Below are 57,671 nucleotides of genomic sequence, written 5' to 3'. Positions count from 1 at the left end.
GTCCAGGATGGCAACAACCGGAATGCCCAGCTTCTTAGCCTCGGAGACAGCGATGTGCTCCTTGTTGGTGTCAACAATCCACAGTGCGGACGGAACCTTGGACATGTCGCGAATACCGCCCAGGGTGCGCTCCAGCTTGGTGCGCTCACGGGTCAGCATCAGGATTTCCTTCTTGCCGCGACCCTCGTAGCCGTTCTCAGCAGCGTCCATTGCCTGAAGCTCCTTCAGGCGAGCCAGGCGCTTGGAAACGGTGGCGAAGTTGGTCAGCATACCGCCGAGCCAGCGGTGGTTGACGTACGGCATGTCAACGCGCTCTGCCTCGTTCTGAACGGCTTCCTGAGCCTGCTTCTTGGTACCGACGAACAGGATGTTGCCACCGTGAGCGACAGTCTCCTTGACGAACTCGAAAGCCTCGTCGATGTAGGTCAGGGTCTGCTGCAGGTCGATGATGTAGATGCCATTGCGCTCGGTGAAGATGAAACGCTTCATCTTCGGGTTCCAACGACGGGTCTGGTGACCGAAGTGGACACCTGCATCGAGCAGTTCTCGCATGGATACAACAGCCATGTCATATTCAGGGAAGATCCTCACGTCCAGCCTGACTAGGGCTGCGGCTGCTTCCCTTCCTTTCTTATCCGATATAGGTGGTTACAGTTCACGCACAGGCTTTCCCTGTGCCCTAGCGCTCCCCCGCTGCCTCACACCCGACAGATATCCTGCCGAGCACCCGTGAACCAGCCGGAATGGGTCGCGCGCGTAGTCTTTGTGCTAATGACCGCCCATTAAGGCAGACACCGCGAGCGTAATCTTATCTGATACATCGCGCAGGTCGCAATATCTGACACACCCTGCTATCCACAGGGCAAAAAGTCATCCACAGCTAGAACCGTTTGCAATGCACTGCCGCTTGTCGACGAGTGCAGCGTCCGCCACACTATCGCGCATGACGACCAAGCAGAGTTTCAGGCGCTCGCTAATGCGCACATTAGCGCTATTCGTGCTCGCTGTCGCGCTAACAACACCCCCAAGCCCACCTACAGCTACCGGCGAACCAGTATCCACTATTGCGCATACCTTCCCTGTCCACGGCAAAGTTCTACGTGACTACGCCCGACCGGAAAAACGCTGGCAGCCTGGACACCGCGGAGTTGACCTGGACGCCTCCCCGGGCCAGCCAATCCGTGCCTCAGCGCCCGGTGTGGTGCATTTCGCCGGTTCGATTGCTGGAATGACTTCCGTGTCGATCATGCACGCCGATGGCATCCGCACAACCTATCAGCCCATAGATACCGCACTAGAAAAGGGAGACCGCGTGGCCGCAGGCCAGGTGATTGGCCATCTTGTGGTCAGCGCCAATCATCCCGAACCGGGCCTGCATTGGGGTGCGCTGCGCGGCAAGGACTATCTCAATCCGCTGGATTTGATACAGCGGAGGCCAATCGTACTCAAGCCCGTGCGCAGTTAAGCGCGCGGATGTGCCCGCTTATGCACTTCACGGAGGCGGTCCGCTGAGACGTGGGTATAAATCTGTGTGGTCGCCAGACTCGAATGGCCGAGCATCTCCTGCACCACACGCAAGTCAGCGCCACCTTCCACCATGGCCGTGGCCGCAGAGTGCCGAAGCGCATGCGGTGAAACATCAGCCCATTTATGAATAACTCGGCGCACCTGCCGCGGATTCAACCTACCTCCACGCACACCGAGAAAAAGCGCATGTTCAGCCTGTGCGGAAGCATGAAAGTTTCCACGCACCTGGACCCAGCCTTTGAGCGCCGCCCCCGCTGGCGCCCCAAAGGGCACGATGCGCTGCTTGTTACCCTTACCCACTACCGAGATGATGTGGCGGGAGAAGTCCACATCAGAGACGTCGGCCTTGCACAGCTCCTCTACACGCATCCCAGTGGCATACAGCAGTTCCACGATGGCCAAGTCGCGTGCCGCTACTGCGCTGTCCTCAGAAGAGACTTTCTCGATTGCTGCCTCAACCTTCTCCGGCGACAGCACTTCCGGGAGATGCTGATGCTTCTTCGGTGTTGACAGCCGCAGCGACGGATCAGCATCGAGAAGTTTCCGAGCTACAAGCCAACTACAGAACTGCCGAATAGACGTCGTTAAGCGAGCCAGTGATGACCGCGCAGCCCCCTCCGCATGCTTCGCGCCGAGGTGCGCACGGATGACCGGGGTGGAGAGTTCACTGATGTGGTTCAGGCCGGCGAGGAGAGGGATGAGATCGGCTCGATAGGCGCGGACGGTTGCACCGGAGAGTCTGCGGGAATAAGTCAGCTCATCGAGAAAATCCATGAGTACGGCCTCAATATTGGCGGATAACCCGAAATCCGGCTCAGCCGTGTCGTCTTTATCGGTTGCGCGCTTCACGGTTCTGACCTTAGTAGATGCACGCCGCAAGGCCTCACCAGACAGCGGAAAAAGGCAGTGACTCCGACTTTCGCCAGAGCCACTGCCCTATTGCCTCACCCATGTCACAAGCCCGTTTCCGTAACAGTTACTTAGGCTTGCCTTGCCTATATTACTGAGCGTACAGAGAATTGCAATACCTAATTCAAGATTTTTTCGAGATTCTTTGCAGAAAGTTTTACTAATGCCTCACTAACGCCTCTGTTCCTGGCGCAACCACCCACCCTCCACCCGATTGGTCAGCCCCTGTCCCTGCAGCTCTAACAACAAATGTGTCGTAAGCGCTATGGCTAATCCCGCCTGTGCCGCGACTTTTCCCACTGGTGTTGGCTCCGCAGAATTCAGGGAGTCGTAGACAGCGAGCTCGTTTCGAGAAAGCTTCTGCACCGCCGACTTTTCCCACAACAATTCGAGCTGAGCATCCTCATTCACTGTGCCAACTGACCGATACAGCGACCGCACATTGTCGGCACTACACACCAGTACAGCCTCGCCACTGCGGATTAGGTCATGACAGCCAGAGGTAGTTTGCAGCGTCACCGGTCCCGGCACTGCTCCCAAGGGCTTGTTTAACCTCACTGCCCAGTTCGCTGTGTTGCGCGCCCCTGAACGCCAGCCCGCCTCGACGATTGTGGTTGCTCGTGATAGGGCCGCTACCAGCCGATTCCTAGTCAAGAACCGATGTCGCGCAGGTCGCACTCCCGGTGGATACTCCGTAATCAGCGCACCCCGCTCTGCAATCCGGTCGAAGAGTTCTGCATGCGCCCGCGGATAGTCAACCCCTACACCACCCGCTCCGACCACAACCGTAGTGCCGCCAGCGTCGAGCGCAGCACGATGCGCCGCGGCATCAATCCCTAACGCACCACCACTGATGACGCTGACCCCCGCATTCGCGAACTGTCCCGCGAATTGGGCCGCCACTTGTGTCCCGTAGCTGCTGGCCATCCGCGTTCCGACAATCGCCACCGTTTCACTGAGCATCTCCCGCAAGTCACGGCCACGCACCCACAGCGCAAGTGGTGGCGCATCGGCGCGGTCACGGACTTCGAGCGTCGTAAAGCAGGACAGCAGCTCCCCCGGCCACTCTGGGTGTCCCGGATAAATAAGGCGCCATCCCATCGCTGCCGCCAGCTCCAAATCCTGGCCGCTTTGGTCAACCTGGGCCCGCGCCTGCGTCGTATTGAGCAGACCTTCCGGCAGCCCGGCGCGAGCCTTGATCCTCTCCGCTACCTCTACCGGCCCAAACTCCGTCACGAGCCACACAATCTGCGGATGCGTCGCCTCTACCACACGATTCAGATAAGCCCACGCGTGAATTTCGTCCATTTTCTCCCCCTTGATAATGGTTCGGTTGCATTAGCCGCTCGTTGTATTAGCCGCCCTCGCGGTCGTGCAGCTGGCAGGCACGTTGCATGTGCTCGAAGGTAAACGTGTCTACCCCCGAGAGATCTGCGAGCGTCCACGCCACTGCGATTACTTTGTCCACTCCCCGCTGGGTAATCTCTCCGTTCCTCAACTGAAAGTCCAATAACGCCATCGCCTCTTCGTCCAGGCCCGCGTGACGACGCAGAAGCGCGCGTGGCACACTCGCGTTGGTGACGGCTGCTTCGTCGGCAAGCCCCAGGGCCTGCCATCGGTGGCGGGCACGGTCACGTGCGGCCTGTACCCGATCGCGAATGGCAGCGGATGGCTCATTGTGTGCTTTGTTTTTAATGCCCAGCTTGGCCCCGGCGGGACTGAGCGTGACGTTGAGGTCCATGCGATCGCGTAGCGGGCCCGATAATGCGCGACCATGCTTGGCTCGCTCGCTACTAGAGCAGGTGCATTCGCTGGCATACGCCGCCCCGCACCGACAGGGATTAGTCGCCATGACTAGTTGTGTTCTTGCCGGAAAGGTCACTCGATGGTGCGTACGCAGGTGGACGACCACGCCGTTTTCCATCGGCATCCGCAACGCATCCAATACCGCCGGGCGCATGAGGGTGATTTCGTCCAAGAAGAGCACCCCATGGTGGGCAAGGCTAATCGCGCCGGGCTTGGGCACAGCACCGCCGCCGACTAGCGCTGCCACAGTCGCGCTGTGATGCGGTGCCACAAACGGTGGATGTTGGACAAGAGTATCCGTAGTATCGAGCGCTCCGCCCACCGAATGCAGCGCGGTGACCTCGAGCTGCTGCCACTTCTGCAATGGCGGCAGGATTGTGGGCAAGCGCTCAGCGAGCATGGACTTTCCAGTTCCCGGAGAACCCTGCATGAACAGATTGTGCCCACCTGCTGCCGCTACCTCGAGGGCAAAGCGGGCCTCAGGTTGGCCATCGACATCGGCTAGGTCTACTGAGAAGGCTTGTTCGCTGGGGACGTCGTTAAGCGCGGGCGTCAAACCTGATCCGGTGAGTACCCAGCCCCATAGCTGTGTGAGGTCGGCTGCGGTGCAGACTGCAATGCCGTCGACAAGCGCGGCCTCTGCGGCGTTAGCGGCGGGCACGACGACCCAACGGGCACCGGCCTCGCGGGCGGCAAGGACCTGCGGCAGCACTCCACGCACCGGGCGAATGGAACCGTCGAGCCCGAGTTCGCCAATGAGCACCGTGTGGCGGAGACGACCGCGAGCCTCCATGTCATCCCTGGTTGCGATTAGGATGGCACAGACGATGGCGAGGTCAAAGCTAGTGCCGTGTTTGCGGATATGCGCCGGCGACAGACTAACCACGACTTTTGTTTTCGGCCAGGGCAGCTGCGAGTTAGCAACCGCCGTGCGCACGCGATGCTTGGCTTCCCCGACGGCGGCATCGCCGAGCCCACCGATATACATTCCCGGCAAGCCACGCCCAACGTCGGCTTCGACCTGCACAATAGTTCCCTCAATGCCACTGAGGCTGACTGCGAGAGCTGTACCGACAGTCATCTAGCAGTCCCACATGGTTGCCGCGTCGCAGATTGCGGGAATGTACGTAACCGCTACGACTGGAGGACCGGACGAAGGACTGGACACTGTGACTTCTGCGCAGTCGATAACTACGGACTCCAACCAGTAGGTAGAGCTTTCTGACCGCCACTGCGCCGCTGCCTTGTACAAATGACGAAGCTTTGCTGCGGTGATGGCCTCTCTGCCGTCCCCAAACTGACTACTTCGCGAGCTGCGCCGTGTTTTTACTTCCACAAAATGCAGCCTGCCGTCGACGTCTTCAGCAATAAGATCGAGCTCATAGCGTCCGACGCGCTCATTCCGAGCAATAATTTCCCACCCCTGATTCTCCAACATCTCAGCGACGAAATCCTCCCCAAACGCGCCGAGCTGTCTCGTTGTCAGTTCTTCAAAGTTCTGTGTCATAGCCCCCGGTCCCCCTGGTTCCCCGTTGAATTGTGCCTAGGCTGTTTAGTGCCTAGACTTTTGCCGCCTTGGCGGTTCGGAAACACTCTTGCACAGCGGGCATGACAAAGGCCTTCCGATAGATGCTCGGAAGGCCCAAACTGTGGATAATTTTTCGACTGTGGATAACTGTTAGCAGCTAGCTATACCAAGAGATGAAAAGCTATAAAAGCTACGGCAGTCGTAGGTCAGGCTTATCCAGTTCCTCGATATTGACGTCCTTGAAAGTGATGACGCGCACGTAGCGGACAAATCGCGCCGGGCGGTGGACATCCCACACCCAGGCGTCCGACATCCGCAGCTCGAAGTAGACCTCGTTTTCGCTGTTGTGCGGGATTAGCTCCACAGCGTTGGCCAGGTAGAACCTGCGCTCCGTCTCAACAACATACGAAAACTGGCTAACGACATCGCGGAACTCCTTGTACAGGGATAGTTCAACGTCGGCCTCGTAGTTTTCTAGATCTTCTGCGCTCACGACCGCGACGGCTCCTTCGAGTGTTTACATGTTGCTCTTTTGTACATGTTGGCCTATTCGGGGTGCTCAAGATACTCCGCGTGCGCCAAGCGCACATTGCGGTATGACCACCGATGTTCGGGGGTTGCGCCATGGCGTGAAATCGCTTCCATATGCGATGCCGTGCCGTAGCCCTTATGCCCCGCCAGACCATAGTCCGGATACTTCTCCGATAGGTCAACCATAATGCGGTCGCGGGTGACTTTGGCTAAGACACTCGCAGCAGCAATGCATCGGCAGGCAGAATCGCCACCAATCACGGGCAAATAGGGTGCTGTGAAGCCGGACACCTTGAGTGCGTCGGTAAGCACATAGCCAGGGCGCTGCCCCAACCCGGCTACCGCGCGGCGCATTCCAGTGACATTCGCGTCCTGGATGCCGAATTGATCGACGTAAGACGCGGGGATCGTCGTCACGCAAAAAGAGGTGGCGAAGCGTTGGATGAGCGGAAAGAGCCGTTCGCGTGCGGCTGGCGTTAGTTTTTTAGAATCGGTGAGCTTATCCAGCTCTGCAATGGGGCGTTCGGGAAGGCAGCAGGCGGCGATAACTATCGGGCCTGCACAGGCGCCACGGCCAGCCTCGTCGACCCCAGCTACAGGCCCAAAGCCGCGCCTTGCCAGCGCGACCTCCATCGTGCGCGACTGCTTCAACCTCCGCAGTTTCGGCGCCGGCGGCGCGAGCAGACTGTGCTGACTAGTTGTGCTGGATTTAGTTGTGCTGGATGTCCGGATCATCGACGCCACCGATTCGGTTAAACGGCAGAATGATTGCCTGCACCTTGCCGACGACGTTATCCAGCGGCACAGTACCCTGCAGCTCGTCACCCATGTGATAGCGAGAGTCCGCGGAGTTGGTGCGGTTGTCACCCATGACCCACAGATGCCCCTCCGGCACTGTTACCGGCCCGAAGTAAGGACCACCACACTGCTCTGAGCCAAGATTATCCACCACCGGCTTGTCTGCCGGAGTTTTAATGAAATCCTGGTCTGTCATCTTGCCGTCGACCATGATGCCGGGATCTCCTGGCCGGCACTGCACAGTCTGCCCGCCCGTGGCAATCACACGCTTGACCAACGCATTTTCATCCGGGGCGACAAGGCCAATCCAGGACCCAACCGTCTGCAGCGAGTTCGCCACCGGGTTAGTAGAACGCTGTGACACGTAGTTACTATTCCAGGACTCCGGGCCATTAAAGACGACAACATCGCCGGGCTTGGGATCTGAGAACTGGTAGGAAACCTTATCCACCCAAATGCGGTCACCGGTGCACCCGACACATCCGTTGAGCGTCGGCTGCATCGACTCGGATGGGATCACGTAGACGCGGCCGATAAAGGACTGCACACCGGCACTGATGAGCAGGGCAATCACGATAATGATTGGAATCTCGATGTACCACGGAGTGTGCTTTTCAGGCTCCTCGTCAAGTTTCCGGAAGCCTTTCAAGCCTTCAGTACGGTCTTCTTTTTGGCCGTCAGTCTGTTCGCGCGAATCGTCGTCGGTCATGGGAAATGACTATACGCGATAGAAAAATCCCCACCGAGCTCAACACTCGATGGGGATTATTTTGCGCCAAAGGACTAGCGGCGCTCCTTGATGCGTGCAGCCTTACCGCGCAGGTTGCGCAGGTAGTACAGCTTCGCACGGCGAACGTCGCCCTTGAAGACAACGCGAATCTCGTCGATGTTCGGGGAGTGCACCGGGAAGGTACGCTCAACAGCGATACCGAAGGATACCTTGCGGACGGTGAAGGTCTCGCGGACGCCACCGCCCTGGCGACGGATAACGACGCCCTTGAAGACCTGAATACGCTCGGTCTTACCTTCAACAATCTTTACGTCGACCTCGACGGTGTCACCAGCGCGGAACTCCGGAATGTCGTCGCGCAGGTATGCTGCATCAACCTTGTCAAGAATGTTCATGGAAACTTATTCCTTTACTTTTTGCATAGACAGAGGACCCTGGCGGCGCTTTCCCACAGAGGGACGCTCGGCCGGTTCATGCCCGAAACAGGTAAAGCTGCCTATAAAGACAACCTGGAAATTATTACACACCCCCTGGTCAGAAACCAAACTCATCCATGCTCGGCGGGTCTTGCGGGTTGGGAGTATCGGCGTCTTCTCCCCCGCGCGCTTCCTCGACCAGCTTCCGCGATTGCTCAATCAGCTCCTGGCGATACTCGTTATACTCTGCCAGCGCCTGCGTCATCCGCAATCCCCGTTTGTCAAAGGTGTAGCGTCCGTGCCCGGCGAGCGGCCCATCTTCCAAGCTCACCGCCTTTTTGCCCGTGCTTGACGACGTCCACAGTTCCACTCCATCTCGATTACGTGCAACATTCCACAGACCAGCCGTTTTCATGTTGTGATGTCGACGGCAGAGGCAGTGGAGGTTCGGCGTTTCCGTTGCCCCGCCCTCCTCTGGGCGCTCTTTGTCATACGGCTCAATATGGTCAATGTCGCAGAGCTCCGCAGGCACATCACAGCCTGGGAAACGACACGTGCCGTCCCGACCTTTAACGAAGGCCCTCTGACTTTCGGTTGGGGCGTAGCCCTCCGCAGTTTCGTCGGCAAGCATACGAATATGCGTGACCTTATCAATCCACGCTCGCGTAGCTAGCTGCGAAATCCAGCCAACGCCGCCAAGCCAGGCGGTGCGAGGGCGCTCCTCTGTGGCGGGACAGTACAGGTTGAGTATGATTTTTGCCTCCGCGGTGCCGCGGATGAGGTGCGTCAAAGCTTCGACACGGGTGCAGCCAGCTGAGGTGGAGATGGATTCGAGGGTGGCTTTAAATTCGAGAGCGCGGGTCTTTTCCAGCTCCATAAAAACTTCCGCGAAGTTGTCGCCGTCTTCAAAACCGATGCTCTCTCCTACTATTTCGCGTTCTCCTGCGGGAAGCAGCGGATCAACATCCCCCGGAAGGTTTTTGGGGCGAAGCTGAGGTTCAATTTCTTCGATAACCCGTTGCAGGAACTTATGCAGGCTGCGAACTCCCCGGAGCGCCTCGCCATGCTTACGGGGAATGACAAAGCGGGCAATTTCTTCTTCAACAGCTGCACGCACCTCTGGATCATGGAGCGGCGCTGTCGCGCGAGCAATGGTGATCAAATGCGCAAAGGGCAAATGAGCTCGAGCTTTAATAAAGGCACCCAGCCGAGGCATGCGCGCTAACTGAATGCCGACCTCTACATACTCGAGCGCTTTACCGCGGGAAATACCCAACTCGGGCGCGATTTCAGCAATGTATGCATCCACATCGATCTCAAGCGACTTCGGCGTGCAACCGCAAGCTATACCCAGTTCCAAGCGGTTGCGTTGGATACCCGCCACCGCCAACTGGTTCGTAGATGACTCGTGGAAAAACTGCGGCGCTTCAGGCAGCAGAGCCGCTTGGTAAACATCGGACGGTTGTTTGGCCGGACTATCTTTTTCAGACATTGTTCCCCCAAAGCCCCAACCCCACTCGGTGTCGGCGACCAGTGAATATCACTAGCCCAACGCCAAGAAAAGAAGCTCAAGTACTTTTGTTCTTGATACCACCATTTTAGCACTCTCATTCGATTACACAACCCCTTTGGTGAAACTTTTTCGCTTGTTTTTTCGAGTGAGATATTGAATGTCACGAGGTGCATATTCTTGCGACAGGCCGCGCACGCTAAGACGGCGCGCTAGAACGTCACGCTGATACACACGCCAATAACAACCGCCGCTGACCGCCGCCGACCGTCGCCACAAAGCATCCCCCCACTGATAGATTGTCTCCATGCCACAGATTCCACGCTTTGACCCCTGGATTGTTCGAGGAACAATCATCGCCCCGTGTGCACTGGCCATTGCACAGCTTCTATGGGTGATTGCTATTTCCGAGCGGCTACCGGAACAAATAGCAACGCATTGGAGCGGTAACGACACTCCCAACGGTTTCATGCCGCCGATTCAAAGCACCTTGATTATGGCCATCATCGTCATCGCATGTGCACAGATCGGTTGGCTCGGCGCCAAGACCAGTACGCCGCTTGTCGTACGCAAGCCAATTGCAATAACCAATCTCGCCCTCTGCGGCTTCTTAATCGGCATTGAATTCGCGATTATCATCCCGCAACTCGACACGACGGATCCGACGACCGCCCGAATCGGCTGGATTTATGCAATCGCCGGTGTCGTCATCGGTCTAGCAGCTGCCCTATTCGTGACGCGCCGCCTCAAGGACTACTCCTCGCTTACCGACGCCACGGTCACCGAGCCGACATCGCCACAGTTGCCCCATCGAGAAGGAGACCCAACTCCCATCGATGTCAGTGTGACCATCTCTAAGGGGGTCAAGGTCGCCCTTGCAGTCTGGTGCGTGGTGTCTGTAGCGCTCGCAGTGTTCCTGCCAAGCCTCGGCATTATTTTCTTGCTGTGCACGCCGCTATTCCTCATTGCATATGAGACCGGCATGACACTAGATACCGCCCCAAAGACAGATTCCATCACTATTTTTAACGGTTGCGGACCATTGAAGATGAAGCACCGCATCGAGCTTCGAACCGTTAAGTACGCGGCACCGGGGAAATATAACTGGGTCGATGGTGGCGGTATTGGCCTTCGCCTCGGCAATGACGGTCGCATCAGCGTTGCGGCCCGGTCGGGCGAGGCCGTCAAGATTGAGACCTCAGGCTCCAACTACACCATCGTCGTACCGGATGGAATGGCTGCGACTGTCGCGGGAGAGATTAACAGCCGCATCGACGCTATGCGCTAACAGGCTATGCGCTAACAGATCAAGCGCTAAAAGCCCGCCCTGCGCAGCGCGTCGGCCATGGAACCGCCCTGCTTCTTGTTCTGGGAACCGCGCTTGCGCCCCTTGCCGTGACCATCACCACGACGACCACCACCACGACCTTCACGGCGACCGCCGCCACGCTTTGGCTTGGCATCCGAGGCGTCGTCGTCAAGCCTGAGCGATAGACCGATTCGATTGCGTTCGACGTCAACGTCGAGAACCTTTACCTTGACCACCTCGCCCGAGCGGACGACCTCATGTGGGTCGGAGACGAAACCGCGGGCCATGTTGGAGACGTGGACGAGACCGTCCTGGTGGACTCCGACGTCGACGAAGGCGCCGAAGGCCGCGACGTTAGTCACGGTGCCCTCGAGAATCATGCCGGGCTGAAGATCGGAGACCTTTTCCACGCCTTCCTTGAAGGTGGCGGTGACGAACTCGGGACGCGGATCGCGGCCAGGCTTGTCCAACTCAGTCAAGATGTCCTGGACGGTGGGCAGACCGATGCCGGCGGACTCGTCGACGAAGTCCGCAGCACGCAACTTGGACAGGACGCGGGAGTTGCCGATGATCTCCTGGACGCTGACGCCAGCCGACGCTGCGATGGCGTCGACGACGCGGTAGGACTCCGGGTGCACAGCTGAGGCATCCAGCGGGTTGGTGGCACCGTGGATGCGCAGGAAGCCAGCGCACTGCTCGAAGGCTTTGGGACCGAGACGCGGAACCTTCAACAGTTCCTTTCGGGAGGTGAAGGCGCCGTTTTCGTCTCGGTAGGCGACGATATTGTCCGCAACGGTCGAGGACACGCCAGCAACGCGACCGAGCAGCGGTGCGGAAGCGGTGTTGACCTCCACACCGACAGCATTCACGGCATCCTCCACCACGGCATCGAGAGAGTGCTCGAGCTTGGTCTGGGAAACATCGTGCTGATACTGCCCGACGCCGATGGACTTCGGATCGATTTTCACGAGCTCGGCAAGCGGGTCCTGCAGGCGTCGGGCAATCGAAACGGCACCTCGGAGAGAGACATCCATGTCCGGGAACTCAGCTGCGGCCAGGGACGATGCGGAGTACACGGAAGCACCGGCCTCAGAGACCACCACAGGGGTCGGCTTTTGGCCTCCGGCCTGAGCAATCAGATCGGCTATTTCGCGGGCCAGGGTTTCGGTCTCGCGGGAAGCGGTGCCATTGCCGATAGCCATGAGCTCCACGCGGTGCGTGGCACAGAGAGTGGCCAGCTGCTCCTTGGCGCCAGACCAGTCATTGCGCGGCTGGTGCGGGTAGACGATGGCAGTGTCGAGCACCTTGCCGGTGGAGTCGATAACGGCGCACTTCACACCATTGCGGTATCCCGGATCCAGGCCGAGAGTGGCGCGCTGACCAGCAGGGGCAGCCAGCAGCAGGTCGCGCAGGTTACGGGCGAAGACATCCACGGCTTCAGCCTCGGCGCGCTCCTTCAGTCGAGTGCGGGCATCGAGGGCAGCGGACACCTCCAACTTGGTACGCCAGCCGAAACGAACGGCTTGGTCAATCCACTTGGAGGCACCGCCGTCGGGAAGCTCAAAGGCCTCACGAATCATGTGTTCGTAGGTCTCATCTTCACCCGCATCGATGTTGAGAGTCAGGATGCCCTCGGCCTCTCCACGCAGCACGGCCAGCACGCGGTGGCTGGGCATGGTCTCCAGCGGTTCGTTGTGCTCGAAGTAGTCGCGGTACTTCGCACCCGCAGTCTCCTTGCCCTCCACCACGGCAGCGGCGGCGGAACCGGAAGACCACACCTGCTCACGGACAGAGCCAACCAAATCAGCATCAGTAGCGAAGCGATCGACCAAAATGGCACGGGCACCGGTCAGAGCGTCCTTCGCATCCTTACCAGCTGCCTCGCCGTACTTGGCGGCCAGAGCCTCTGGGTCCGCCGCGGGGTCGGCCAGTAGCTCCTCCACCAGCGGTTCGTACCCGGCCTCACGCGCAATATCGGCCTTGGTCTTGCGCTTCTTTTTGTACGGCAGGTAGAGATCCTCCAACCGTGCCTTGGTGTCGCAGGCGAGGATGGCGGCCTTGAGGTCGTCGCTAAGCTTTCCCTGCTCTTCGATGGCGTCGAGAATCGTCTGCTTGCGCTCTTCTAGTTCGCGCAGGTAGATTACGCGTTCCTCGATGAAACGCAGCTGTGTGTCATCGAGCCCGCCGGTTACTTCTTTGCGATAGCGGGCGATGAAAGGCACGGTGTTGCCTTCGTCGAGAAGCTTGATAGCGGCTGCGACGGCACTTTCGGCAACGTCCGCACCAGTGGCGGCGAGTTCTCGGGCAATTACTGATGAAATCACCCGGGCAACTTTACTATCGTGGAAGTACCAATTGGCGAACGCCCCACAGAAGGCTCGCAGTTAACACCGGAAAAGGAGCCCCATGAAGCAGAAACTCTGTGCCGAATACCTGCGCATTTCCGATGAGGAGGCAGCGCGGTTAGTTGAGGTCGCAGCACCTGCGGCGACCAGCGACGGCGGCACGGCGGGGCTCGTTAACGACGGCGCGGAGAAGATTATTCTGCAGCACTTCGTCGACGTTCCGGACGAAGATGCCCTGGACATCGACACGGACTGGGAGTCCCTGCTGCGCACCCTGACCGGCAATCCCATCGACGGCCAGGCGCTCGGCGACCCGCTGGCGGAGGCCATCCTCGGCGCCGACCGCGTCTGCCGCAAGCCGCTGTCTGCAGTCATCCGCGCCGATCGCGTCGGCGACGTGCACCAGGCGCTGGCAAACATCGACTTAGACGCCCGCATCACAGACAATGGTTCGCTTATCGACGAGGCCACTGCGACACAGCGGTACCGCGAACTCGTGGCCTTCTACGAGGAGACTAAGGCAGCGCGTAGCGCCGTGCTCGTGGCCATCTCCTAAGAACTAGCAGCGCAACTGCTAAGCCGATAACTCCGGCGATGAGGCCGCCGATAACATCGGTGAGCCAGTGCGCCCCGACCCACACGCGCGACAGTGCCACAGCACCGATAAGCGCGATGATGGCCAGGTCGAGCAGCTTGCGAGCTGTGCGGCGCAATACGGGGATGGCCAGCTGCATCGCGGCCATGCCGCTGGAGGTAACCGCTGCCACATGTGCAGAAGGAAACGCCGCATCGTGCAGGTTGACCAGAGAGAACTCCTCGCCCGGTCGATCGCGGTCCAAAAACCACTTCATGGCATAAGTCACCGCAATCGACGAACCGAATGACGCCGGTAGTAGCAACGCCCACGCACGGAAGCGGAACCATAGAAGTGCCGCAGCAACTAGTGTGACCGGCGCGACGTAAATCGGCCGGATAATCTCGCTCAAAGTCAGCATCAAACTATCGACGCGGCCATCCTGTGCTCCATGCAGGTCACTGACCCAGCCTGCAAACGACTGATCTACGCTCCCCGCCAGCTGCGTTTGAGTGAACCACGCCAGTGCCCCTAGGACAGCTAACCAACCAATGACGTGCCGGGGTCGCGCAATTCGAACACGTGCCACTAGCAGTTCTCCTCGGTTACTTCCCCAATGACCTCTTGAATTATTTCCTGGTCACGGACGCTGAGGTCGACGTCGGCAAGCAAATCCGGACGACGTTCGGCCGTACGAATGAGTGACTGATCGCGCCGCCAACGGTCCACCAGCGCGTGATTGCCGCTGAGGAGAACGTCCGGCACTTCTAGTCCACGCCACTCGCGCGGCTTTGTGTAGGACGGCCCTTCGAGCAGACCGTCAGAGAAAGAGTCCTCCTCGTGGCTCTTGCGGTTGCCCAACACACCTGGGATTAACCGCACGACGGACTCCGCAATCACCAGCACCGCCACTTCCCCGCCGATCAGCACATAATCCCCAATAGAGACCTCACGCACGCGATAACGATTAGCGGCATCATCAATAACGCGCTGGTCAATGCCCTCGTAGCGCCCGCACGCGAACACAATGTGCTCCTCGTGTGAGAACTCCTGCGCCATCTGCTGCGTAAACGGCTCGCCCGCCGGGGTCGGGACAATCAGCAGGGGCTTCGCTGAATCTTCTTCGCTTAACGACGGCACTTCCACTGCAGCATAGGAAGATTCCTCGGCCAAACCCAGTTTCTGATCATGGCGGACATTGTCCAAATGCGGCACAGCGGATGTCAACGACTGCTCCACTTTCAGCGTCGCGACCTCGTCGAGAGCGGGACCCCAGACATCCGGCTTCATAACCATGCCGGGGCCACCGCCGTAGGGCGAGTCATCCACGGCCTGGTGTACACCTGGCGCCCAGTCGCGCAGGTTGTGCACTCCGACGCTCAAAATGCCCTGTTCGATTGCCTTGCCCAGCAGCGCATGACGCAGTGGCTCGAGGTACTCCGGGAAGATTGTGACTACATCGAGACGTAAGCTCACAGCTCCAACAGTCCTTCCGGTGGAGTGATGGTGACGGTAGAATTCTCAAGGTCTACTTCCGGAACGATTTCCTCTACCAGAGGGATAAGAACCTCCCGGCCGCCGCCGTCAAGCGTGACTTCAAGGAGACGGTGAGCGGGAGCACGAACAATAGAAGTGACCTCGCCGATATCGGTGCCGTTGTAGACAACGCGCAGGCCAACGAGCTCAAAGTCGTAAAAGTCCTCGTCTTCGAAGACGGGCTCGGCATAAAACTTCATACCCCGATGACGCTCGGCCTCATTGCGCCCCGGAATCTCTTCGAAGCGAACCAGCAAACGCCCCTGGTGTGGGCGTGCCGTTTTAACAGTCAGCTGTTCCTCACGGCCGGCCTGTACACCCAACAGCGTGGCCCCGACTGCGAAACGCCCTTCCGGGTCATCCGTTGTCGCATCGACGACGACTTCCCCGCGTACACCGTGGGGCTTAATTACTCGGCCAATAAGCACCATGTCAGCTACCGACACGCGCACACTCCCTCTCTTATAAAGGCTCTGTAAAACACCCGCGTAAAGCAAAAAAGGCGCCACCTAACACTTCGTCTTGAAGTATAAGGTAGCGCCCGGATTAGCTAAGCGGCGTACTCAGCGTCCTTATTACTCGGCGTCCTCGGAAGCCTCGGACTCAGCAGCCTCAGCCTCGGCAGCCTTTGCGGCCTCCTCAGCTTCCTTAGCAGCCTTAGCTGCTTCCTTGGCCTCGCGGCGCTTAGCGGTGATGGCCTCAGCGGACGGGCCGTTGTTGGCCTCTTCCAGAGCCTTGTTGAACAGCTCGAGCTTGGTCGGCTTCGGCTCAGCAACCTTCAGGGTGCCCTCTGCACCCTCGAGGTCCTTGAACTTCTGCCAGTCGCCGGTGACCTTCAGCAGAGCCAGAACCGGCTCGGTCGGCTGTGCACCGACGCCCAGCCAGTACTGAACGCGCTCGGAGTCAATCTTGATGATCGACGGCTCTTCCTTCGGCTGGTAGATGCCCAGGTTCTCGATAACCGCACCGTTGCGACGGGTACGAGCATCAGCAACGACAACGCGGTACTGAGCGGTACGAATCTTACCCAGGCGCTGCAGCTTAATCTTGACTGCCATGAGGATTTCCTCTTTCTTCTATGTCACTGGACAATACTTATGCATCCGAGCTCACGAGTAATAGCTACCGAAGTGCCTCGGACCGGTTTTGCCCTTGGGATATTTACACTGCGCGTGACCACCGGGCGGCCGTGGCCGGATCCGATGAATTCGCAGTCGTGCCTCAGCTGAGGGTTCTCATTGAGACAACTTGAGGTATGTTACCAGCAGTTTTTGGAAATTAACAAAACTGCGCACTCGAAACACTGCACACCCACTAAAGCTGGACGTCGTTGACAGTGCGGTAACGTAACATTCTATGAAAACCACCGGCACCCAGTATAGGTATGACTTGGACGGACTACGGGGCATTTCAATTGCCCTCGTAGTCCTTTTCCACGTTTACGTCGGTCGCGTTTCCGGTGGTGTGGACGTATTCCTCTTGCTCTCCGGGTTTTTCTTCTTCGGCGCGCAGTACCGCAATGCCATCAACCCCAGGCAGTCCATCAATCCATGGTGGAGTATTTGGCGTACGCTGCGTCGCCTAATCCCGACACTGGTGCTGGTCCTCTTCGCGACAACCCTGTTTGTCGTTTACTTCATTCCATCGCTTCGCACCATCGACATTGCCCAGCAACTCCGCGCCAGCCTGCTCTACTACCAAAATTATGAACTGGCAATCCAGGGCTCAGACTACGCTGCCGCAGAGAGCGAAACTTCCCCACTGCAGCACCTGTGGTCAATGTCGGTACAGGGTCAGTTTTATCTCGGCTCCATTTTGCTCATCTCCCTACTCGCCTGGATGACGCGCTCATCCCGGATTGTCGGGACTGTCACCTCACCAGTGGAGGCGAAGCGTACCGACGCTACTGGCGGTAGACTCCGCCGAATCCTCACCCCGTTGCTGGCAGTTATCACTCTCGGCTCGCTTGCCTATGCCTTCTATATGCACTCCGAGAACCAGGGGTGGAACTACTACTCCACTGTCAGCCGCCTCTGGGAACTCTGCCTCGGCGCACTACTCGGACTGATTCTTGTCCGGGGCCCCATCCCCATGCCCAAGCCTCTACGAGTGCTGTTAGCAGCCATCGGCCTCGCACTGGTGGTCTCCACCGGTTTCATCTTCGACGGCGCCGCGCAGTTCCCAGGCCCTTGGACCCTATGGCCCCTCGGTGGTGCTGCGCTGATTATTATCGCCGGCCCCGAGGCAGGTTGGATTTCCAAGTTCCTGGCCAGCCGCCCAATGCGCGAGATAGGCCAGAGCGCCTACGCGCTCTACCTGTGGCACTGGCCTCTTCTCATCCTGGCCATAAACTACCTCAACCGCGATGCCCCGGGGCTGAAGCTCGGTACCGCGGTCATTATCGTTTCCTTCATTCTGGCCAAGCTCACCAATAAATATGTCGAGCTGCCGCTGGCCCAATCGACTCGTCGACCGACCCGGACACAACCCGTCGTCGGCGATGCCATCCACGCAATCAAGCATCGTCGCCCGGCTCGTCGTCAAGCGGTAGTCGGCGCTGTTGTAATCATTGCGTTGGTTGGCATGACCAGCCTTGTCAACGTGCAGCAGCTGCGCGTCAATCGTGCCTCTGCCACCAGCCTAGATCCAATGGTCTATCCAGGTGCGCTCGCGCTTACCGACGGGTACGAGGTGCCGAAGGCAGCCACAAAGCCGAATACCGATTTCATCACTGACCTCTGGCCGGAACCCGCCCTCGATGGTTGCCTTGCGACAGGCGGCGAAGATGTCGGATACTTCCCGCCGAATCGCCGTTGGCGCGATGAGACCCAGCCGTGTGTTTACGGTGACCCGGATGCTAGTGAATCGATTGTCATAATCGGGGGCTCGCACATGGAACACTGGTTCGCCCCAATTGATGCCTACGGCAAGAAGCACGGTTACCGAGTGGTCGTTCTCCTTCGACAGGGCTGTCCAGCGACTTTAGAACCAATCCACGGAGTCGGCGACATCTGCGTGCCCTGGACTTTCGAGGCACTGCAGAAAATTGACGAGATTCAGCCAGAGATGGTTTTCACCACCTCGACCAGGCCCTTATTCCAGGCAGACCCACCGCAGCCCGGCGACTATACGCCGGATGGCTATGTCTCGTTTTTCGCTGCTCTACAAGAACGCGGAATTGATTTCTTCGCCATCCGCGATAACCCGTGGGCGCTACGGGAGGACTTGAGTCAGTTCTCCCCCAGCGTGTGCGAAGAAGCGAACGAAGATTGCACCATCCACCGCAAAACTGCTCTAAATGCAGAAAATCCCTCTGAGGAAATTCTTGCAAACTTCCCCAACGGGCACAGTCTAGATTTTTCCGACATCTTCTGCGGCCCGACTACCTGCCGCAATGTTATCGGCAATATCTACGTCTACCGCGACAGCAATCACATCACCGATGAACTAGCGGCCACCTTCAGTGCCGAAATGGGCCGCCAGATCCAGGAGAGCCTGCGGGACTAGCTACTTCTTGCCCCAGCTACTTCTTGCCCTGCCCGAAGTCGAGATTATTGAGGTCAAAGCCCTCCATGCCTTCTGGCAGCTGGTTGCCCATCTGCTTCTGTAGCTTCTGCAGCTCGGCCATGCTAGGCATCCCCGGCATGCCCTGCATACCGGGCATTCCGCCACCGCGCATTGCCTTCGGCGGCGTCGGGCCGCGGTTAGCGCCCTTGCGCTTATTCTTGCCCTTGCCCTTTCGGCCACGCTTGGCCTTGCGGTTCGATGGGCGGCCACCGCCCATACCGAAACGACCGGCCATCTGAGCCATCATCTTGCGTGCCTCATTGAAGCGCTCGATGAGCTGGTTAACCTCCGAAACAGACACACCGGAACCGTTGGCGATACGACGACGTCGTGAAGCGTTCAGAATCTTCGGATTCTCGCGCTCTTCCGGAGTCATACCGCGGATAATCGCCTCGATGCGGTCAAGCTGCTTTTCGTCGACCATTTCGGCAGCCTTGGACATTTCCGCTCCGCCGGGGAGCATCTTGAGGATGTTACCGATTGGGCCCATCTTGCGGACCATCATCATCTGCTCGAGGAAGTCCTCGAGAGTCAGCTCGCCGGAACCGATCTTCTGGGCGGATTTCGCGGCCTGCTCATGATCGATTTCCTTGGAAGCGACCTCAACCAACGTCTTCAGGTCACCCATGCCCAGGATGCGGCTGGCCATGCGGTCTGGATGGAAGACGTCAAAGTCCTCCAACTTCTCGCCCGTGGAGGCGAACAGAATCGGCTTACCGGTGACCTCACGGATAGACAGAGCAGCGCCACCGCGCGCGTCGCCATCGAGCTTGGTCAGGACAACGCCGGTGAAGTCAACGCCGTCTCGGAAGGCCTTGGCGGTCTCCACCGCGTCCTGACCAATCATGGAGTCGATGACAAACAGAACTTCATGTGGGTTGATGGCATCGCGAATATCGCGGGCCTGCTTCATCAGAACCTCATCGATACCCAGGCGACCTGCGGTATCGATAATCACCACATCGTGGCGATGCTGGCGAGCATAAGCGAGGCCACGGAACGCGGCGTCAACTGGGTTGTCCTCGCTGGTGCCCATTTCATGGGTGGAATCGAGGCTGGTGCCCGGGAACGGTGCGAAGCACGGCACGCCTGCACGCTCAGCCACGATTTCCAGCTGCTGCACCGCACCTGGGCGCTGCAGGTCGCAGGCGACGAGAACTGGGGTGTGCCCCTGATCCGTGAGGTACCTGGCCAATTTACCGGCCAAGGTGGTCTTACCAGCACCCTGCAGACCGGCCAACATGATAACCGTTGGCGGCTGCTTCGACATATTGAGACGTCGAGTCTCGCCACCGAGGATGTTGATCAGTTCCTCATTGACAACCTCAATGATTTGGTTGGCCGGGTTGACCGTCTGGCTGCCAATAATTTCGTTAGCGCGTTCCTTGATGCGCTTAATGAAGGTACGGACAACCTCGAGGGAGACATCGGCTTCCAGAAGAGCCAGCCGAATCTCGCGGGCGGTGGCGTTAATATCCGCCTCAGTCAGGCGACCCTTCCCGCCCAGCCCCCGCAGGGCACCCGTCAAACGATCGGAAAGAGACTCAAACAAGTTTCCAGCTCCCCTTTTGCCTTGTCTTTTCTTAACTGTTCTACCGTACCCGCTGGCTACTCCGTTTGGCACATATCTATAGCTTCGCCTATCGACAACAATTGCATCCCATCCACCCTAAACACCCCGATTCGGGTGTAACCAATAGGAAGTAGAAAACGTCAATAGGGTGAAGCTATCTTATTCTCGGGACTGTTAAATTACTATTCGTTATTTTAACGTGACAACTAAGTACGACCTAAGACAGGGTTGCCCCACTGCATAAAGAACGTTTACACAATCTAGCTACCGTCAGTTAGATAACAGACAGATAACGCCAATAGCTAACTTTCACTAAGGGTGACCCTAGCGCACACTTCCCCCGAAATGGTGTAAGCCAAATTGCAAACCGGCAGCATTGCAGCAGGTCAAAGTGTGCCACTACACACCTAGAGTTATTCCTATAACTACTTCCAATGCCATGCATATATCAACCAGTTTATGGTTAGCCATGAACCTAGTTAACCGCAGTTGGCCTGGTTTTATTTTCCGCCGTGCACGATGAGGGATGAACGGCGAAATCATATTCATCGGTCTCTGACCGTTTGACTCCTTGAGAGGTTTTCATGAAGAAGTTCACTACGGCTATCGCCGCCGCCGCCTTCTCCGCCAGCATGATTGCAAGCGCAGGCATCGCTACTGCACAGACTCCGGCCCCAATGCCGACCGAGTGCCCCGCCGGCCAGCACTTTGAAAACGTCGACGGCACTTTCCAGTGCGTTGCAGACCAGCCTGAGCAGGATTCCACTGACGGAATTCCGGCCCCAATGCCGGACAAGTGCCCAGACGGCCAGCACTTTGAGAACGTCGGCGGAACCTTCCAGTGCATCGCGGACAAGGAAGCCCCTAAGCCTGAAACGCCCGGCAACAATGAGTCCCAGCCCGGTGACCTCGGAAACCCAGGTATTTCTGATAAGCAGTGCCCGGAGGGCGAGCACTTCGACATGAGCAAGCCGGCTCCGGGCAACCCGAACGTCTTCGGTGTCTGCGTCAAGGACGAGACGAAGCCGGATACTGACAAGCCAAGCAAGGACGGTAAGCCGGGTAAGGACGGCAAGGACGGTAAGCCGGGCAAGGACGGCAAGGACGGCAAGCCAGGTAAGGACGGTAAGCCAGGCAAGGACGGCAAGGACGGTAAGCCGGGCAAGGACGGCAAGGATGTCAAGGTAAACGTTGACATCAAGATCTCTGCTGAGTGCAAGAACGAAAACAAGTGCACGAAGGAAGAGAAGAAGGCCAAGGAAAAGGCCGAGAAGAAGGCGTCCGAGTCCAAGAAGACGACCTCTTCCGAGAACGTAAAGAAGGTTTCAGACTCCAAGAAGTCTGAGCAGAATAACTCTGAGTCCAAGAAGGCTTCTTCCACTCAGAGCACTGGCCTAGCAGCCACCGGCGTTGACGCCACCACCCTGGGCGGAGCCGCTCTGGTTCTCCTGGTCGGCGGTGTCGCCGCTACCCGCATCGCCCGCAAGAACCGCTAAGAAGTTTAGGGTTCTATCCCGCTAGCGAAACATAAAATGCTCCCGACGCAAATTCAGCATCGGGAGCATTTTTTGTGCGTCATACCTCCGAAAAGTCATAACTCCTATAGCTCGACGCATAAACCCCACAGGCACCGATTTTTTACCAAACCTCTACGCCCCACCCGCCTTTCGCCACCCCGACACGATTAGGAAGCACCATTCGCCAGCAAAGATGAGCGAAAGCTATAAGACATTAGAAGACTCGGGTCCATTAGCGAAGACAGAAAAGCCCCCCCCTGCCGAGTCGATAGCGGCGAGTTCTATAAACGCTCCAACCACAACGGGTGTACACACTCAGCGTTGTAAATATAAGTTCCCACTTTCCCTTACTGGGGTTTGGACGAGTCAACAATTTCGCTTTACCCCCTCCCCAAACCCATACCACTAAAGAATTTAATTAGTTATTAGAATCAAACGTGTGAACAGTGTTCCCCCATAAGCCCATTGATTGCAGGGCTTTCCTATAGACATTGTGAGGTTCCCAAATGAAGAAGCTCTCTTCGACCATGGTGGCCGCTGCCGCTTCAGCCGGCATGCTCATCGGCGTTGGCGCCGCCACCGCACAGATTCCTGACCCCGCCCCGTCGGAATGCCCCGCCGGTCAACATTTTGAAAATGTTGGCGGTACTTTCCAGTGTGTAGATGACGCTGCAAACCCGGATCCAGGAGGTTCATCGAACGATGGCATCCCACCGGGCGTTGAGGACACCCAGACCTGTCCCGACGGTTCCCCACGGGATATGAGCAAGATTGACCCGGCAACCGGAGCTTACGGTGCTTGTAGCACCTCTGATGATTCCGGCCCCACTCCGGAGCCTGATGAAGATGCCCCAGAGAATGACGGAATTCCGCCGGGAGTCGATGACACCGCAACGTGCCCCGACGGTTCCCCGCGGGATATGAGCAAGATCGACCCGGCAACCGGAGTCTACGGCTACTGTCCAACTTCCGACGATGAAAACCCAGACGATGACGCACCGGGTGATGATGAAAACCCAGACGATGAACAGCCTGGGGACGACGAGAAGCCTGGGGAGGAAAACCCAGGCGACAAGCCCGACAACCCTAAGAATGACGGTAAGCAAACCGGGACCAAGAACACTGGTCTAGCAGTCACTGGTGTTCAGGCGACTGCCCTCGGCGGTGCGGCTCTCGTACTCCTGGTCGGTGGCGTGGCAGCTACCCGCCTCGCACGCAAGAATTCTAAGGATTCCTAGCACAACTCTCCGCTAGATTCCTAGCACCTCAACAGTAAAAGCCCCGGAGCCCCGCGTATCCTCTACAGAAATCTACGCGGTGGCTCCGAGGCCTTTACTTTTTGCCGGGGGGCAACGACCGACGCTGTACTCACCAATCGATGGAAAATTCACTCATCGATGTTAGTTACTATTTGCGGCCGCCGAGCAGTGCGTCGACAAAGCTCTCCGGCTCAAACGGCGCCAGGTGGTCAGCACCTTCACCAAGGCCAACCAACTTCACCGGTACACCGAGCTCGTTTTGCACCTGGAATACAATGCCGCCCTTCGCGGTACCGTCCAGCTTGGTCAGGGCAACGCCGGTGATGTCTACAACATCCCGGAAAGTACGAGCCTGCAGCAGACCATTTTGGCCAACCGTCGCGTCCAAAACCAGGATGACTTCATCAACCTGAGCCTTCTTCTCCACCACGCGCTTAATTTTGTCCAGTTGGTCCATCAGGCCGACCTTGGTGTGCAGGCGGCCGGCGGTGTCGATGAGCACCACATCAGCGCCGGACTCGATACCGTGAGCAACTGCCTCAAATGCAATAGAAGCAGGATCCGCGCCTTCAGCGCCACGAACGGTCTCGGCACCGACACGACGGCCCCAGGTTTCCAGCTGATCTGCAGCAGCGGCACGGAAAGTGTCCGCTGCACCGAGAACAACATGGTGGCCACCGGCAACCAGCACACGAGCCAGCTTGCCCGTCGTCGTGGTCTTACCCGTGCCGTTGACACCGACCACCAGAATCACTGCGGGCTTGCCCTCGTGCGGAAGTGCGCGAATGGAGCGATCCATCTCAGGCTTGCACTCCTCAATCAGCACCTCACGCAGCAGGGCGCGTGCCTGTTCTTCCGTGCTCACCTTCTGGCTGGCAATACGCTCGCGCAGCTTATCGACGACACGCTGCGTCGCAGCCGCACCGAGGTCAGCCATCACCAGGATGTCCTCGACCTCTTCCCACGCGTCCTCATCAAGGTCACCCGCGCCCAAGATGCCGAGCACAGACTGGCCAATTGCATTCTGCGACCGGGACAGACGACCGCGCAGGCGACCCAGACGTCCCTCAGCCGGGTCGATGGAGTCAATCTGCTGTTCCGTTTCTGGCTCCGGCGTCGGCTCCGGCTCTGGCGTCGGCTCCGGCTCTGGCGTCGATTCTGGTTCGGGAGTCGGCTCCGGCACCGGCACCGGTTCAGGAGCAGGAACTACCTCTACCTCAGGCTCTGCTTGGGGCTCTGGTTGTGGTTCCGGCTCGGGCTCTGATTCCTCTTCTCCGGCCGTAGGCAAATCGATTGGGATTTCCCGCATTACGCGGTCGTGATCCCCCTCCATTTCGGTGGGGTTATCGGGAATAGGCAGTTGGCCTTCCGGCTTCAGCAGGGAGCCATCCGTCGACTTATCAACGGGCTCATCAGCCTGCTTTTCCTCTGGCTCCGGAGCCTGCTTTTCAATCGGCTTTTCCGCCGGCTTGGGCATCGGTTTTTCAACCGGCTGCTTCTCACGGGTATCAGTCCCACTACCGGCCGGAGCGAAGTTAAAACCACTAGTGGCCTGGTAATTCCCAGACTTCTCCTGCTGGGTGAGTTCCTTAGTATCTTCCTTCGCAAAGGAAATGCGCTGGTTTTTCCTGCGGACATAGCCCACAACAAAAAGCAGCGCGATAATAACGACAATCGCGACGACAAGGAGTATCCACTGAGTTGGAGTCATAACTCTCATTATGCAGTATCAACGACTCTTCCTCACTTACTCCGCTCCTACTCCGCTCCTGTCGACGGAGTTGCGGATGCCGGTGACATTCGCTGCGAGATTACTCGAGTCACACCATCGCCCCGCATGGTCACACCGTAGAGCACATTCGCAACGTCCATTGTTGGCTTCTGGTGCGTAATGACAATCAGCTGACTGGTCGCGCGGAGTTCCTCGAGCAACGCAATAAGGCGACGCAGGTTAACGTCGTCAAGTGCGGCTTCCACCTCGTCGAGTACGTAAAAGGGACTCGGGCGCGCGCGGAAAATAGCGACGAGCATTGCCAGCGCCGTCAGCGACTTCTCGCCACCGGAGAGCAGCGAGAGTCGCTTGACCTTTTTGCCCGGTGGGCGGGCTTCAACCTCGATACCTGTCGTGAGCAGGTTGTCAGGCTCAGTGAGAACCAGTCGTCCGTCACCGCCCGGGAAAAGCGTTTGAAAGACCGCGGGGAATTCTGCCTCGACATCGTTCCACGCGTCTGTGAAGAGCTGCAGAATCGTGGCATCGACTTCCTCGACAACATCGGTGAGATCCTGGCGGGCCTTGAGGACATCATCGAGCTGCGTGGATAGGAAAGAGTAGCGCTCCTCCATCGCCTTATACTCCTCCAGCGCCAACGGGTTGACGCGGCCGAGCACACGCAGATCCTTCTCCGCCTGTTTGAGCTGCTTCGTCACGGCTGCGCGGTCAAAGTTCTCATCAGGAGCAAAGTCCGCGAGCAGGTCGTCGACAGACAGCCCCAACTGGTCGACGATGCGCTCTGCAGCCTCGGTCACACGGACCTGCGCCTGTGCACGGGCGATGTCTCCCTGGTGCGCGGAATCCGTTAGCTGTGCCAGCTCACGTTGCGCCCCATTTGCCTCCGTCCGTGCCGCCGATAGTGCCTGCGACACCGTCTTCTTCTGCGCCTCGGCATCGTCGCGATCGGCCTCTGCCCGCGCCAACGACACGTTGACCTTCGCACGCAAATCCTCAGCCAGCTCCGCGACGACTTCTGCCAATTCACGCTGGGCAACCTTAGCCATCTGCGTTTGCTCATGGCGCGCCTTTGCTATGCGCTCCGACGCAGCCTGGCGACGTAGCCGCTCGGCCTTACCTCGTACACTCGACAGTCTCTCCTCGGCCGTACGCAGCGACAGACGCGCCTCTGTCTCCATGGCGCGCACCGCCGTCAGAGCCTCCGAGGCACGGTCACGTTCGCTTGTCGACGGTTCCCCCTCCTCGGGGTCACGGTCAACGCGAGCCAAGCGGTCCGCAACCTCCGCCAATTCCTTCTGGAGCTTCGTTACTCGGTCCGCGGCTTCGACTCCACGCTGCTCAGCGCGTTCGGCATCATGCACCACGCCGGACAGCTGCGCCGTGGCCCGAGTTCGGGCATCCGTGAGGACCTTCATACGACTCTGATGCTCACGCAGCGCGGCACGGGCGGCCGCCGCGTCCGTGCGGCGGTCCTCTTCTTCGGCCTGTGCACCGGAGAGCACACCACCGAGGTCACTCAAACGCACCTGTGCTTCTGCTAGTTCTTCGCGAGTCTTAGCAATGTCGGCGGCGATTTCCACACCTGATGCAGTGCCACCAGCACCGCCAGCTACCCAACCAGAGCCACGCAGCACGCCATCGCGGTCAACAACGCGCAGTCGAGTATCCTGCGTCACCAGTTCGCGGGCAACGAGTTCGTCGTCGCAGGCCACGACATCAACGAGCAGAGAGGTCAACGAACCCGAAAGCTCCGCAGGCACTGTCACATGGTCGAGCAGCCAGGAGGCCTGTGCGGGCAAAGTGATGTCCAAGCGCCAAGAATCAGATGCATCCGCAGAATTGATAACGACGGCACTGCCTTTGCCCGAGGTCACCAGCTCGTCGATAAGCGAATCTCCATTGCCCTCGCTGACTAGTGCTTCGGCGGCTGCGCCGAGGGCTGCGGTGAGTGCTTTTTCCCAGCCAGCGTCGACATCAATGACTTCAGAGAGAACGCCGAGCTCGTGCTTTTCGCGTAGCCACGCGGTGCCGTCGTTGGCAGCGGCGGTGCGCGCGGTCTCTAGAGCTTCGATGCGGGCGGACAAACCTGAGACGCTGCGCTCGAGGTCGCGCTCGTCAGCACGGAGTTCTTTCAACCGTGTAGAGGCCAGCTCTGCTTCCCGGTTAGCCTGTTCATAAGCGCTCTGCAGCTCGGGACCTTCGAATTCGGCCTCGGCTAGTTCCTGCGCGGCGTTTTCCACGGCTTCGGTGGCATCGGCACGGCGTTCGTCGGCCTCATTGGTTTGCTCGGCAAGGCGTGCAGCTTCAGCTTCGGCGGCTTCCAAGCGAGTGCGCAGAGATTCTTCTGCGGAAATGAGGCGAACCACTCCTTCGCGGCGGTCGGCGATTGCGCGAACGGCCGCGAGGTGCTCGGCCTCGGCTTCGCGGAAGGTTTCCTCGGCATCGAAAAGCGTTTCTCGGATTTCCTCCAGCTTTTCGCGAGCCTCTGCCTCTGCCTCTGCAAGCGTGGCTTCTTCGGTGGCGGCATCGTCAGCACGCTGCTCCAGGAAGTCCGGATCTGGGCCTACCCACGGAGCGACGGAATGGTCGGCCGCGCGATCGGCGGCAATGCGGGCTGTCGCCTGAATACGCTCACCGAGTGCGGTGAGTCGGAACCATAGGTCACGAGCGGAGTCGGCAGCTGGAGTAATGTCCTCCAATTCGGCTTCAAGTTCTGCAGTGCGCTCAGCGGCGATTTCAGCACGCTCCGTGGCAGCTTCTACTTTTTCCTCAATCAGCTTGGCTTGACCAGCAATGTCATTGAGGCTGTCCTGCAAATCCACGAAGTCCGCGGCAGCCAAACGCAACTTGGCATCGCGCAGGTCTGCCTGCACAGTCTGAGCGCGAGAGGCTGCCTCAGCCTGACGTTTTAGCGGCTTGAGTTGACGGGAAAGCTCACCTGTCAGGTCCTGCAGCCGGTCGAGATTGGCCTGCATCGACTGCAGTTTACGCTGCGCCTTTTCCTTGCGACGACGGTGTTTGAGCACGCCTGCGGCTTCTTCAATAAACGCACGACGTTCCTCTGGCCGAGACTCCAGAATCTGAGAAAGCCGACCCTGGCCGACGATGATGTGCATCTCACGGCCAATGCCGGTGTCGCTGAGGAGTTCTTGGACGTCCATGAGGCGGACGCGAGAACCGTTGATTTCGTATTCGCTGGCGCCGTCGCGGTACATGCGACGCGTGACAGAGACTTCTTTATATTGAATGGGAAGTGCCCCATCGGAATTGTCGATGGTAAGAGTAACCTCCGCGCGCCCCAAAGGCTTTCGCCCGGAAGTACCCGCGAAGATGACATCTTCCATTTTGCCGCCGCGGAGGGTCTTGGCGGAGTGCTCGCCCATAACCCACGCGAGGGCGTCGACGACATTCGACTTACCAGATCCATTCGGGCCGACAACTGCGCAGATGCCGGGCTCGAATTTCATCGTCGTCGCCGAAGCGAAGGATTTAAAGCCCTTCAGAGTCAGCGATTTCAAATACATGGGGCAATATCTTACCTGCAGTTGTGGACTGGAGCTGAATTACCCCAAGGACCCACTTGTTTTCACAGCCTCATTTACACAGCCTGGATTACACAGCCGCCTGCTTGGCCGACGTGTAGGCCGATTCACCGTGCTGAGCAACGTCGATACCAGAATGTTCCTGCTCGCCGTGGATTCGCCAACCGACGGTTACCTTCAGAACTCGGGCAATGATGTACGTCAGCACGCCCGAGACCACCGCTGCGATGACCGCAATAATGATTTGGATGGCGAACAATTTAAGGCCGTCGATGCCACCGCCGGTAAGCAGTCCGCGGTCGTTAGCCAGCAGGCCAACACCAATCGTTCCCCACATGGCTGCAACCAGATGCAGACCAACCACATCCAGGGTGTCATCGAAGTTGAACTTATACTTTAAACCAACGCCCCAGCAAGCCAGCACACCGCCGATATAGCCCAGAATGATTGAAGTCACCGGGTTCATATCGCCTGCGGCCGGAGTAATAGTCACAAGCCCTGCGATAACACCCGACGCGGCACCCAGCGAAGTGGGATGTCCATCACGAAAACGCTCGAGTGAAATCCAGCCGAGCATGCCTAGGCACGCTGCCACCGTCGTATTTAGCCATGCCAGACCAGCGACACCGTCGGCAGCAAATGCCGAACCGCCGTTGAAGCCGAACCAGCCGAACCACAGCAGTGCAGCACCCAGCATGACGAGTGGCAGGTTATGCGGGCGATGCTGGCTACCATCGATAGACTTGCGCTTGCCGACGATAATCGCCAGCACCAAAGCGGCGGTACCAGCAGCAATGTGCACAACCGTACCGCCAGCGAAGTCAATTGGAGCGATGGCAGCCTCGCCGTCAGCGGTCCCAAACAGCTTTGCCGAAAGGCTCTCTGCAGAGTGGCTCAGCAAACCACCGCCCCAGACCATGTATGCCATTGGGAAGTACACCAGCGTTGTCCAGATACCGACGAAAATCAACCAGGTGGAGAACTTCACGCGTTCGGCCAGCGCGCCAGAAATCAGCGCTACAGAAATAGAGCAGAACGTGAGCTGAAATCCGATGTCGATGATGTTCGGGTAACCGTTTGCACCCGCGATGTAGTTGCCTTCGCCATCCGTGATTGAGTTACGCAGTCCAAAGAACTCGAACGGGTTGGCAAATACACCACCGATCGACTGCGACCCGTAGGACATCGACCATCCCCACAGGACGTAAATGGCACCGACAACGCCGACAGCGCCAAAGCTCATCATCATCATGTTGAGCACCGACTTCTGTCGCGACATGCCGCCATAGAACAGCGCGAGCGCCGGTGTCATGAGCAAGACCAACGAAGCCGAGATCAGCATCCACGCTGAGTTTCCCGACTGTGCAATTACTTCTTCAGGCGTCATTTGTGCCTCCCCTGTCTGTCAGTAGGTAGTTATTAACTTAAACCACCCTTCTTCCGTATTTGCGTATTTTTTTTCTCACCTACGTATTCTTCTAGCGCTCCGGGAGCGCCTTAGCGTCCCAATCAACTACCCCAAGACACGAAAAAATCCCCCGCCAACTGCGCAAAATCAATCACACAGAGCGAGGGATAAAACGTATTCGAATTTTTCGGTTTCCTACACCGACATGGGGGGGGAGGAAGACAGTTAGCACCCGCTTAACGACGGTCAAACGTGCTAAATGCCCCCTTCGGTTCCTGCCATAGGGGCACCACTGCCGTCACATTGCCTGGAGTATTCGGCCCCTCCAGCCAAGCGAGCAAACTCTCACAGTCTGCCCGTGACCCTTCGGCAACAACTAACACCCGACCATCCGAATAGTTCTGGGCGTAACCAACCAACCCCAACTCCAGTGCCGTCGCGCGGGTGTACCAGCGAAAACCGACACCTTGAACGCGTCCGTGTACCCATGCGGTGAGGCGGACGTCGTTAAGCGGCATCGGACTCACGCACCGTCATCGGGTCGGAACCATCCCAGCACTCGATCTTGTCGTGACCGCGGAGGTTAGGCAGATCATCGCGGTGGAATACTGGATTAAGTCCCTTGGCCTTCTGCTCGGAATAGTTCTTCAACAGGGCGACTGCGACACCGCCTAGCGGCAGAATCGCGATGATATTGATGGTGGCCATGAGTGCGGAGAACGTATCTGCAAGCGACCAGACTAGCGGCACGGAACCGACAGCTCCGCCAATCACGCACAGGATAACCAGGACGCGCACGGTGTTCAAGACAGCCTTGCTCTTTGACAGGAACGGGATATTCGCCTCGGCGTAGTAGTAGTTACCCACCAGCGAGGAGAACGCGAGGAAGAAGATGATAACCGTGACCGCGTGGATGGCCCACGTACCCACCTGGGCCGACAGCGCAGCCTGAGTCAACGCGGTGCCCTCCGCATCGCCGCCGAAGGTCGGATCGGACAACAGGATGATAACTGCGGTGATGGTACAGACGACCCAGGTGTCGAAGTAGACACCCATCGTCTGGATGAGGCCCTGTTTGACCGGGTGCGACACCGACGCCGTAGCCGCCGCATTTGGCGTGGAACCCATACCGGCCTCGTTGGAGAACAGACCACGGCGAATACCCTGCATCATGGCGGTACCGACAGCGGCACCAGCGATCTCACGGATACCGAAGGCGTGCTCGAAGATGAGCTTGATCATGCCCGGCACTTCAGTGATATTGAGAGCCAGCACAATCAGACCGAGGATGATGTAGGCCACGGCCATAATCGGTACGACAATTTGCGTCACCGCCGAAATGCGCTGCACACCACCGAAGATGATGACGCCGGCCAAGATTGCCAGCACAATGCCGACGCAGAATTTAAAGATCGGCGTTCCCTGACCAGTCGACTCAGCCACAGCCGCCGTGATTGAGTTGGACTGCACCGCATTGAACACAAAACCGTAGGTCACCGTGATAGCGATGACGAAGAGCGACGCCATCCAGCGCCAGTTCTCTCCCAGCCCCTTGGTGATGTAGTACGCGGGCCCTCCTCGGTAAGAGTCCTTATCCCGCACCTTGTACAGCTGCGCCAGCGTCGACTCCACGAAGCTGGTAGCACCGCCAATCGCAGCGAGCAGCCACATCCAAAACACGGCACCTGGCCCACCCGTAGTGATTGCCACCGCCACACCTGCGACGTTACCGGTACCGACACGCGAGGCAGCAGAGATTGTGAAGGCCTTAAAGGCCGAGATGCCCTTGACCCCCTCGGAGATGTCAGACGGCTTTTCGGTAATTGCCTTGAACATCTCCGGGATGTACCGGAGCTGCACCACAATGGTCCGCCAACAGAAGTACAGGCCTGCACCGCTGAGTAGCAGAATCATGAACAGCCAGTACTTGTCATTCCAGGCGTTGACCCAATCGGTCGCTTGTTCCATGAAGCTCATAAGGAAATTCTAGCGCTGACAGGTGGGACACAGATAACTCGATCTATTCCCAAATGGCAGACGTACAATTGCGCGCCCACACCTCGAGCACGGCTCCCCCGCTTGGCCATAGGCGTTCAAGCTCCGCTCGAAATAGCCACTTTCGCCGTTGACATGCACATATAGTGCGTCAAAGCTCGTGCCGCCGGCCGCTAGCGCCCGCTGAAGTACCGCTTGGCCCTCCCGCAGAAGTTTCGCTAATCGACGGACCGAAAGGTCGCACGCCGGCACGCGACCATCAACCTTCGCCGCCCAAAGCATTTCGTCGGCATAAATGTTGCCGATGCCGGACACGATGTTCTGATTGAGCAATACGGCCTTGATTGGCGAACGCGACTTCATCATGCGGTGTGCAAGTGCAACCACATCGACAGTTGGCTCCAATAGATCGGGCGCGATCTTGGCTGCGGGTTCCGGAACAAAGCGACCGTGGTATTCGACCATTTCACAGGCCCAGACCCAACCAAAGGTGCGCTGATCGTTGAAGTTGATAAGGTGCCGAGCGCCGTCCGGCAGGGCTATGTCAAATGCGGCCCTGGTGTGGCGTCCGGGCAGCGTATCGGGCGTGTACGGAGCTTCCACACGCAATTGGCCGCTCATACCCAGGTGGATGGCAATTGCGGAGTCGTCGTCAAGCGTGAGCCACATGAACTTGCCGCGGCGATCCGTAGCGATAACCGTACGCCCGCGCGTACGACCGATAAACTCTGCGGCACCACCGGGTTGGCGCCGCACGGCACGAGCGTTGTAGACGAAAGTGTCCTCGATGCGGCCACCGACGACGTAAGCGTCGAGACCGCGGCGTACGGACTCGACTTCAGGAAGCTCGGGCATTATGCCAGTGCAGTATGCGCCTGATGCGCGGCGTGCATCTCGGCTTCCTTCTTCGTGGCGCCGGTACCGCTGCCCTTAACCACGCCGTCAACCAGCACGTCAACGTAGAAGGTTAGGTCATGGTCGGGGCCGGTGGTGCGCACAGTGTACTCAGCAGCCGGTAGTTGCTTGGCTGCCAGGCGCTCCTGCAACAGCGTCTTCCAGTCACGACCGCGAGACTCCGTCGGGGCATCGTCAATCATCTGGTTAAACAGTCGAAGAACGGTCTCGCGGGCAACCTCAAAGCCATGCTGCAGGTAAATGGCACCCAGCAGCGCCTCGGTGGTGTCAGCGAGAATTGAGTGCTTATCCGCACCACCGGTGGCCTTCTCACCGCGACCGAGGAGAATGTGCTCCCCCAATCCGATACTGCGGGCCAGGTCAGCCAGCGCGTACATGTTCACTACACCTGCGCGCATCTTGGAAATATCCTGCTCAGCGCGGTCCGGGAAGCGACGGTAGAGTTCTTCAGCAACGCACATGCCCAGCACGGCGTCGCCCAGGAACTCTAGACGCTCGTTATTGGTCAGCATGCCATTTTCATTTGCGAAACTGCGGTGGGTCAGAGCGAGCTTCAGGGACTCCTCTGGTAGTTCAACACCGAGTTTTTCCAGCAGCGGGGCGTGATCGACGGCCTCAAAGGCCGCCTTTCTAGCCGCTTCACCGGTTAGCCGACGCTTGCGGCTCATCCGTTATATCTCCTTTAAAGTCTTCGTCTAAGTCGTCGTCGATTACTTATCGTCCCCGAGCGAGCCAAACTTTTCCGCCAGGCCAGCCCAACGCGGATCAATACGCTCCTCTTCACCCGAGATGCCGTCTGGTTCCGGCACTTCCGAGTCCGACTCAGCACAGCTGGAATCGAAATCCAGACAGGTCGGATTGAAAGGCAGATTCAAGCCCGCCTCATCGATGACGGCTTGAGTGAAATCCACCGTATTGTCGACGATCTGACCAACTTCGTCCTCAAGGTCTTCTTCCTCGGCACCGTCGCCTGTGATGAAGTCCTCGTTGTTGGAAAAGACAGCCGAAATATGGAAGCTGAGCTCCGGATTCAGCGGGGCTAGGCAGCGCACGCACTCACCGGTAGCCTTGGCAGTCACAGTCGCGTCAACCATGACACCACTGCCGAGGTTCGTGACAATGCCGTCAACGACAACCTCCTCGCCAGCGGCGATGCCAATCATCTCGACACCAACGCGGACTGGGCTATCGCCTACCTTGCGGAACTGCTCGGGCATGCCGCCCTGCAGACATGTCGAAACGTCCAGAACAAATGGGGATGAGTCAGTCATGATAGACCTCAGTCTACCCCGAAGATGCGCTAACGCTCGTACCGGCGGCGTTCCTGCCCCTCGGAGAAGGAAGACGGCGCGTTCTGCGCCCCTGCACCACCGCCGACGGCACCGGCCCCTGAACGTAGTACAGAGCGATTGCGACCGACATTGCGCAGGGTCTCCTGGAGGGTCTGCTCAAATTCGGCGAGCTTGGAGTCAACGTAACGGTCACACTCTTCGCGGAGGCGAGAGGAATCCGCGTGTGCGTCGGACAGCAGACGATTCGCTTCGTCGTTGGCCTCGCGGACGACCGTCGACTCAGCGACCAGGCGAGCCTGCTCCTCACGGCCTTCCGCAACGGAACGCTCGTAGGATTCGTTACCAGCGTGAATCAGGCGATCGGACTCGGCAGAAGCACGATCCACAATGTTGTCGTACTCGTGCTGAGCATCCTCGCGGAGACGACGGGCGTCGTCCTCAGCGGCCGCAACGGTGCCAGCCGCGTGAGCATTAGCATTCTCGACGGTGTGGTTAGCGCGGGCCTCTGCCTCGTCGACAATACGATGGGCTTCTTCATCCGCAGACGAAATGGTGTTGTTCGCCCGGGCTTCAGCATCGTTGATAATCTCATCCCGCTGGTCCAAGACATCCTGCGCGTCATCGAGCTCAGCCGGGAAAGCATCCCTCAGTTCATCGAGCAACTCGAGAACACGCTGGCGCGGGACCATACAATTGGCCGACAGTGGCACGCCGTGTGCCTCTTCTAGGATCTGGACCAGTTCATCAAGAGATTCGAAGACGCGAAACATGACTTACATGCTACTTCAGTCTGAGCTGCAGGGCGTGCAAGACAGGCTCAGGAACTAGGCCTTCCACCGAACCGCCGTACCGAACAACTTCCTTCATCAGTGTCGACGACACGTGACCGTACTTCGGATCAGCCTCCACAAAGAGAGTTTCAATGCCAGTCATGCGCCGATTCATCTGTGCCATAGGAGCCTCGTACTCGTAGTCTGCTGCCGAGCGCAGTCCCTTGACCAGGCAGGTAATCCCCTGCGCGGAGGTGTAGTCCACCAACAGCTTCGACCAGGAGTCCACCCGCACATTGTCCAAGTGCTGCGTGCACTGCCGAATAAGGTCCATGCGCTCTTCGACGTTGAACATGCCCTGCTTATTCGGGTTGTGGGTAACTAACACGGTCACCTGATCGAATTGACGCGCGGCACGCTCAATCACATCAAGGTGACCAGAGGTCATGGGATCGTAGGAACCGGGGCAGCATGCGTGAGTCATAGAGGTCAAACCACCTTTGGCCGTCGTAAAGCGTAAAGAAGAACGTTAAGCGTTGTAGATAGCGGTGTCGAAGCGCGCCATACCGTGAATGCGACGCTTCAGCTTCTGCTGGAGCTGCTCGTAGCCCTCGGGCCACTGCGTCTCGTCGTCATCGCGGTGACGCTCCACAGTCACGACCGCGCCCGGCGCGAGGAAGCTGCGCAGAGCCTCCAACATCTCTGTAACGGCCTCCCCCGCCAGCTCGTAGGGAGGATCGGCGATGACGCGGTCAAAAGGCTCGCCCGGCGCGCCCGCAAGGTACGACGACACTTTCATCGGAGACACGGCCACATCGGGATGCCCCACGGTGCGAATGTTCTTTTCAATGGCGGCAATGGCGTTCGGATCGTTTTCCACCAATACGACGGAACGCGCGCCACGGGAAGCCGCTTCCAAACCGAGCGCACCTGAGCCCGCGAATAAGTCGAGAACGCGAGTTCCCTCTAACCCAAAGCGTGTGGACCAGGATGAAAAGATGGCTTCTTTCGCGCGGTCACTGGTTGGCCGAGTGGTCTCTCCCTTGGGTGCGACTAGTCTGCGACCGCGCGCCTCACCTGCAATAATGCGGGTCATCTACTTCCCTTCGTGCGATGTGTTCTCGTTGCCGTTGTTCTGTGCCATCGTGCTGTGAGTTGCTGGCGTGATTCGTGCCAGCAGCTGACCACCTTCGACATCCACAAATTGATCTGCCGCCACCTCCGCGACCGTACCCGGGCAGGGCGCTAAAACCGGCGCTTCTAGCTTGACGGCCTCCACGACCGCAATGACCTGACCAGTCGTCACCGAGTCTTTCTCGGCGACCTCCCAGCGGACTACTCCTGCAAAAGGTGCACAGACATTTACCATGCCCAACAGTCTACTTAGGTCTTATTAGGAGCGGTCCAAGTAGTTCGACTGCTCTTCATCAATATCGGAGATGAGCTCCCCCACAAGTCTCTCATCGCTGTCGAGGAGAGCCGTGGCGTCGTGCCGGGTGCGCTCGATGATCTCGCCGTCGGTGGTGAGGTCCACCAGACCGAGGCCAGTTGCCAGTCCCGATTGGTCATCGCCGAGTAAATCGCCAAAACTACGCGTGGCCAGGTCTAACTCCGCCAGTTGAATACCATCGGTGGTGGTGGCAATGCGTTCCAACCGGGTACGCTCCGGTGTCTGAGAATGCGTGTGTGTACACAGGAAACACAGTCCACCCCGGTCACCGCGGCCGACGCGACCGCGCAGCTGGTGAATCTGCGAGATACCGTAGCTCTCGGCGCGGCGAATCATCATGATTGTGGCCTCTGGTACATCCACGCCGACTTCGATAACTGTGGTGGAAACCAGCACATCCAGCTGTCCTGTGGCAAAGGCCTGCATCACGCGGTCTTTGTCCTCCGGTGCCATATTGCCGTGCAACTGACTGATGCGAACACCGGGCAGTTTCTTCCTCGCTCGGTCGAACACCGCTTCCACAGACTCGTCGAGGAACTGTTCCCCGTCTCGGGTAATGCGGGGACAGACAATGAAGGCGCGGTTACCCTTGGCCACTTCTTCCCCAATGCGCTCCCAGGTCCGTGCCTCCCAGCGCGGCTTTTCCAGCGTCGGTACGACAAAGGATTGGATCTCCTGCCGTCCCTTTGGCAATTCCGTCAACTGCGATACCGCGAGGTCGCCAAAAATGGTCATCGCTACCGTGCGCGGAATCGGGGTTGCCGACATCACCAACAGATGCGGTGTCATTCCGCCCCGTCCCCTACTGCGCAGCTGGTCGCGCTGGCGCACACCGAAGCGGTGCTGCTCGTCGACAACCACCAGCCCGAGATCGAAGAACTCCACGCCCTCACTGAGCAGCGCATGCGTGCCGACGACAATGTCCGCCTCACCGTTGACCGCCTCCAGCAAGGTTGCCCGGCGCTCCTTCGTCGACATCGATCCTGTCAGCAGTCGCACAGTGACGGCTACTCCAGCCCGCTCGAGCATCGCTGTCAGTGAGCGGTAGTGCTGTTGGGCCAGTACTTCCGTCGGCGCGAGCATCGCGCACTGTCTGCTGGCATCGACTGCCTGCAGCATTCCCAGCAGGGCCACCACGGTCTTACCCGAGCCGACTTCACCTGCCAGCAGGCGGTTCATAGGGCTGGTCTGCGACATGTCGTGCGCAATATCGGCCGCGACCGCGACCTGACCGTCGGTAAGCGAAAACGGCAACCCCTTGCGTAGCTCGTCGCGAAGCCCTCCGGTAACCTCCGTGCAGGCCGGAGAGGTGAGGCTCGCTTGAGTGCGTTTGCGTGCACCAACGGCGAGTTGGAGCTCAAGCGCTTCGTCGTACTTCAGCCGGGTGAGCGCAATGTCGGGGCCCGCGATGGAGGGAAAGTGTGCGCCACGCAGTGCGGAGTCGAAATCGGTAAGTCCCTCCGGTGTGGCGGGCAACGGGTCTGGCTGCAGCGGTAACCATTCGAGGATGCGCTGCATGAACAGAGCCAGGTGAATACCCGCTACTCCTTTGCGGCCACGGTAAATGGGCAGGTACGGGCGAGTGAGAAGCCGCTGCATCTCCGCAATCCCCTTGGCCGTTTTCGTTAGCGTGGCCAGCTTGCCAGTGGCAGCGCCTACTGAACCGTCGGCTTTGAGCACCATGCAGTCAACATTTTTCAGCTGCAGCTCATTGCGGAACTCGCTGAGCGTGCCAACAATGAGCAGACGCACACCCGGGTGCAGCATATTGCGCAGCCACTCGGCACCGAAAATCGCGGCCGGAAGAATGCGCACGCCGTCACTGACATAGATTTTCAGTGGCTTGCGTCGGTCGGCGAAGGCAGGCGCTGGCGAAATACTGTGCACCTCCACGACTGTGGTGATGGTGTCGCCAATGTCGGAAAATGACACATCTAAGCTCTTACCCTGCGCCACGTAGCGTTTTGGGAAATTCGTCAGTGCATCCGAAACGGTCTCCATACCGAAGGCTGTGTGGAGTTTCTTCGCAATCTTTGGCCCCACCACAATATTCAGGGGCGTGCGCGCATAATCCGAGCCGAGCCATCCGAGCATCGTGCTACTCGATTCCTATCTGCACCGGCTCATCGATGCCAGTTGCATCATAGGCTACGACCTCCACAGGCTTGTCCAGCCGCGCCCGCACTTGCGCTATGTCCACGTCCTCAGCTCCGCGCCCGAGCAGAAGAGTCACTAGTTCCCCGCCGCCAGCCAACAGGTCTGAGATGGTCTCTGTGAGCGCGTCAGTCAAAGGCTTATCGACGTCCGCAGCGACTACAGCCGTTCGCGTGCCATTGGCAGCCTCGCCCATCGCATACGCGGCAACCGCCAGCGGCAGCTCAGCCGAATGCACGGCCAAAGCAGCAAGGCCAGCCGGAATGGAGTCTGTAGAAACTACCGCGAGTGTCGGATTAGCCGCGGCAGCAGCGAATTCGATATCCGCCAATTCCTGGTCGCTGACTAGACCATTTGGCAGCAGGATTACCTCATCCGCACCCCGCATGGCAGTCAGTGCCTTGGTGACCACATTGTCAGCGAACTCCTGGTCGGCGATGGCTGCGCGATCTGTGGGAGCGGATGTGGGAGTCGGAGCGGGGGTCGGGCTGATAGCAATCGCTCCAGAGGAAGCGATGAGATCTTTCAGCGGACCGTCCGGCACTACCGCAATGAGGATGCGAGTGGACTCAGGTGTTGTCTCCGGTTCATCGAGCACCTCGATGCGGATGCCCTCCGGACGACCGAAGTCAAGTGCCGCCTCGATAACTGCGCCCGGCTCCACTGTGTGGATATGCACCATGTACTGTGCGGTCTCCGTATTACCAGCGTCACCTGCGATGATGAGCGAATTTCCCAGCGAGTTTAACCGCTCTCGCAGCGTCTCCACCGCCTGGGTATCCGCCAAGGAAATCAGGTACATGACCTCCATCTCAACGGTGGCTAGGTGTGGCGCGTCGACATGCAAATCGACCGGTGCGGCTGCGCGGCCGCTGACTTCGTCGGCAAGCGCGTCGAGCAGAATGACTAACCCCGCGCCGCCGGCGTCGACCACACCCGCCTGCTGCAGTGCCGGGAGCTGGCTGGGGGTTTTCGCCAGCGCATCGCGAGCGGCATCTGCAATCGTGTCGGCGAGCTCCTCAATCGAGTCGCCCTCAAATTCCTCCGCGACAATCGCGGCGTGACGCAGGACTGTCAGAATCGTGCCCTCCACCGGATTGGCAATCGCCTGGGAGACATGTTGTACAGCTAGCTTTAGCGAGTGCTGCACCGACTCAACACCAATGCCACTACCGGAAGCTGCCTCAGCCACCGCACGAAAAACCTGCGAGAGCACAGTGCCCGAATTACCGCGGGCACCACGCACCGCACCGGCAGCCAAGGCCGCGGTGACTGCGCGAACATCGGAAGCGTCTGCCTTTTGCGCTTCCTCATACGCCGAACTCAACGTCGCGAGCATATTCGACCCGGTATCGGAATCCGGTACTGGGAAGACATTGAGACTGTTGATCTCATCGCGGCGGGATTGAAGCGCATCAATTCCCCGGGCAACCCAGCCGACAATCGCGGCAGAACCAATCTGCGAAGACATGAATTCCTATTCTAGCGTCCAGTCGATCGGGGTAGCTCCCTGACGAATCAGCGACTCATTGGCCCGGCTGAACGGGCGCGACCCGAAGAACCCACGGGATGCCGACAGCGGTGACGGGTGCGGCGAACAGATGCAGTCCACGCCCGGGAGCCAACGCTGCAAACTCTGCGCATCGCGTCCCCACAGAATTGCCACGAGAGGCTTGTCCCGAGCGACCAATGCTTTGATGGCGTGCTCCGTGATTGCCTCCCAGCCCTTACCGCGGTGCGAGGCAGCAGCACCCGGGCGCACGGTCAGCACACGGTTGAACAGAGCTACGCCCTGCCTACTCCACGGAGTGAGGTCACCGTTGGAGGGAGTCGGGAGCCCCAGGTCGGAGGAGTACTCCTTAAAAATATTCGCCAACGACCGCGGTACCGGCTTCACATCCGGTTGGACCGAGAAGCTGAGCCCCATCGCGTGCCCCGGGGTCGGATACGGGTCCTGGCCGATGACGAGCACCTTGACCTCATCGAATGGGTAAGTGAAGGCGCGTAGCACATCGGTGCCCGCGGGCAGGTAGCCGTAGCCGGCCGCGTTTTCCTCGCGCAGGAACTGCCCCATCCGGTGGATGTCATCGGCCACTGGCTCCAGCGCCTTCTGCCACCCTTCTTCGACCGGCAACGGATCCATGTCATGCAGCCTTTCTTCTCAAAACCTCGTCGAACTCTTAAAAGGAAACCCAACCGGCATCGCGGGCAGGAGGTTTGCCGTCGATAAGCACCGAATCGAACTTTTCCTTCGACACCGTGCCGATAGCGCGGAACCCCGTCGGAGGCTCCCCCGGTGTCGAACCAATCAGTGTGTGGTCCTCCCCGCCGGTGAGCACCCACTCCCATGGATCGACGTCGAGGTATTCGCCAGCGGCAATCTGCAACTCATCGGGCGCAATCGCACTGCTGTCAACTTCCAAAGTAACCCTGGAGGCCTGCGCAATAGCGCGGAGATCCACCACCAGTCCATCGGAGTTGTCCGTCAGTGAACGCACGCCTGTGGCTCGCGCCGTGGCACCCCTGCGGTATTCAAATTCGGGCGTACAGTGTGCTGCCACCAGCTGCGAAAACTCGTTTGGAACCTTCGCCGGGCTTCCGCAGTGTTGCAGCAGCGCAAGGCCCGCTGCAGAGTAGCCGATGCGCCCCGACGCAATCACCGTATCCCCCGCGCGTGCCGCTGAGCGCAGCAGCGGCCGCCCCAGCCCACCGAGTTCGCCGATTGCGGTGATGGAAATCACCAGAGAATCTCCGCTGACCATGTCACCACCGACGAGCTCCGCGGGACATTGCTTGCCTTCCTGCCACAATCCCTCGGCGATACCGGTGACCACACTCACCGGAGTGTGCAACGGTGCTGAGATGGCGAAAAGCATGGCCGTTGGACGCGCACCCATCGACTCGATATCAGCAAAATTCTGCACCGCGGCCTTCGCGCCGACCTGCTGCGGCGTCGACCAGTCCAGGCGGAAGTGGCGCCCTTCCACCAGCATGTCGGTGGAGGTGACAAAGCGGGCGTTGGGGGTTGTCTGCGTCAAGACGGCGGCATCGTCGCCATTGCGTGCCGACGGGGCGATAGCCCGAATGGCCTCAATGACCCCAAACTCGCCAATATCGCCAATGGTCAATTCAGTCACAGTGTCGAGTCACATTCCTAAAAGTCGATGGTTAACCGTTAATAACGGAACCCGTCTCGGCATTGCCCCCCAACCAATTGGAGTTGGTACCGGACAACGTAGAATCAGGCCCATGGTAGACGCACCCCCATCGGGAGAAACAGTTCAGTCCAAGGGTAGCCGGACACGCGCGGGCATCGCACTCGCTATTGCCATTATCTCTATCCTCGGCATCATTTTTGCCGCAAAGATTTACCAGGATAGTCAGGCGGCGAAGCCAGTCGCGATTTCCAACCCGGAGCTCCCCGCCAATGACTCGCCTGAGTGTGCGGAACTGCTCGACCGACTGCCAGAACGCGCCGCAGGTCTGGTTCGCGCCGAAATTGCAGAGCCGGCTCCAGAAGGTGCCGCTGTGTACCGAAACTTGGAACAAGACCGCATCACGCTGCGCTGTGGCGCGAACGTACCTAGCCAGTACAACGAACTGGGCAAGACCGAAGAGGTCAAGGGCATTTCGTGGCTGCGCGTTGTCGACAGTACCGACGAATCTTTGGCGACTTGGTTCACCGTCGGCCGTGAGCCAGTGGTTGCGATTACCGCCGAAGGAAATGCAAAGGCGGAGGATGCCCTGAGTGACCTCGCCGAGGCGCTGCGCCCGGATTCCGAGTACAAGAACAAACCGGAGCGAGGCGGTGTCCCGCTGGCAGAATTGGCAGCTCCGGAAGCTGATAAGCGCTGTAGCGGCTTGGAAGCTGCCCTCCCCCGCGATCTCGGCAACCGTCACCGTCTGAGCGCAGAGGAAATGCCGGCTGACATGCCGAGGGACATGGTCATTTGGGGCGGTACCCCAGCCGATCCGGTGGTGCTGCGCTGTGGTGTCGACGAGCCAGCTGGCTACAGCACCACCACGCAGCAGCTAACACAGGTTGGTGACATTGTCTGGTTCAACGAACCAACGCTGTCCTCCGGTACCTCCGCCACCTGGTACGCCATGGGGCGTGAACGCTTCGTCGCCGTTGAAATGCCAATGTCGGAGGCCAGCTCGCTGATGCCGGTGCTCTCCTCGGTCATCGCTGACAACCTGGAGAACATCTCGCCGAGCGAAGAGAAGTAAGAACCAGCTTTTATCGACGAGCTACCAGCGCCCGCTCAATCAGGGCGCTGAGCAGCTCCTCGTAGGCAACACCTGAGGCCGCAAACATCTGCGGGTACATCGAAATCGGGGTGAAGCCCGGCATGGTGTTGACTTCATTGATAATCGGGCCATTATCCGTGACAAAGAAGTCCACGCGAGTCAGACCATCAGAGCCCAGTGCCCTGAACGCCCGACGAGCATCCTTCTCCAGCGCCTTCAAAACATCCTCTGGCAGCTCAGCCGGAATCTGCGCCGAGACGATGTCATCCAAGTACTTGGTTTCAAAACCGTAGAAGCCCTCGTCGGAGTCCTCCGTGCCGCGAAGCAAGGACGGAACTGATACCTGCAGGCTGCCGTCAGCGCGCTGCAACACGCCAATCTCCACCTCGGCACCGTCTACGCCGGCCTCTACGATGACCTTCCAGTCATGCTCGCGGGCCAGCTCTACCGCCGCATCCAGATTCGCCCACTCATCGACGCGGGAGATACCAATCGACGATCCGCCACGGGCAGGTTTGACGAACACCGGCAGGCCAAGGGTCTCCTTGTCCTCGTCGGAAAGCGACTCGCCAACGTGCAAAACGACCTGCTTGCCGATAGGAAGCCCCGCTGCCTGCAGGAGATTCTTCGTGCGTTCCTTATCCATACCCGCCGCGGAAGCGAGCACGCCCGGGCCGACATAAGCAATGCCGGAAAGCTCAAAGAGCCCCTGGATTGTGCCATCCTCGCCGTGCGGACCGTGGAGAACAGGGAAGATGACGTCGACAGTGTCGAAAACCTCGCCGGCGCGATCACCGGTGACGAAGCGAAACTCACCGCGGCGTGACGGCGAGGTGCTCAGCGCAACTTCCTCGCCCGGGATGACCTCCGGCATCGTACGCCCCTGCGTGCGCAGCGTGTCCGTCTCACGCGTGCCGACGGTCCAGACACCATCCTTGGTAATACCAATGGGAACCACTCGGAAGCGGTTCTCATCCAGGTGATCCATAATTGCGCCAGCTGAGACACAGGAGACACTGTGTTCAGGGCTTGCGCCGCCGTAGATAACGGCGACGGAAATGCAATCTGCAGACGAGCTATTCGACGAAGTCATGGTGACTAAGTTTAGCCCCGACCCTGCACTATTGGTTATTCCGACTTGCGGCTGCGCCCCATCAGCTTACGAATTGTCTCATCGACCTTCGCGCCTTCGTGGCAGACAGCGTAAACGGCCTCAGTAATTGGCATTTCCACGCCATTGCGGCGAGCGAGGTCACGGACCGAGATTGAAGAAATCACGCCCTCAGCCACCTGACCACGCGTAGCGTGCTGCGCCTGCTCCATCGTGTCACCGCGGCCGAGACGGTCACCGAAGGTGCGGTTACGCGACAGTGGTGAGGAACAAGTGGCCACCAAGTCGCCGAGGCCCGCCAGACCCGCGAAGGTCTTATCCTCTGCGCCAACCGCGTCGCCCAAACGTGTGATTTCCGCCAGCCCACGGGTGATGATGGTTGCCAACGTGTTCTCGCCCAAGCCCTGACCAGAGGCCATACCGCAGGCCAACGCAATAACGTTCTTGCAGGCACCGCCGATTTCGCAGCCGATCACATCGGTGTTGGTGTAGGGACGGAAGTAATTAGTGGCGACTGCCGCCTGAATCATCTTGGCGTTGTTCTCATCGGCGCAAGCAATGACCGTTGCCGCTGGCTGCTCCATCGCAACTTCGCGGGCGAGGTTCGGGCCCGATAGCACCGCAATACGCTCTGCTGGCAGGTCTGTGACCTCAGCGATGACCTCACTCATGCGCAGATGTGTCTCACGCTCCACGCCCTTCGCCAGGCTGAGCAGAATCGTCTCCGGCCCGATGAAGTCCTTCCAGACCTTGAGATTGTCACGCAGGGTCTGCGAGGGCACGCCCAGCACCACCACATCCGCGCCCTTCAGCGCGGCCTCTGCATCCGAGGTGGCTTCAATGTTTCGCGGCAGCCCCAGCCCAGGTAGGTAGTCGTGGTTTTCTCGGCTGATCTGAATACGCTGTGCCTGCTCCGCGCGTCGCGACCACAGTCGTACAGGATTGCCCGCATCAGCAAAAACCTTGGCAAGCGTCGTGCCCCACGACCCCGCACCCATCACTGAAACCTGCACCATCGCCGCGACCTTCCTCCGTTAGTCTCTAATCTCCAACAAGTCTAGCGAGACGTTCTCACACTGCGATACTAAACTAGGTCGGCGACAAAGGATTGAAAGGGAATTCACGATGATGCACGAAGAGGACAAGGACCTCAAGGGCGATACCTCCGTGACCGGTCGCCTGCGCCAGATTCCGACGAAGCCAGGTCAGGATGTCACCAAGCCGACCTTTGCGGCCGGCGCGGTTCTGTGGCGAGGCGATGTCCACAACCCTGAAATCTGCGTGATTCACCGTCCTTCCTACGACGACTGGTCGCTGCCGAAGGGAAAGCTCGACGCCGGTGAGAACCTCATTGCCACCGCAGTCCGCGAGATCTGGGAAGAAACAGGCTACCGAGTCCGGTTGGGCAAGCTCGTCGGCAACGTCTCCTACCCTGTCGCTGGACGCACGAAGTTGGTCTGGTACTGGACCGCTGAGGTGCTCGACGGCGACTTCGAGCAGAACTCCGAGGTCAATGAGCTTCGCTGGGTCTCCTGGGACGAAGCCGAGGAGCTGCTGTCCTACGATCTCGACCGCGACGTGCTGGTCAAGGCCCGCAAGCGCATGAACAAGGAACCGGACACCCGTCTCATTCTCGTTCGCCATGGGCGTGCGCACCGCCGCACCAACTGGAACGGCAATGATGCACTGCGGCCGCTGGATAAGAAGGGACGTCGTCAAGCGGAACTGCTCGTCTCTGCATTGGAAGGCTTCCGCCCCGCGCGCGTCTACTCCGCCGAGCCCGTGCGTTGCCAGGACACCGTCGCACCGCTCGCCGCAGAGCTGGGTATGCAGGTCACAGTCGACGAACGGCTTGGCGACGAACACTGGATTGCCAACCAGGTCGAGTCCAAGAAGGCCTTCGAGGACATTATCGCGCTAGGCGGAGTCAGCGTGGTCTGCTCTCAGGGCATCACCATCCCTGACCTGTTAGCCGCTTGGTCCGCTGAGGGCACCCTGCCCTTCGACGAGGAAATCCTGTGCAAAAAGGGCTCCGCCTGGGTGCTCGGCTTCAACGACGGTGTGATGACCACGGCTGATTACTACGCCTCGGCGCTGCCGGTGAAGTAACCCCCTACAACCTCGGATCCATCGGCTCCGACTCCAGCGCCAACACGCCGAAGACGGGGACATGGATCCGATGCAGAGGCTCGCCCGCCGCTAGTCGCTCCAGCGACTCGATGCCGAGGGCATATTCGCGTAGCGCCGATGACTGCTTGTGCTGCAGATTTCGCCGCTTCAGCCGCTCTTGACGCTGCGGGTGCAGGTAATCATGCCCATAAATCATGCGCAGATACTCCCGTCCCCGCACTTTCATGCCGGGTTGCACTTGGCGCGCCACCGCCGCGTTGTCCATTGGCTTGACGACGGCCCCTTCCCCGCCCGACTCTGTCAGCTGCAACCACCACTGCGATGCGGCCTCCACCTGTTCCGGGTCACTGGGGTCGAGGACGAAGCAGCGCGTCTGCCGGTAGATCTCACTGTCAGCTGCTACCAGCTGGTTCGCGATATCCAAGTGCCATGAGTGGGGCTTGTGGTGCCAGGTGGCATCCTCACTTGCCAGCACTTGGAAAGGTGCGAACTGAATCTTCTTGTCACTGTCGACATACCGGTTGTAGGCAGCACGGAACTTCTCGAGCTCGTCCAGAATCTGCTCTGGAGCAGGACCACCGACCTTTACTCCCCTGTCGGTTGCCGCCTGCAGCGCTGCCGCGAGGTGTGTCGCTGCACCGATACCAGCGGCAGCGGTCGATGCATAGATCTCGTCGATAAGCCCCTGTGCCTTGAGATTCCAGGGCAGCATTTCGCCGTCGAGCAGGATCCAATTGCCGAATTGGTCAAAAAGCCCGGCGCGAACTGCCGCCTTGGTCATTTCGTCGAGTGCGGGATTCTTACCGTCGAAGAAAGCGCGGCCCGTCCGGGTATATGCGTATGAGTGAGCACCGAAACGAGTCTTTGTTCCGGGTCGAATCAAGCACAGCACAGCTCGGGAACCCATGTGCTTTTCCTGACAAATGACCTGGTCAGTGTACGCTGCGTAGTAGCGGAATGCCTCCTCCGGGTGTTCCAGGAATCCCTCTCGCTGCGAGGTCGGCGCCGGTGACATTGTCGGTGGCAGGTACGGAATTTTCTCCGGTGCGAGCGTAAAGCGGCTGATAGTTTCCAGCGCTGCAGCCGCGCGGTCACTATCAATGCGGATGCGGCCATGCCGGCCAGTCTGGATACCATCGACGTCTAACACGTCAGTGATGCGCAGTTCGGACTCCGGACGGTTGGTGGTGCTGCGCGATGGGGCCTCCCACCAGGTTTGCTTCGCATCAACCTGCACGGTCTCTAGCTCGGGATAGCGCAGCGCAGAGAGCTTACCGCCGAATACACAACCGGTGTCGATGCACATGGTGTTATTGACCCAGCGCAGACGGTCCGCTTCCATGTGGCCATAGACAACACGGGCGGCACCGCGGTAGTCCGCTGCCCAATCCAGACGTTCTGGCAGGCCATTTTCATCGAGCTTGCCAGTAGTCGCACCGTAGAGCGCGAACTCACGGACCTTTCCGGAGGCTCTGCCATGGAGGTGCTCAGGCAGTCCCGCGTGGGCTACGACCAGGGCGCCGTCATCAAGCACGTAGTGCACGGGCAGGTGGTCGATGAATTCACGGACGTCCTTCCGGAACTCCTCACTTTCGTCGGCGAGCTGAGTGAGCGTTTCGGCCAGCCCGTGGCCCGTGGTGACGTTGTGGCCGTCGAGGGCGCGCACCAACTTAGAGTCATGGTTTCCGGGCACGCAGAGGGCATTGCCGGCAGCGACCATTCCCATGACTAGTTTCAAGACGGCTGGACTATTAGGGCCGCGATCGACAAGGTCACCAACAAAAATGGCCGTGCGACCATCGGGGTGATGAGCATCGCTTCCATCTGCCGAGAGCTGATAGCCAAGTTTTGCAAGCAGTTCGGTCAACTCATCGAAGCAGCCGTGGACGTCGCCGATGATATCGAACGGACCGTGGAGGTCGCTGCGGTCGACCTTGAGCGGAACACGTTCAATGGTGACCTCTTCAATTTCCGTCGCGGAATTCAAGATGAAAACGTTGTGAATCTTCTCGCGCCTCAGGTGCTTGAGTCCTCGGCGCAGGTCACGGTGCTGGCGTTCCAATACCTCTACTCCGAAATTGCGGTCAGTGCGCTGCCTGTGCCGCTCCTTCACCTCCGCCAGCGGAAGATTCAAAACGATGGCAGCACTCAGCGCATGGTGGCTGCGCGCCAGCTTCACGAGCCGGGCACGATCCTGCGGCTTCACATTCGTCGCATCGACCACAGTGAGCAAGCCAGCTTCCAGACGCTTGCCGACGATCGTCTCCAGCAGCTCAAAAGCAGGCGCCGTCGCCGCCTGGTTATTCGGGTCGTTGGAAACAATGCCGCGACAGGTATCCGAAGAAACGACTTCAAATGGGCCGAAGTGTCGTGCCGCAAAAGTCGACTTTCCGGCGCCAGAGACACCGACCAGCATGACCAAGCTGAGGTTAGGAAGCGAGATGGTACTCATAATTAGCTCTCCTCTGCTGTGGTGAAGTCGAAGGAAAAGACTGCCATTTGGGTCGGTTGGCCATAGGTTTCGTGCACGTCCCCAATTCCGTCGAAGTCGACGAGATAGCCGAACTTGTCGGCCACGCCCTTCGCCCACTGGCGAAATTCCACGCGGCTGAACTCGAAGCGGTGATCAAGGTGTCGGAACTGTCCGGGCGCTAGGTTTGGATAGCACGCGTTGTAGTCACTGTTCGGCGTCGTGACGATGACATACTGCGGCCTGGCAAGCCCGAAAACGTTGTTCTCCAGCGCGGGCAGCCGATCGGCATCAACATGCTCAATGACCTCCATCAGGATTGCCACGTCCATGTTCGCAATGCGCTCGTCGGCATAGGTGACCGAGGATTGGAAAAGCTCTACCCGCGCAACTTGGCGCTCCGGCATGCGATCTAGGTTCAGCGCCTTGTGCGCCTTACGAAGCTCCCCTACAGAGACATCAGTGCCAACGATCTGCGCGATTCGCGGATTCTCCAGCAACGGCCCGAGCAACACGCCGGAACCACAGCCGATGTCCACCACGCTGCGCGGGCGCAGTCTAAATACCTCACGCAGGACTCGGTCTTGACGCTGTCGATTGAGCGGCTTGGCTGTCTGGTCACCGCTGGCCAGTTCGGTTGCACCAGCTTCCCCGGCAAGCTTCACGACGGCTTCGTTGACCAGGCCTTTTTGATCGGCAAGGTAGCGCTTTAGGATTTTCTCCCGCTGCGGGTGCTCCGGCAGCCAGTCCTGGGCGCGCGCGGCCAGCTTGTCGATTTCCCGGTCATCAACCCAATAGTGTTTCCCACCGTCGAGGACGGGAAGCAGAATATACAGGTGATTGAGCAAATCACGAACGGTTGCTCGACCTGTGAGGGTCACCGTCGGTGAGAACTTCTGCCCGGCAATGTTGTTGAAGAAATCGCAGGTGACCTTCCACCCCAATGGCTCAAACAAAGCACGGATTTCTTCCTCGGTGCCGGGTACCGCCGCGACTGTCGCGGTGAGGTCGCTTGGGGTTTCGTCGTAAGGCGAAATCTTTTCCATGACCATCGCCGTGGAGAAGACCGACTTCAACGCCACAGTCAAAAGCGATGACGCAGCCCACTGCCGATCATTAATGTAGCCGGTCAGATTGAACGTATCGGCACGGTACTGCTTGAGTTTCAGCAACTCATCGCGGTCAATATCAACCCAGAGGGCTGCCGTGCATTCGGCATCGGTTGCAGTGGGGAAAAAGACGCGGGCAACACCGAACTTTAACTCGGCCTCATGCACGCGATCGGGATGCTTTCGCAAAATAAATCCCAAATCGCGTGCCGATTCAACAGGCGAAGATTCACCTAGCCGAGAGTGTTTAGTGATTGCCAGATACATACGGCAAGTTTAACGCCTACCGCGGATTGGACTAGAGCATTTTTGACCTACATCGTCTTCGGCTTGTGGGCCGGACGACTCTTCTCGTAGGCCACAATGTCCGCTTCGTTGCGCAGGGTCAGAGAGACGTCGTCAAGCCCTTCCATCAGACGCCAGCGAGTGTAGTCATCGACCTCGAACGGGAAGACCTGCTCGCCGGCCTCGACGGTGCGGGTCTCCAGGTTGACGGTGAGCTCCATGCCCGGGTTGGCCTCGAGCAACTTCCACAGCAGCTCGACATCAGACTGCTGCATCTGTGCGGCGAGCAGGCCCGCTTTGCCGGCATTACCGCGGAAGATATCGGCGAAGCGGGATGAGATGACGACGCGGAAGCCGTAGTCCATCAGCGCCCACACGGCGTGCTCACGGGAGGAACCGGTACCGAAGTCCGGCCCTGCTACGAGGATGGAGCCCTTGGCGTACTCGGGGCGGTTGAGCACGAAGTCGGACTCGTTGTTGCGCCAGTTGCTGAACAGGCCATCCTCAAATCCGGTGCGGGTGACGCGCTTTAAGTAGACGGCCGGGATGATCTGGTCGGTGTCGACATTGGATCGCTGCAGGGGAACGCCGACGCCGGTGTGAGTATCAAACTTTTCCATGGTGAAAGGTCCTTAGAAGTTCTGCTTGGTTCTGTTGTGCAAAGATCGGCAGTGAGAGTCAGTTAGAGATCAGCCGGTGCTGCGAAGTGACCGGCGACGGCGGTAGCTGCGGCGACGGCAGGGCTGACCAGGTGGGTGCGACCACCCTTGCCCTGGCGGCCCTCGAAGTTGCGGTTGGAGGTCGAAGCGCAACGCTGGCCTGGAGTCAGCTGGTCCGGGTTCATGCCCAAGCACATGGAACAGCCCGGCATACGCCATTCAGCGCCTGCTTCTTCAAAGATCTTGCCCAGTCCCTCTTCTTCAGCCTGCGCGCGGACCTTTGCGGAGCCCGGCACGATGAGCATCTGAACGCCATCGGCAACCTTGCGATCCTTCAGCACGTCAGCAACGGCGCGCATGTCCTCGATGCGTCCGTTGGTGCAGGAGCCGACAAAGACAACATCAACGTTGACGTCACGCATTGGGGTGCCCGGCTTCAGATCCATGTACTCCAGTGCACGCTCGGCGGCAATCCGGTCGGAGTCTTCAGCAATGAACTCCGGGTCCGGCACGGTCTCGCCCAGCGGTACGCCCTGGCCCGGGTTGGTGCCCCAGGTAACGAATGGGGTCAGCGCGGAACCGTCAATTTCAACAACCTTGTCGAACTCCGCATCGTCCTCGGTGACCAGCGACTTCCAGTACTCGACAGCCTCGTCCCACTGCTCGCCCTGCGGCGCGTGCGGGCGGCCCTTCAGGTACTCGAAGGTGGTTTCGTCCGGGGCGATCATGCCGGCGCGGGCACCGGCCTCGATGGACATGTTGCAGATGGTCATGCGGGCTTCCATCGACAGCTTCTCGATGGCCTCGCCACGGTACTCGATAACGTGGCCCTGGCCACCACCGGTACCAATCTTGGCGATAATCGCCAGAATCAGATCCTTGGCGGTAACGCCATCCTGCAGCTCGCCGGTGACATTAACCGCCATGGTCTTGAAAGGCTTCAGCGGTAGGGTCTGGGTAGCCAGAACGTGCTCCACCTCGGAGGTACCGATACCGAAGGCCATCGCACCGAAAGCGCCGTGGGTAGCGGTGTGCGAATCACCACAGACAACGGTGGTGCCCGGCTGAGTCAGGCCCAGCTGCGGGCCTACGACGTGGACAATGCCCTGTTCGCGGTCACCCATCGGATGCAGGCGGATGCCGAACTCCTCGGCATTCTTGCGCAATGTGGCAATCTGGGTGCGAGAGGTCGGTTCCTCAATTAAATCAATCTGGCCACCGGCTACAGTCGTCGGAACGTTGTGGTCCTCGGTTGCGATGGTCAGATCCGGGCGGCGCACCTTGCGCCCTGCCAGACGGAGGCCATCAAAAGCCTGCGGCGAGGTAACCTCGTGGACGAGGTGCAGATCGATATAAATCAGATCTGGTTCGCCGTTTTCGCCTTGCTTGACAACGTGGTCACGCCAGACTTTCTCGGCCAGAGTCTTCGGGCTAGTGTCCGTGGTGCGCATAGTGGGTGAGCCGCCTTCCGGATATATCGCTTTTATCTCAAAGTATGAGATGTTAATATCATGGCATGGGACAGATTAGCACATCCGAGACGCCAGCTCTAAGTGGCATTAAAGTTCTCGATCGTTCGGTACTCATTCTCAAGTCCGTTGCAGAAACTCCTCGCACCCTCGCCGAGCTCTGCGAGGACACCGGGCTGCCCCGCGCGACCGCCCATCGGCTGGCCACGGCGTTGGAAGTGCACCGCCTTGTCACCCGCACTCCGGACGGCCGCTGGACGACGGGCCCCGGGCTCACCGAGATCACGCCTGTCACCACTGACCTGCTTGCCGACGCCGCAGCGCACATCCTGCCGAAGCTGGTAGAGGTCACCGGCGAGTCAGTGCAGCTCTACCGGCTCACCGGCGACACCCGCACCTGTATTGCCTCCATGGAGCCCGCCACCGGACTGCGCAACACCGTGCCAGTTGGCTCTCGCATGCCGCTAACCGCCGGCTCCGCCGCACGTGTTCTCCTGGCCTTTGGCCCGGCCAACCTCGCTGAGCGAATGCTTCCCGACGCCGACTTCAACCAACAGGACCTCGACGACTGCCGACGTCTCGGCTGGTCCGAGTCCATGGGTGAGCGCGATCCCGCACTTGCCTCCGTCTCCGCCTCGGTTTTCGACAGCAACCATCGCATGATTGCAGTCCTATCGGTCTCCGGCCCCGTGGAGCGCATGACTCCGTCGCCCTACGAATGCTGGGGCGCAAAGGTTCTCGGCGCCGCTGAAGAGATGAGCTCCCGACTGTAATGCCCGCTTACCGTCACCTTGTCCTTCTTCTGTCCATGTTCGCGGCGGTCGGTTCGTCCGTCGTTCACATGGGTGTGCCTTTTCTCATCCCATCCTTGCAGGAAAACGGCTTAAGCCTCTCCGCCGCCGGCCTCGTCGCAGCAATGCCGGCGGCCGGTATTGTCTTCACGCTCATCGCCTGGGGCTGGTTTGTCGACCGCTATGGCGAACGCGCAGCTCTGTTCGCCGGCCTGACCTCTACTGCCTTGACGACGGGGCTTGCGGCGCTAGCTTCGTCGTCAAGCCCGGCTCTGCTCGGGGCCACGCTCTTTCTCGCCGGGTGTGCGGCGGCGAGCGTGAATTCGGCATCCGGCCGCGTGGTGTCGGGCTGGTACCCACCGCATCAGCGCGGCACTGCGATGGGCATTCGCCAAATGGCTCAGCCCCTCGGCGCTGCACTATCAGCGGTAACCCTGCACCCTCTCGCGCAGAATTACAGCATCGGAGTCGCACTCGCGATGCCCGCAATCCTGTGCGCCGTGCTGGCGTTGCTTGTACTGATAGGCGTGAAGAATCCCCCTCGCCCTGATGCCTCGAACCCCACCGTCACGGCCAGCCCCTACCGGGACGGCAAGTACCTCGTGCGCATCCACATCGCCTCGGCGCTGCTGTCCTGGCCGCAGTCGATGATGGGTGCCTACATTCTGGTGTGGTTGCTGTCTGTGGGGTACTCCGATGGCACGGCGGGCACAATTGTGATGGTCTCGCAGCTGCTCGGTGCCGGATCGCGAGCACTGATGGGTGTGGTCTCTGACCGAGTGCGATCTCGCATCCGCCCCTACCGCTGGGTCTCGGATGCGACCTTTGTTTTGGCTGTCGCAATGATGATTGCCAGCTGGGCTGATTGGCGCACGCTTGGAACTTTGCTGGTCTGCGCACTGGCCGTTGCTGTGGTCAGCCCGAATGGACTCGCCTTCACCGCAGTTGCTGAATACGCAGGCCCCTTCTGGTCCGGACGCGCTATGGGTACGCAGAACACGTTCCAGAACATTATCTACGCTGCAACGCCTCCGGTTTCGGGTGCGATTGTGGCCGCTGCGGGCTTCCCCGCGCTGTTTGCCGTCACGGCTCTGTTCCCCGCCGCCGCGCTGGGTATTGCGCCACGAGAAGACCAGAACCGCAACGGGCGGGTGCGGGTCGAGCTTGACTAGCTAGCTCCGCGCCCACCAAACAAATCGAGCCACGCACGCGCACCAGTGCACAGCCAGCAAACACAGCAGCCCAGCGCTGGCCGCGTATAGCCACTGCACGCCGGTAGTGTCACCCAGGCTGTGCGTACCAAGACTCAGAGTGCCCACGGGGAAGGTTGCACCCCACCAACCAGGGCTGTATCCGGCCCAACTGATTACGGCGCGGGTGAATCGTCGTAAAGCAATGGCGGCAAGGAAGATACCGACGATGAGCACAGCGGTGCCGTAAGCGACAGCGAAGGTTCGGTTGAAAAGCAGCTGCACAGCGGCCGTGGACTGACCGACCAGCCCGAGCGGAATCCAGGCAGTACCGGCGATGGAATCGGGGATGCGCATGGTGCCAGAGAACAGCGCGACGTAGCAGCGTCCGAAAACCGGCAGAACCGTAATCAGCGCCATCCAAAAGAGTATTTGTGCGCAGACGTGATAGAACGTGCCGTAGTCAACGCTCAGCTGCGCGCCACTTGTCGCCGCCACCATCGGGGCGACTAGCGCGAGGCCCCACTGAAAAGTTGGTTCGCCTTCGAATCCTCGCAGTTGGCGAAGGCTGACGTAGATTGCCAGCGGCGCACCGATCCACCAGGACGCCAGCTGCCACGATGAGTTACTAGCTAGCGCAGTCGCAGCACTACCGAGAGCCATGATGCCCATCGAGAGCATGCCCCACGGCGCCATCAGCTTCGAGTGGAAAGGCGGGTTTCGAAGACGCAACCAGCCGACCACTATGAAACCGAGAATGCCTACTGCCACGATGAGAAGCAGCTCCGGAACCATCGGAACGTCATGAATGTGCGCAAGCGTGGCGAAGATGGACGTACCCATTAGAGATCCTGCCCACGCAGGTCCGGCGGGTGCCAGCACATCACGGCGAGAAGAGTTGGTCATGCTCATACCGTATTTGTTCTTGCCACAGCTACAGCTATCACCAAACTCTGTGAGGGGTACCATAAATGCATGTACCCCTCCGCTGTGGCCGAACTCGAAGCACTTCTCACCGCCGCCCGTGCAGGCTCGATCTCCAAGGCCGCGCGTGAGCTAGGCATCAATCAGCAGACCATGTCCGCACGCATCGCGCGGGCGGAAAAAGCGCTGGGAATCACCGTCTTCGAACGCTCCCCCTACGGCGTATCTCCCACGGAAAACGGGCAAGTGCTTATCGACGCACTCCCAGACCTCCTCGCCGCCTGCCACAGGTTTTCGGGCATTGCCGCCAGCTTGCGTTCCGACGATGTTCCCCGCCACCTCACCCTTGCGGTGTCCAATACTGTCGCTGAGCTCTACTACCCCGGCTGGGCCGCCGAGTTCCACCGGCAACATCCCGCAGTCAAACTGTCAATGGTGCAGGCAAACTCCCGTGAGGTGCGGCAACTAGTGGCCAACAGTGCGGTGGACTTCGGCCTGGTAGAGGGCGAGGCTGGTCGACACGACCTCGAAGAGCGGATCATCGGCACCGATGAGCTGGTCCTCGCTGTGCCGACGGGGCATCCGTGGACTGAGCGGGCCGAGATATTCATCGAGGAACTGCGCACTACCCCGCTGGTTATTCGCGAACCCGGTTCCGGCAGTAGAAAGGTCGTGGAAGATACACTGGGGAATCTCGCCGAACCCGCGGGAGAATTTGGTTCCCTTTCGGCACAGCGTGCTGGCATGATTGCGCTGGCAGCGCCAACAATCATCGCCCGCGGCGCAATTCGCGATCAGGTAACGCTCGGGCGCATCGTCATCGTCCCCACCCGCACCCGTTTTACTCGCAATCTCAGCGTAGTTATGCGTCGCGGCAGTGAAGCTAGTGGGGACATTTCGGAATTTATCCGCATTGCAAGTCCTATACTTAGCAAGCATGAGCAATCCCAATGATGAACTCTTTTCCTCTGACCGCTATGATGCCGGCATCCAAATTCGCCGCGAGGTGATGGGCGACGAATTCGTCGATGCCGCCCTCTCTCGCAACGCCGGCTCCGACGGAGAGACCCTGCAGAAGCACATCACCGCCACCGTCTGGGGCTCCGTCTGGAGCCGTGAAGGACTGGCCAAGCGTGATCGCTCCCTGCTCAACATTGGAATGCTCGTCGCTCTGCGCGCCACCGAAGAATTGCGCGGCCACATCAAGGGTGCCCTCGCCAACGGCCTGACCCGCACCGAGATCACCGAAGCCATCGTCCACGCTTCCGGCTACTGCGGCGCACCGGCCGCACTGTCCGCGATGAAGGTCGCGCAGGAAGTGCTCGTTGCTGAGCTCGGACCGCTTGACGACGACGATCGGTAGGTAGCCCACGGGCTCGCAGGCCCCGGTCGCCGCGTAAGCACATCAGTGATGCGGCGCAGCAGCCACGACAGTGGCAAAGTGATGACAGTGGTAACGATTGCCACTGCCAGCATCGAGCCCTGGAAGGTCTGATAACCCATCGTCTTCATCACCCAGTCCATGACCAACACGTGGACGAGGAAGAACTCGTAGGAAACTTCGCCCAGCCAAATCATAGCTGGATGACGAAGCCACCTTACCTCCGTACCCAGCGCAATCGGGGCCACGAATGCACCAGCAGATAGGCCGTACAATGTGGTCTTCCACAACGCCTGATCGACATCATCCGGCACCAAGGTTGCTGGCCCCACATGCGTGGTCGTGGATAGGAAAAACAGCGCTAGCGCTATCAGCCAACTTGCAGCCAAATTAACGCGCCAGCCAACCTTTCGCCCATAGGCCAGCAGCATGCCGATGGCGAACCAGTCGAAATACGCCATCGGCCACAGCCGTGACACTACTGGCAGTAGCTCTTCCTGATGCGACAGCACAGTCCAGATCGGACCGATAAGACCAAAACCAATAATGATGGCCAGCGTCGGACCGGGGCGCAGGCGCCCCTTTGTAATCGTCCAGATGCCAAGTCCCACCAGTGGCAGCACCAGGTAGAAGCCAACCTCCACCACCATCGACCACATCTGCGGCAAGCCCGGGTGAATCCAGCCGAATTGGAGAGTCTGAGTAAAAGACATCGACCGCAGCCAGCCCTGCAGACCGCCACCCGCCGGTGGCGGGTCGTCTGCGGCGTGGATGAGGAATGCCGCAGTGACCACAATCCAATAGGCCGGCAGGACTCTCTTTGCACGACTGATGAAGTATTTCCTCCGGCTAGGTGGTTTCGCGGGGACGTCGTCAGGCGAACCGAGCCAACGTCCTGTAAGCAGAAACGCGCTGAGCACAAAGAAGATGGTGACACCAATTTCGAATCGACCGTTGAGACGCCCCCACCAATCGTCCGTGTAATGTCCAGTCCAAAACGCGGCATGCGTGAGCAGGACGCCGAATGCGCCGATTGCACGGATACTGGTTAACTCCGGGACATAGGTGGACTTGGCCGAATTCATGCCATTATTTTATTGCTGCAAACTACTTGCCGTGCTCGTTTTGGCAAAAGCAAAAGCCTCCACTCGATTACGAGTGAAGGCTCTTGTCTTTGTATATCTTTGTACCCCGTACGGGATTTGAACCCG

Annotated in this window: 52 protein-coding genes (1 of these 52 only partly in view); 12 read left to right on the top strand and 40 right to left on the bottom strand. The window is 59.2% G+C overall.

Going from position 1 to position 57,671, the window contains the following annotated elements:
- A protein-coding gene (gene rpsB / locus HMPREF3042_RS07125) for a 30S ribosomal protein S2 (protein ID WP_038628671.1) crosses the window boundary here: on the bottom strand, positions 1-567 show its 5' portion. The gene continues 255 nt to the left of window position 1, outside the view; the window shows 567 of its 822 coding nt (coding positions 1-567); its start codon is at positions 565-567; the stop codon falls past the left edge of the window.
- Between the two features lie 376 nt (positions 568-943).
- Here rpsB and HMPREF3042_RS07120 point away from each other — a divergent pair, with 376 nt between their 5' ends.
- Positions 944-1,465 carry a murein hydrolase activator EnvC family protein gene (locus HMPREF3042_RS07120; protein ID WP_082149844.1) on the top strand — a complete coding sequence of 174 codons (522 nt, stop codon included), beginning with the start codon at positions 944-946 and terminating at the stop codon, positions 1,463-1,465.
- Here HMPREF3042_RS07120 and HMPREF3042_RS07115 read toward each other — a convergent pair.
- The 9 genes from HMPREF3042_RS07115 to HMPREF3042_RS07075 all read right to left on the bottom strand — a co-directional run bounded on the left by HMPREF3042_RS07115 (position 1,462) and on the right by HMPREF3042_RS07075 (position 9,737).
- Entirely contained in the window at positions 1,462-2,301 is an 840-nt protein-coding gene (locus HMPREF3042_RS07115; RefSeq protein WP_371440725.1) for a tyrosine recombinase XerC, read from the bottom strand. The two genes, HMPREF3042_RS07120 and HMPREF3042_RS07115, sit on opposite strands and share 4 nt — an antisense overlap.
- Positions 2,302-2,607: 306 nt before the next feature.
- Complete coding sequence (dprA, locus tag HMPREF3042_RS07110; protein ID WP_070856671.1) at positions 2,608-3,744, bottom strand: DNA-processing protein DprA; 1,137 nt, start codon at positions 3,742-3,744, stop codon at positions 2,608-2,610.
- A gap of 46 nt (positions 3,745-3,790) precedes the next feature.
- A complete protein-coding gene (locus HMPREF3042_RS07105; RefSeq protein WP_070856670.1) occupies positions 3,791-5,323 on the bottom strand; it encodes a YifB family Mg chelatase-like AAA ATPase in 1,533 nt (510 codons plus the stop codon).
- Positions 5,324-5,749: a YraN family protein gene (locus HMPREF3042_RS07100; protein ID WP_070856669.1), complete on the bottom strand. Its 426-nt coding sequence runs from the start codon at positions 5,747-5,749 to the stop codon at positions 5,324-5,326.
- Positions 5,750-5,960: 211 nt separating this feature from the next.
- Positions 5,961-6,263, bottom strand: coding sequence for a DUF2469 domain-containing protein (locus HMPREF3042_RS07095; RefSeq protein ID WP_005509529.1), 303 nt, complete (start codon positions 6,261-6,263; stop codon positions 5,961-5,963).
- 53 nt (positions 6,264-6,316) lie between these two features.
- Positions 6,317-6,961: a ribonuclease HII gene (locus tag HMPREF3042_RS07090; protein ID WP_083327449.1), complete on the bottom strand. Its 645-nt coding sequence runs from the start codon at positions 6,959-6,961 to the stop codon at positions 6,317-6,319.
- A 49-nt stretch (positions 6,962-7,010) separates the two neighbouring features.
- Positions 7,011-7,808, bottom strand: a complete 798-nt coding sequence (lepB, locus tag HMPREF3042_RS07085) for a signal peptidase I (RefSeq protein ID WP_048735525.1) — start codon at positions 7,806-7,808, stop codon at positions 7,011-7,013.
- 74 nt (positions 7,809-7,882) lie between these two features.
- Positions 7,883-8,224, bottom strand: a complete 342-nt coding sequence (gene rplS / locus HMPREF3042_RS07080) for a 50S ribosomal protein L19 (RefSeq protein ID WP_048761860.1) — start codon at positions 8,222-8,224, stop codon at positions 7,883-7,885.
- Between the two features lie 139 nt (positions 8,225-8,363).
- The gene (locus tag HMPREF3042_RS07075; protein ID WP_070856667.1) at positions 8,364-9,737 is read right to left on the bottom strand and encodes an HNH endonuclease signature motif containing protein; all 1,374 of its coding nucleotides are present in this window, start codon (positions 9,735-9,737) and stop codon (positions 8,364-8,366) included.
- A gap of 325 nt (positions 9,738-10,062) precedes the next feature.
- On the opposite strand from HMPREF3042_RS07075, the gene HMPREF3042_RS07070 reads away from it, so the two are divergent.
- On the top strand, positions 10,063-11,043 hold the full coding sequence (locus HMPREF3042_RS07070; protein WP_070856666.1) for a DUF1648 domain-containing protein: 981 nt from the start codon (positions 10,063-10,065) through the stop codon (positions 11,041-11,043).
- A 26-nt stretch (positions 11,044-11,069) separates the two neighbouring features.
- Here HMPREF3042_RS07070 and HMPREF3042_RS07065 read toward each other — a convergent pair whose 3' ends face one another.
- Positions 11,070-13,388 (bottom strand): Tex family protein, encoded by a 2,319-nt coding sequence (locus tag HMPREF3042_RS07065; protein ID WP_070856665.1) that lies wholly within the window; start codon positions 13,386-13,388, stop codon positions 11,070-11,072.
- Positions 13,389-13,470: 82 nt separating this feature from the next.
- Between HMPREF3042_RS07065 and HMPREF3042_RS07060 the strand changes: the two genes are divergently transcribed.
- Positions 13,471-13,965 (top strand): DUF1877 family protein, encoded by a 495-nt coding sequence (locus HMPREF3042_RS07060; RefSeq protein WP_070856664.1) that lies wholly within the window; start codon positions 13,471-13,473, stop codon positions 13,963-13,965.
- Here HMPREF3042_RS07060 and HMPREF3042_RS07055 read toward each other — a convergent pair.
- From HMPREF3042_RS07055 to rpsP, 4 genes are all read right to left on the bottom strand, one after another.
- Complete coding sequence (locus tag HMPREF3042_RS07055) at positions 13,925-14,572, bottom strand: phosphatase PAP2 family protein (RefSeq protein WP_070852348.1); 648 nt, start codon at positions 14,570-14,572, stop codon at positions 13,925-13,927. The genes HMPREF3042_RS07060 and HMPREF3042_RS07055 overlap by 41 nt on opposite strands.
- Entirely contained in the window at positions 14,572-15,459 is an 888-nt protein-coding gene (gene trmD / locus HMPREF3042_RS07050) for a tRNA (guanosine(37)-N1)-methyltransferase TrmD (protein WP_070856663.1), read from the bottom strand. Before trmD ends, HMPREF3042_RS07055 begins: the two co-directional genes overlap by 1 nt.
- Positions 15,456-15,950 (bottom strand): ribosome maturation factor RimM, encoded by a 495-nt coding sequence (gene rimM, locus HMPREF3042_RS07045; RefSeq protein WP_070856753.1) that lies wholly within the window; start codon positions 15,948-15,950, stop codon positions 15,456-15,458. The genes trmD and rimM overlap by 4 nt, the downstream gene beginning before the upstream one ends.
- 144 nt (positions 15,951-16,094) lie before the next feature.
- Entirely contained in the window at positions 16,095-16,577 is a 483-nt protein-coding gene (gene rpsP, locus HMPREF3042_RS07040) for a 30S ribosomal protein S16 (protein ID WP_070856662.1), read from the bottom strand.
- 298 nt (positions 16,578-16,875) lie between these two features.
- Here rpsP and HMPREF3042_RS07035 point away from each other — a divergent pair, with 298 nt between their 5' ends.
- Positions 16,876-19,026, top strand: a complete 2,151-nt coding sequence (locus tag HMPREF3042_RS07035; RefSeq protein ID WP_070856661.1) for an acyltransferase family protein — start codon at positions 16,876-16,878, stop codon at positions 19,024-19,026.
- Positions 19,027-19,042: 16 nt separating this feature from the next.
- Here the strand turns inward: HMPREF3042_RS07035 and ffh are convergent, their stop codons facing one another.
- Positions 19,043-20,638 (bottom strand): signal recognition particle protein, encoded by a 1,596-nt coding sequence (gene ffh / locus HMPREF3042_RS07030; protein WP_038628644.1) that lies wholly within the window; start codon positions 20,636-20,638, stop codon positions 19,043-19,045.
- Positions 20,639-21,243: 605 nt separating this feature from the next.
- Here ffh and HMPREF3042_RS10915 point away from each other — a divergent pair.
- Both HMPREF3042_RS10915 and HMPREF3042_RS07020 read left to right on the top strand, forming a co-directional pair.
- On the top strand, positions 21,244-22,155 hold the full coding sequence (locus HMPREF3042_RS10915; protein WP_070856660.1) for a collagen-like domain-containing protein: 912 nt from the start codon (positions 21,244-21,246) through the stop codon (positions 22,153-22,155).
- A 527-nt stretch (positions 22,156-22,682) separates the two neighbouring features.
- Positions 22,683-23,414, top strand: coding sequence for an intestinal mucin (locus tag HMPREF3042_RS07020; RefSeq protein WP_070856659.1), 732 nt, complete (start codon positions 22,683-22,685; stop codon positions 23,412-23,414).
- A 169-nt stretch (positions 23,415-23,583) separates the two neighbouring features.
- On the opposite strand, the gene ftsY is transcribed toward HMPREF3042_RS07020, so the two are convergent.
- The 16 genes from ftsY to HMPREF3042_RS06945 all read right to left on the bottom strand — a co-directional run bounded on the left by ftsY (position 23,584) and on the right by HMPREF3042_RS06945 (position 41,827).
- The gene (ftsY, locus tag HMPREF3042_RS07015) at positions 23,584-25,146 is read right to left on the bottom strand and encodes a signal recognition particle-docking protein FtsY (protein WP_070856658.1); all 1,563 of its coding nucleotides are present in this window, start codon (positions 25,144-25,146) and stop codon (positions 23,584-23,586) included.
- 47 nt (positions 25,147-25,193) lie between these two features.
- Positions 25,194-28,688 carry a chromosome segregation protein SMC gene (smc, locus tag HMPREF3042_RS07010; protein WP_070856657.1) on the bottom strand — a complete coding sequence of 1,165 codons (3,495 nt, stop codon included), beginning with the start codon at positions 28,686-28,688 and terminating at the stop codon, positions 25,194-25,196.
- Positions 28,689-28,776: 88 nt separating this feature from the next.
- Positions 28,777-30,093: an ammonium transporter gene (locus HMPREF3042_RS07005; protein WP_070856656.1), complete on the bottom strand. Its 1,317-nt coding sequence runs from the start codon at positions 30,091-30,093 to the stop codon at positions 28,777-28,779.
- Positions 30,094-30,350: 257 nt separating this feature from the next.
- Positions 30,351-30,632, bottom strand: a complete 282-nt coding sequence (locus HMPREF3042_RS10660) for an acylphosphatase (RefSeq protein WP_080972868.1) — start codon at positions 30,630-30,632, stop codon at positions 30,351-30,353.
- Complete coding sequence (locus HMPREF3042_RS07000) at positions 30,622-32,082, bottom strand: alanine/glycine:cation symporter family protein (RefSeq protein ID WP_070856752.1); 1,461 nt, start codon at positions 32,080-32,082, stop codon at positions 30,622-30,624. Before HMPREF3042_RS07000 ends, HMPREF3042_RS10660 begins: the two co-directional genes overlap by 11 nt.
- A gap of 18 nt (positions 32,083-32,100) precedes the next feature.
- Positions 32,101-32,964, bottom strand: coding sequence for a bifunctional DNA-formamidopyrimidine glycosylase/DNA-(apurinic or apyrimidinic site) lyase (mutM, locus tag HMPREF3042_RS06995; RefSeq protein WP_038628632.1), 864 nt, complete (start codon positions 32,962-32,964; stop codon positions 32,101-32,103).
- A complete protein-coding gene (gene rnc / locus HMPREF3042_RS06990) occupies positions 32,964-33,692 on the bottom strand; it encodes a ribonuclease III (RefSeq protein ID WP_038628630.1) in 729 nt (242 codons plus the stop codon). Before rnc ends, mutM begins: the two co-directional genes overlap by 1 nt.
- 42 nt (positions 33,693-33,734) lie before the next feature.
- Entirely contained in the window at positions 33,735-34,295 is a 561-nt protein-coding gene (locus tag HMPREF3042_RS06985; RefSeq protein WP_070856655.1) for a YceD family protein, read from the bottom strand.
- A 29-nt stretch (positions 34,296-34,324) separates the two neighbouring features.
- On the bottom strand, positions 34,325-35,086 hold the full coding sequence (locus HMPREF3042_RS06980; protein WP_038628626.1) for an SPFH domain-containing protein: 762 nt from the start codon (positions 35,084-35,086) through the stop codon (positions 34,325-34,327).
- Between the two features lie 10 nt (positions 35,087-35,096).
- Positions 35,097-35,570, bottom strand: coding sequence for a pantetheine-phosphate adenylyltransferase (gene coaD / locus HMPREF3042_RS06975; protein WP_070439649.1), 474 nt, complete (start codon positions 35,568-35,570; stop codon positions 35,097-35,099).
- A gap of 45 nt (positions 35,571-35,615) precedes the next feature.
- Positions 35,616-36,182: a 16S rRNA (guanine(966)-N(2))-methyltransferase RsmD gene (rsmD, locus tag HMPREF3042_RS06970; RefSeq protein WP_005509332.1), complete on the bottom strand. Its 567-nt coding sequence runs from the start codon at positions 36,180-36,182 to the stop codon at positions 35,616-35,618.
- Positions 36,183-36,455 carry an acyl-CoA carboxylase biotin carboxyl carrier protein subunit gene (locus HMPREF3042_RS06965; RefSeq protein WP_005509454.1) on the bottom strand — a complete coding sequence of 91 codons (273 nt, stop codon included), beginning with the start codon at positions 36,453-36,455 and terminating at the stop codon, positions 36,183-36,185. It lies immediately after the preceding gene.
- 24 nt (positions 36,456-36,479) lie between these two features.
- A complete protein-coding gene (locus tag HMPREF3042_RS06960) occupies positions 36,480-38,630 on the bottom strand; it encodes an ATP-dependent DNA helicase RecG (RefSeq protein WP_070856654.1) in 2,151 nt (716 codons plus the stop codon).
- A 4-nt stretch (positions 38,631-38,634) separates the two neighbouring features.
- The gene (locus HMPREF3042_RS06955; protein WP_070856653.1) at positions 38,635-40,161 is read right to left on the bottom strand and encodes a DAK2 domain-containing protein; all 1,527 of its coding nucleotides are present in this window, start codon (positions 40,159-40,161) and stop codon (positions 38,635-38,637) included.
- Between the two features lie 6 nt (positions 40,162-40,167).
- On the bottom strand, positions 40,168-40,833 hold the full coding sequence (locus tag HMPREF3042_RS06950; protein ID WP_070852362.1) for a uracil-DNA glycosylase: 666 nt from the start codon (positions 40,831-40,833) through the stop codon (positions 40,168-40,170).
- 37 nt (positions 40,834-40,870) lie between these two features.
- Complete coding sequence (locus HMPREF3042_RS06945) at positions 40,871-41,827, bottom strand: thiamine-phosphate kinase (RefSeq protein WP_070856652.1); 957 nt, start codon at positions 41,825-41,827, stop codon at positions 40,871-40,873.
- 112 nt (positions 41,828-41,939) lie between these two features.
- Between HMPREF3042_RS06945 and HMPREF3042_RS06940 the strand changes: the two genes are divergently transcribed.
- Positions 41,940-42,920 carry a DUF3515 domain-containing protein gene (locus HMPREF3042_RS06940; protein ID WP_070856651.1) on the top strand — a complete coding sequence of 327 codons (981 nt, stop codon included), beginning with the start codon at positions 41,940-41,942 and terminating at the stop codon, positions 42,918-42,920.
- Positions 42,921-42,930: 10 nt separating this feature from the next.
- Here HMPREF3042_RS06940 and HMPREF3042_RS06935 read toward each other — a convergent pair whose 3' ends face one another.
- Together HMPREF3042_RS06935 and HMPREF3042_RS06930 are read right to left on the bottom strand one after the other, a co-directional pair.
- Entirely contained in the window at positions 42,931-44,034 is a 1,104-nt protein-coding gene (locus HMPREF3042_RS06935) for a D-alanine--D-alanine ligase family protein (protein ID WP_070856650.1), read from the bottom strand.
- Between the two features lie 35 nt (positions 44,035-44,069).
- Positions 44,070-45,068, bottom strand: a complete 999-nt coding sequence (locus HMPREF3042_RS06930) for an NAD(P)H-dependent glycerol-3-phosphate dehydrogenase (protein ID WP_038628610.1) — start codon at positions 45,066-45,068, stop codon at positions 44,070-44,072.
- A gap of 112 nt (positions 45,069-45,180) precedes the next feature.
- On the opposite strand from HMPREF3042_RS06930, the gene HMPREF3042_RS06925 reads away from it, so the two are divergent.
- A complete protein-coding gene (locus HMPREF3042_RS06925) occupies positions 45,181-46,161 on the top strand; it encodes an NUDIX hydrolase (RefSeq protein WP_187271247.1) in 981 nt (326 codons plus the stop codon).
- Positions 46,162-46,165: 4 nt separating this feature from the next.
- On the opposite strand, the gene HMPREF3042_RS06920 is transcribed toward HMPREF3042_RS06925, so the two are convergent.
- The 4 genes from HMPREF3042_RS06920 to leuC form a co-directional block, all read right to left on the bottom strand.
- On the bottom strand, positions 46,166-48,634 hold the full coding sequence (locus HMPREF3042_RS06920) for a polynucleotide kinase-phosphatase (protein WP_070856648.1): 2,469 nt from the start codon (positions 48,632-48,634) through the stop codon (positions 46,166-46,168).
- A gap of 2 nt (positions 48,635-48,636) precedes the next feature.
- Entirely contained in the window at positions 48,637-50,028 is a 1,392-nt protein-coding gene (locus HMPREF3042_RS06915) for a 3' terminal RNA ribose 2'-O-methyltransferase Hen1 (RefSeq protein WP_070856647.1), read from the bottom strand.
- A gap of 47 nt (positions 50,029-50,075) precedes the next feature.
- Positions 50,076-50,666, bottom strand: a complete 591-nt coding sequence (gene leuD / locus HMPREF3042_RS06910) for a 3-isopropylmalate dehydratase small subunit (protein WP_038628602.1) — start codon at positions 50,664-50,666, stop codon at positions 50,076-50,078.
- Between the two features lie 62 nt (positions 50,667-50,728).
- A complete protein-coding gene (leuC, locus tag HMPREF3042_RS06905; protein WP_070856646.1) occupies positions 50,729-52,156 on the bottom strand; it encodes a 3-isopropylmalate dehydratase large subunit in 1,428 nt (475 codons plus the stop codon).
- 65 nt (positions 52,157-52,221) lie between these two features.
- On the opposite strand from leuC, the gene HMPREF3042_RS06900 reads away from it, so the two are divergent.
- Both HMPREF3042_RS06900 and HMPREF3042_RS06895 read left to right on the top strand, forming a co-directional pair.
- The gene (locus HMPREF3042_RS06900; protein ID WP_070856645.1) at positions 52,222-52,947 is read left to right on the top strand and encodes an IclR family transcriptional regulator; all 726 of its coding nucleotides are present in this window, start codon (positions 52,222-52,224) and stop codon (positions 52,945-52,947) included.
- On the top strand, positions 52,947-54,137 hold the full coding sequence (locus HMPREF3042_RS06895; RefSeq protein WP_070856644.1) for an MFS transporter: 1,191 nt from the start codon (positions 52,947-52,949) through the stop codon (positions 54,135-54,137). Before HMPREF3042_RS06900 ends, HMPREF3042_RS06895 begins: the two co-directional genes overlap by 1 nt.
- On the opposite strand, the gene HMPREF3042_RS06890 is transcribed toward HMPREF3042_RS06895, so the two are convergent.
- Entirely contained in the window at positions 54,138-55,061 is a 924-nt protein-coding gene (locus HMPREF3042_RS06890) for a TDT family transporter (RefSeq protein ID WP_246822361.1), read from the bottom strand. It lies immediately after the preceding gene.
- Positions 55,062-55,130: 69 nt separating this feature from the next.
- On the opposite strand from HMPREF3042_RS06890, the gene HMPREF3042_RS06885 reads away from it, so the two are divergent.
- Entirely contained in the window at positions 55,131-56,033 is a 903-nt protein-coding gene (locus tag HMPREF3042_RS06885) for a LysR family transcriptional regulator (protein WP_070546711.1), read from the top strand.
- Complete coding sequence (locus HMPREF3042_RS06880; protein WP_070546713.1) at positions 56,017-56,442, top strand: carboxymuconolactone decarboxylase family protein; 426 nt, start codon at positions 56,017-56,019, stop codon at positions 56,440-56,442. Before HMPREF3042_RS06885 ends, HMPREF3042_RS06880 begins: the two co-directional genes overlap by 17 nt.
- Here HMPREF3042_RS06880 and HMPREF3042_RS06875 read toward each other — a convergent pair.
- Positions 56,349-57,545, bottom strand: a complete 1,197-nt coding sequence (locus HMPREF3042_RS06875; RefSeq protein ID WP_246822359.1) for an acyltransferase family protein — start codon at positions 57,543-57,545, stop codon at positions 56,349-56,351. The two genes, HMPREF3042_RS06880 and HMPREF3042_RS06875, sit on opposite strands and share 94 nt — an antisense overlap.
- Positions 57,546-57,671 lie beyond the last annotated feature (126 nt).

Origin of the sequence: Corynebacterium sp. HMSC074C05, assembly GCF_001838325.1 — a bacterium.
GTDB classification, from domain to species: Bacteria; Actinomycetota; Actinomycetes; order Mycobacteriales; family Mycobacteriaceae; genus Corynebacterium; species Corynebacterium amycolatum.
Note: the sequence above shows the minus strand (reverse complement) of the source record. Positions and strands in the feature narration are given on the sequence as shown.

Bases quoted from the DNA above. Each gene is read 5' to 3' on its own strand.
- HMPREF3042_RS07120 (WP_082149844.1), top strand. From the start codon at position 944: ATGACGACCAAGCAGAGTTTCAGGCGCTCGCTAATGCGCACATTAGCG.
- HMPREF3042_RS07115 (WP_371440725.1), bottom strand. From the start codon at position 2,301: ATGGATTTTCTCGATGAGCTGACTTATTCCCGCAGACTCTCCGGTGCA.
- dprA (WP_070856671.1), bottom strand. From the start codon at position 3,744: ATGGACGAAATTCACGCGTGGGCTTATCTGAATCGTGTGGTAGAGGCG.
- HMPREF3042_RS07105 (WP_070856670.1), bottom strand. From the start codon at position 5,323: ATGACTGTCGGTACAGCTCTCGCAGTCAGCCTCAGTGGCATTGAGGGA.
- HMPREF3042_RS07100 (WP_070856669.1), bottom strand. From the start codon at position 5,749: ATGACACAGAACTTTGAAGAACTGACAACGAGACAGCTCGGCGCGTTT.
- lepB (WP_048735525.1), bottom strand. From the start codon at position 7,808: ATGACCGACGACGATTCGCGCGAACAGACTGACGGCCAAAAAGAAGAC.
- rplS (WP_048761860.1), bottom strand. From the start codon at position 8,224: ATGAACATTCTTGACAAGGTTGATGCAGCATACCTGCGCGACGACATT.
- HMPREF3042_RS07075 (WP_070856667.1), bottom strand. From the start codon at position 9,737: ATGTCTGAAAAAGATAGTCCGGCCAAACAACCGTCCGATGTTTACCAA.
- HMPREF3042_RS07070 (WP_070856666.1), top strand. From the start codon at position 10,063: ATGCCACAGATTCCACGCTTTGACCCCTGGATTGTTCGAGGAACAATC.
- HMPREF3042_RS07060 (WP_070856664.1), top strand. From the start codon at position 13,471: ATGAAGCAGAAACTCTGTGCCGAATACCTGCGCATTTCCGATGAGGAG.
- rimM (WP_070856753.1), bottom strand. From the start codon at position 15,950: ATGGTGCTTATTGGCCGAGTAATTAAGCCCCACGGTGTACGCGGGGAA.
- rpsP (WP_070856662.1), bottom strand. From the start codon at position 16,577: ATGGCAGTCAAGATTAAGCTGCAGCGCCTGGGTAAGATTCGTACCGCT.
- HMPREF3042_RS07035 (WP_070856661.1), top strand. From the start codon at position 16,876: ATGAAAACCACCGGCACCCAGTATAGGTATGACTTGGACGGACTACGG.
- HMPREF3042_RS10915 (WP_070856660.1), top strand. From the start codon at position 21,244: ATGAAGAAGTTCACTACGGCTATCGCCGCCGCCGCCTTCTCCGCCAGC.
- HMPREF3042_RS07020 (WP_070856659.1), top strand. From the start codon at position 22,683: ATGAAGAAGCTCTCTTCGACCATGGTGGCCGCTGCCGCTTCAGCCGGC.
- ftsY (WP_070856658.1), bottom strand. From the start codon at position 25,146: ATGACTCCAACTCAGTGGATACTCCTTGTCGTCGCGATTGTCGTTATT.
- smc (WP_070856657.1), bottom strand. From the start codon at position 28,688: ATGTATTTGAAATCGCTGACTCTGAAGGGCTTTAAATCCTTCGCTTCG.
- HMPREF3042_RS07005 (WP_070856656.1), bottom strand. From the start codon at position 30,093: ATGACGCCTGAAGAAGTAATTGCACAGTCGGGAAACTCAGCGTGGATG.
- HMPREF3042_RS10660 (WP_080972868.1), bottom strand. From the start codon at position 30,632: ATGCCGCTTAACGACGTCCGCCTCACCGCATGGGTACACGGACGCGTT.
- HMPREF3042_RS07000 (WP_070856752.1), bottom strand. From the start codon at position 32,082: ATGGAACAAGCGACCGATTGGGTCAACGCCTGGAATGACAAGTACTGG.
- mutM (WP_038628632.1), bottom strand. From the start codon at position 32,964: ATGCCCGAGCTTCCTGAAGTCGAGTCCGTACGCCGCGGTCTCGACGCT.
- rnc (WP_038628630.1), bottom strand. From the start codon at position 33,692: ATGAGCCGCAAGCGTCGGCTAACCGGTGAAGCGGCTAGAAAGGCGGCC.
- HMPREF3042_RS06985 (WP_070856655.1), bottom strand. From the start codon at position 34,295: ATGACTGACTCATCCCCATTTGTTCTGGACGTTTCGACATGTCTGCAG.
- HMPREF3042_RS06980 (WP_038628626.1), bottom strand. From the start codon at position 35,086: ATGTTTCGCGTCTTCGAATCTCTTGATGAACTGGTCCAGATCCTAGAA.
- coaD (WP_070439649.1), bottom strand. From the start codon at position 35,570: ATGACTCACGCATGCTGCCCCGGTTCCTACGATCCCATGACCTCTGGT.
- rsmD (WP_005509332.1), bottom strand. From the start codon at position 36,182: ATGACCCGCATTATTGCAGGTGAGGCGCGCGGTCGCAGACTAGTCGCA.
- HMPREF3042_RS06965 (WP_005509454.1), bottom strand. From the start codon at position 36,455: ATGGTAAATGTCTGTGCACCTTTTGCAGGAGTAGTCCGCTGGGAGGTC.
- HMPREF3042_RS06960 (WP_070856654.1), bottom strand. From the start codon at position 38,630: ATGCTCGGATGGCTCGGCTCGGATTATGCGCGCACGCCCCTGAATATT.
- HMPREF3042_RS06955 (WP_070856653.1), bottom strand. From the start codon at position 40,161: ATGTCTTCGCAGATTGGTTCTGCCGCGATTGTCGGCTGGGTTGCCCGG.
- HMPREF3042_RS06950 (WP_070852362.1), bottom strand. From the start codon at position 40,833: ATGGATCCGTTGCCGGTCGAAGAAGGGTGGCAGAAGGCGCTGGAGCCA.
- HMPREF3042_RS06940 (WP_070856651.1), top strand. From the start codon at position 41,940: ATGGTAGACGCACCCCCATCGGGAGAAACAGTTCAGTCCAAGGGTAGC.
- HMPREF3042_RS06935 (WP_070856650.1), bottom strand. From the start codon at position 44,034: ATGACTTCGTCGAATAGCTCGTCTGCAGATTGCATTTCCGTCGCCGTT.
- HMPREF3042_RS06930 (WP_038628610.1), bottom strand. From the start codon at position 45,068: ATGGTGCAGGTTTCAGTGATGGGTGCGGGGTCGTGGGGCACGACGCTT.
- HMPREF3042_RS06925 (WP_187271247.1), top strand. From the start codon at position 45,181: ATGCACGAAGAGGACAAGGACCTCAAGGGCGATACCTCCGTGACCGGT.
- HMPREF3042_RS06920 (WP_070856648.1), bottom strand. From the start codon at position 48,634: ATGAGTACCATCTCGCTTCCTAACCTCAGCTTGGTCATGCTGGTCGGT.
- HMPREF3042_RS06915 (WP_070856647.1), bottom strand. From the start codon at position 50,028: ATGTATCTGGCAATCACTAAACACTCTCGGCTAGGTGAATCTTCGCCT.
- leuD (WP_038628602.1), bottom strand. From the start codon at position 50,666: ATGGAAAAGTTTGATACTCACACCGGCGTCGGCGTTCCCCTGCAGCGA.
- leuC (WP_070856646.1), bottom strand. From the start codon at position 52,156: ATGCGCACCACGGACACTAGCCCGAAGACTCTGGCCGAGAAAGTCTGG.
- HMPREF3042_RS06900 (WP_070856645.1), top strand. From the start codon at position 52,222: ATGGGACAGATTAGCACATCCGAGACGCCAGCTCTAAGTGGCATTAAA.
- HMPREF3042_RS06895 (WP_070856644.1), top strand. From the start codon at position 52,947: ATGCCCGCTTACCGTCACCTTGTCCTTCTTCTGTCCATGTTCGCGGCG.
- HMPREF3042_RS06890 (WP_246822361.1), bottom strand. From the start codon at position 55,061: ATGACCAACTCTTCTCGCCGTGATGTGCTGGCACCCGCCGGACCTGCG.
- HMPREF3042_RS06885 (WP_070546711.1), top strand. From the start codon at position 55,131: ATGTACCCCTCCGCTGTGGCCGAACTCGAAGCACTTCTCACCGCCGCC.
- HMPREF3042_RS06880 (WP_070546713.1), top strand. From the start codon at position 56,017: ATGAGCAATCCCAATGATGAACTCTTTTCCTCTGACCGCTATGATGCC.
- HMPREF3042_RS06875 (WP_246822359.1), bottom strand. From the start codon at position 57,545: ATGAATTCGGCCAAGTCCACCTATGTCCCGGAGTTAACCAGTATCCGT.